The following is a 57,193-nucleotide window of genomic DNA, read 5'->3' as shown; positions in this document are numbered from 1 at the left end:
TGATGGCGCCGGGTACCGAGGCCCCGGCCGAGATGCTGATGTACTTCCCGCAGTGGCAGGCCCTGTGCGCGGCCGAGGACGCCACCCACAACCTGCACAACCTCTACACCATCCGCGGCGCGCAGGTGCGCGATGCCAACCAGTGGTGGCGCGCGCTGGACGAGACCATCGACCGCTACGGCGCCCGCACCGAGGTGCTGTTCGCCCAGCACCACTGGCCCACCTGGGGCCGCCAGGAGATCGTCACCTACCTGGGCAAGCAGCGCGACGGCTACAAGTACATCCACGACCAGTCGCTGCGGCTGGCCAACGAGGGCTACGTGCCGGCCGAGATCGCCGAGCGCGTGAAGCTGCCGCCGTCGCTGGCGAGCGAGTGGCACCTGCGCGACTACTACGGCACCGTCAGCCACAACGCCAAGGCGGTGTACCAGCGCTACCTGGGCTGGTATGACGCCAACCCGGCCAACCTGAACCCGCTGCCGCCGGAAGAGGCGGGCAAGCGCTATGTCGAATTCATGGGCGGCGCGGCGCGCGTGCTGGAGCAGGCCCGCGCCGCCTACACGCGCGGCGAGTACCGCTGGGTCGCCGAGGTGGTCAAGCACGTGGTCTTTGCCGATCCGTCCAACCAGGCGGCGCGCGAGCTTGAGGCCGATGCGCTGGAGCAGCTGGGTTACCAGGCGGAATCGTCGACCTGGCGCAACGCCTACCTGAGCGGCGCCGCGGAACTGCGCGGCGGCCCGCCCCGGACCGGCCGCCGCACCGGCAGCCCGGACGTGCTGCGCGCGATGACCGACACCATGTTCCTGGACTACCTGGCGATCAGCCTGAACGGCGATCGTGCCGCTGGCAAGACGCTGGCGCTGAACTGGGTACAGCCGGACACCGGCAAGCGTTTCGCGCTGACCGTCGAAAACGGCGTGTTCCGCTACAAGGCCGACGCGCAGCACGCCTCGCCGCAGGCCACGCTGACCATGCCGCGGGCCGGGCTGATGGGCGTGCTGGCCGGCCAGACCACGTTGCAGGCCGAGACCCAGGCGGGACGCGCGCGCGTCGAGGGGGACTCGCAGGCGCTGGCGGCGTGGGCGGGGCTGATGGACAAGTCCGAGCCCAACTTTGCCATCGTGACACCCTGACGGCATCCGGGCCCAGGCGCGCCCGCTGTTGCGCGCCTGGGCCCTAAAACCGCTTCTGTGTCAGGGTTTTTTCCGCCGCGCGACATAAACCGTTGCGTGGATGCAGCGGATGGCGGCCCGGAGCGCCGCTGCCGCGCCATTTCCTCATGGTTAACCCTCCTTTTAGGGGGCGGCCTCTACGAAACCGTGTCATTGATGAAACAACCCGGCGCGGGCTCGCCGGATAATGCACGCGGCAGTTACCGAATGAGGAGTATGAGGATTATGAATTCGACTTATAAGAAGATGCTGGCCGCGGGCGCCGTGATGGCCCTGACCGGAGCCGCACACGCGCAGTCCGCGGGCAGCAATATCGTCAGCATGGGCTGGTTCCGCGTGATGCCGAACAGCTCCGCCGATCCGCTGACCGTCGACAGCATTGGCGGTCGCCCGGTCGGCATGACCCGGCCGAACACCGGCGCGGAAATCGAGTCCGCCGACACCCTGGGCCTGGCCTTCACCCATTTCTTTACCGACAACATTTCCGGCGAAATTGTCGCGGGCATTCCGCCGAAGCATGATGTGAAGGGCACCGGCAACTACGCCCAGTACGGCAAGCTCGGCTCGGTCAAGCAGTGGAGCCCGGCGCTGGTGGTCAAGTACCACTTCTTCGACGCCAAGACCAGGTTCCGTCCCTATGTCGGCATCGGCGTGAACTACACCTGGTTCACCGACGAGACCATCACCAACCAGAACTTCGTCAACCGCGAGTTCGCGCCGGGCGCGCGCATGACCGCCAGCGCCAAGCCGTCGTGGAACCCGGTGTTCAATATCGGCGCCAACTACGCCATCAACGACCACTGGTTCGTCGGGCTGTCGGTGTCCTACGTGCCGCTGTCGACGCGCGCATCGTTCACCACCCAGGCGGGGCCGGTGACAATCCAGTCGCACACCAAGATCAAGATCGATCCGGTGGTGACGTACCTGAACGTGGGCTACCGCTTCTGAACGCGGCACACGGCAGGCTGAAGAAAAGGGCGCCCGGGGGCGCCCTTTTTGCTGGCGAGGCGACGGCTCAGGCCACCGACCTGACCGGATAGCCGGCTTCCTCTATCGCCTCGCGCAAAGCCTGCGTGTCGGCGCCGCTGTCGACGCGCACGGCCTGGGCCGGCACATCCGCGCTGACGCGGGCGGCGGGGTCGACGGCCTGCACGGCACGCGTGATGGCGCCGACGCAGTGGTTGCACGTCATGCCTTCTACCTGGAACTGGATCATGTTGTAACGCTCCTGACGGGATCGAAACGCGGCATGGAGCCGCGACAGACATAGTGTGAACCTTGCCACCATGGGAAGCGCAAGGGAAATTTTCCTGCGTCGACGTGGCGCTGGCGTCCTCTGATGCGGGCCTTGACCTTCCAATGATGGTAAGGTCCATGATGCTGACATCGACACTGTGGATGACTCAGAACCATGCCAGATTCCAGCGCTGTGCTCGCTTCCCAACCGGTCGGCACCGACCTCCGCCCCCCCGCAGACGCCATGCCCGAGTGGCGGCTGCCGGTCGAGGGCATGACCTGCGCTTCCTGCGTGGGACGCGTCGAAAAAGCCCTGGCCAAGGTGCCGGGCGTGCGCGACGTCGCCGTCAACCTGGCCACCGAGGCCGCCACGCTGCGCGCGGCGTCCGCCGCGGTGCTGCCCGCCGCCGCGCGCGCCGTCGCCGACGCCGGCTATGCCGTGCCTCAGGACACCATCGAGCTGAATATCGCCGACATGACCTGTGCCTCGTGCGTGGCGCGGGTCGAAAAAGCGCTGCGCGCCGTGCCGGGCGTAGTCGAGGCCACCGTCAACCTGGCGACCGAGCGCGCCAGCGTGACGCTGCTGCGGGGCACCGCCGACCCCGCGGCGCTGGCGGGCGCGGTCGCGCGCGCCGGCTATGGCGCGACGCCGGTGGTGGATGCGGCGCAGGCAGGCGCCGTGGCGCGGCCCGGCCAGCCGGGGCAGGCTACGCGCCCCGCCTTCTGGGATAGTCCCTGGCCGGTGGCGATCTCCGCGGCGTTGTCGCTGCCGCTGGTGGCGCCGATGGTGCTGGAATGGTTCGGCGTGCACTGGATGCTGCCGGCGTGGGTGCAGTGGCTGCTGGCCACGCCGGTGCAGTTCGTGTTCGGCTGGCGCTTCTACAAGGCGGGCTGGAAGGCGGTGCGCGCCGGCGCCGGCAATATGGATTTGCTGGTGGCGCTGGGCACCACCGCCGCCTACGGGCTGTCGCTGTGGCTGATGTGGCGCACGCCGGCCGATGCCATGCCGCACCTGTACTTCGAAAGCGCCGCGGTGGTGATCACGCTGGTGCGCCTGGGCAAGTGGCTGGAGACGCGCGCCAAGCGCCAGACTGCCGATGCCATCCGCGCGCTGGCGGCGTTGCGGCCCGATACCGCGCGCGTGCGCCGCGGCGGCGTCGAGCAGGGCGTGCCGCTGTCGGCCGTGGTCGTCGGCGATGAAATCGTGGTGCGCCCCGGCGAGCGCATCCCGGTGGACGCCGAGGTGGTCGAGGGCACCAGCCATGCCGATGAATCCATGCTGACCGGCGAAAGCCTGCCCGTGCCCAAGCAGCCCGGCGACCGCATCACCGGCGGCGCCATCAACTTCGAAGGCCTGCTGGTCGCGCGCACCATGGCGGTGGGCGCCGAGACCGTGCTCGCGCGCATCATCCGCATGGTCGAGCACGCGCAGGCGGCCAAGGCGCCGATCCAGCGCCTGGTCGACCGCGTCAGCGCGGTGTTCGTGCCGGTGGTGCTGGCCATTGCGCTGGTGACGGTGCTGGGCTGGGGCCTCTTTGCCGGCGACTGGGAAGCGGCGCTGCTCAATGCCGTGGCGGTGCTGGTGATCGCCTGCCCGTGCGCGCTGGGGCTGGCCACGCCCACCGCGATCATGGCCGGCACCGGCGCCGGCGCGCGCGCCGGCATCCTGATCAAGGACGCCGAGGCGCTGGAAGTGGCGCACCGGGTGGGGGTGGTGGCGTTCGACAAGACCGGCACGCTGACGGTGGGCAAGCCCGAAGTGGTGGCGCTGCATGCGGCCGATCCTGCCGACGCCGACGGCAGCGCACTGCTGGCGCAGCTGGCCGCGCTGCAGGCCGGCAGCGAGCATCCGCTGGCGCGGGCCGTGCTGGCCGCGGCGCAGGCGCGCGGCATCGCCGTGCCGCAGGCCAGCGGCGTGCAGGCCCTGCCGGGCCGCGGCATTGCGGGCGTGGTCGACGGCCAGTCCCTGCAGCTGGGCAGCGAGCGCCTGCGCGACTCGCTGGGCGCGCCGGCCGGCGCGCTGGCGGCGGTGGCGCAGCAGCTGCAGTCGGAAGGGCGCACCGTGTCCTGGCTGGTGCAGGCCGCGCCGCCGCGCGTGGCCGGGCTGGTCGCGTTCGGCGATGCCATCAAGCCGGGCGCGCCGGCGGCGATCGCCAGGCTGCGTGCCGCCGGCGTGCGCACGGTGATGCTGACCGGCGACAACGCCGGCGCCGCGGCGCGTGTGGCACAGGCGCTCGGGCTGGACGACGTGCAGGCCGAGGTCCTGCCCGAAGACAAGGCCGCCCGGGTGCAGGCGCTGGGGCGCGATGGCGCGGTGGTGGCGATGGTGGGCGACGGCATCAACGATGCGCCGGCGCTGGCCGCGGCCGATGTCGGCATTGCCATGTCGACCGGCACCGACGTCGCCATGCACGCCGCCGGCATCACGCTGATGCGCGGCGACCCGGCGCTGGTGGCCGATGCGCTGGCGGTCTCGCACCGCACCGTGCGCAAGATCCGCCAGAACCTGTTCTGGGCCTTTATCTATAACGTGGTGGGGATCCCGCTGGCCGCGGCCGGCATGCTCAATCCGGTGGTGGCTGGCGCGGCGATGGCGTTCTCCAGCGTCAGCGTGGTCGGCAATGCGCTGCTGCTGCGCCGCTGGCGCGCCCAGGCCGGCACCGCGCCGGCCGCTTCCACCGCGACGCAAGGAGGGGCGCGATGAATATCGGCGAAGCGGCACAGGCCTCGGGCGTATCGGCCAAGATGATCCGCCACTATGAATCGATCGGGCTGGTGGCGGCGCCGCCGCGCACCGATGGCGGCTACCGCCGCTATGACGAACGCGCGGTGCATACCTTGCGCTTCGTGCGGCGTGCCCGTAATCTGGGATTCTCGCTCGACGAGATCCGCGACCTGCTGTCACTGTGGCACGACCGGGGCCGCGCCAGCGCCGACGTCAAGGCGCTGACGCTGCGGCATGTGGCCGACCTGGAGCAGCGCATCGCCGAACTGGCGGCGATGCGCGACACGCTGCGCGAGCTGGCGCAGCACTGCAGCGGCGACGACCGACCGGACTGCCCGATCCTGGCCGACATGGCGCAGCCGGACGCGCCCGCCCGGCCGGACTGCCACACCGCCAAAGCCATGCCCTGAGCCACGGCTGAAGCCATAGCAGGGCCGGCGCTGGCCGGCACAGCGGTCGCCATAACAACAAATAGCTGGCCGCGCATCTGGCCCCCGCGCGCCGGCAGGAGACCTGCGAATGGAACAGCCGATGACGGACGATCCAGCCATGGCCGGCGTCGCCACCCCGCCCGCCGCCAGCCCGGCGGCGGCGCATGCGCCGGTGCAGAGCCGCCAGCGCATGCGCGACGGCACCGAGCTGCTGCTGCGTACCTGGCAACCCGATCCGGCACGCTTTGCCGAACCGCTCGGCTCGGTGCTGCTGGTGCACGGGCTTGCCGAACACGCCGGCCGTTACCAGCATGTTGCCGATGTGCTGTGCGGCCTGGGGCTGCGCGTGCGAGCCTTCGACCTGCGCGGCCACGGCGCGAGCGGCGGTGCGCGCATGGTCGCCGAGCATCCGGACGCCTACCTGAACGACCTCGCAGAAATCTACGATGCCGCGGTGCCGGGCTGGCACGAGTTGCCGATCCTGCTCGGCCACAGCATGGGCGGGCTGATCGCGGCGCGCTTTGCCACCGCGCGGGTGCGGCCGGTGCGCGCGCTGGTGCTGTCGTCGCCGGCGCTGGCGCTGCGGCTGTCGCGGCCGGCGCTGGCGCTCCACCGCGTGCTGCTGGGGCTGGCGCCGCGGCTGCGCGTGCCCAATCCCATCGATGCGCGGCATTTGTCGCACGACCCGGCGGTGGTTGCCGCCTATCGCGCCGATCCGCTGGTGCAGACCACCATCACCGCCGGCGTGCTGGAAGGGTTCCTTCGCGGCATGGCGCAGGCCCAGGCCGACGCGGCGCTGCTGGAGGCGCCCATGCTGATGCTGGTCGGCGGCGCCGACCGCGTGGTGGACCCGGCCGGCAGCCGTACCTTCTTCGACAATGCGCCGCCCGACCTGCGCGAACAAGTCTGGTTCGACCATGGCTACCACGAGATCTTCAATGAAGCGCAGCCGCTGCGCGGCGAAGTGTTCGCGGCACTGACGGGCTGGCTGCAGCGCCGGCTGGCCAGCCCGCAGCGCTAGGTACGGAACACGGACTCGGCCACGCCGAACGCGGCCGCGACCACCGGGTCGTCGCGGCGCGCGGCCAGGCATACCAGGGTCAGCTCGGTCTGCACCGAGACCCCTTCGACAATCACCAGCCCGTGCGCATGCGACTCGCGCAGCGCAATCGCGTCGCGCACCAGCGACAGCCCCACGCCGGAGCGCACCAGGTCCCGCATCGACGCTTCCTGGTCGACATGCGCCACCTTGGGCACGGTGGCCGGGTCCACGCCCGCCTGTGCGAAGTGCGCGGACAACAGCCGGTTGTGCGCCGACTCCGGCGGGGTCCAGATCCATGGCAGCGTCGCCAGCTGCGCCCACGAACGCAGCGCGGTGCGCTCCTTCCAGCCTTTGGGCGCGACCACGTAATACGAAAACGGCGTCAGCGTCAGCGCGTGGAAGCCGGGCTCGGCCGGCTGCCCCAGGTAGAAGCCGACATCGAGCGCGCCGCTGCGTACCTGCTGCAGCACCCAGCCCGACATGCCGTGGCGCAGCTCGGTGCCGATCTGCGGATGGCGCTCGACCAGCGTGCGCAGCATCGGGCCCAGCCGCGTGAATTCCGGATCGAGGATGGTGCCGATCGCCAGCCGTCCGCGCACGGTGTGATGCATGGCGCTGACGGTATGCTGCAGGTCGCCCACGCCATCGAGGATGCGCTCGGCCAAGGGCAGCAGCGCGGCGCCATCGGCGGTCAGCGTCAGGCCCGCCGCAGTGCGCTCGAACAGCCGGATTCGCCACGCAGCCTGCAGCGCCTTCAGCTGCAGGCTGACCGCGGGCTGGGTCAGGTGCAGCCGCTGTGCGGCGCGGGTCAGGTTGCCTTCGCGCGCGACGGCGACAAAGGCGCGCAGGTGATGGAGGTCCAAGGGGGCGGCGGAAGGATGGGTGTGTTGCGTCGCAATATTTTGCGCAGCTTATATTGCGATTGACGATAAATCATTGGACGGGGCCGTGCAACTGCACCAAGCTTGCGCTCAACCATGGCCTGAAGTCTTGTGCCGCACGGCATACGTGCGGCGGCCGGTGCGCGGCGCTGCGTGGCAGCGTCTTCACCGGACGCAAAGATGGACGGGACCAATCGAGCGGGCCGCATTGCCCGGAGCACCAGCATCAGGAGCGGAAGTGGAAGACATCCTTGCAGAGGCCAGCGCAGTGCAGGCCATCATCGGCCACAGCATCGGGGGCCGCCAGACCCGAGGCGCGTCGCAGCGCCTGGCCGATATCTACAATCCCGCCACCGGCGAAGTGGCCGCGCGCGTCGCGCTGGGCACCGCCCAAGACGTGGCCGATGCCGTGGCCGCCGCCCGGGCCGCGTTCCCGGCGTGGGCCGACACCCCGCCGCTGCGCCGCGCGCGCATCCTGTTCAAGTTCAAGGAGCTGCTGGACCAGCACCACGACGACCTCGCCGCGCTGATCACGCGCGAGCACGGCAAGGTGTTCTCGGACGCGAAGGGCGAGGTCACGCGCGGCATCGAGGTGGTGGAGTTCGCCTGTGGCATCCCCAACCTGCTCAAGACCGATTTCACCGACAACATCGGCGGCGGCATCGACAACTGGAACCTGCGCCAGCCGCTGGGCGTGGTGGCCGGCATCACGCCGTTCAACTTCCCGGTGATGGTGCCGATGTGGATGTTCCCGGTGGCGCTGGCGTGCGGCAATACCTTCGTGCTCAAGCCGTCCGAGCGCGACCCGTCCCCCAGCCTGCTGATTGCAGATTTGCTGCGCCAGGCGGGCCTGCCCGACGGCGTGTTCAACGTGGTGCAGGGCGACAAGGAAGCGGTCGACGCGCTGCTGGCGCACCCCGACGTGCAGGCGCTGTCGTTCGTCGGCTCGACGCCGATCGCCGAGTACATCTACACCGAAGGGACGAAGCACGGCAAGCGCGTGCAGGCGCTGGGCGGCGCCAAGAACCACCTGGTGGTGATGCCCGATGCGGATCTGGACCAGGCCGTCGACGCGCTGATCGGCGCGGCCTATGGCTCGGCCGGCGAGCGCTGCATGGCGATCTCGGTGGCGGTAGCGGTCGGCGACGTGGCCGACAAACTGGTGCCGCGGCTGGCCGAACGCGCCCGCGCGCTGAAGATCCGCAACGGCATGGAGGCCGATGCCGAGATGGGCCCGCTGGTGACCGGCGCGCACAAGGCCAAGGTCGAGGGGTATATCGCCCAGGGCGTGGCCGAAGGCGCGACACTGGTGACCGATGGCCGCGGCCACAAGGTCGATGGCCACGAGAACGGCTTCTACGTCGGTGGCACGCTGTTCGACCATGTCACGCCGGAGATGACGATCTACAAGGAAGAGATCTTCGGGCCGGTGCTGTCCGTGGTGCGCGTGCACGACTTTGCCGAGGCGGTGGCGCTGATCAACGCGCACGAGTACGGCAACGGCGTATCGTGCTACACCAGCGACGGCGGCATCGCGCGCGCGTTCGCGCGGCAGATCCAGGTAGGCATGGTCGGCATCAACGTGCCGATCCCGGTGCCGATGGCGTGGCATTCGTTCGGCGGCTGGAAGCGCTCGCTGTTCGGCGACCACCATGCCTATGGCGAAGAGGGCGTGCGCTTCTACACGCGCTACAAGAGCGTGATGCAGCGCTGGCCGGACGCGATCGCCAAGGGCGCCGAGTTCACCATGCCGGTGGCGAAGTAAACCCGACCATCACCATAACAAGCGCCATGGAGACATTCGACTACATCATCGTGGGCGCGGGTTCCGCCGGCTGTGTCCTGGCGAACCGCCTGACCCAGGACCCGGACGTCAGCGTGCTGCTGCTGGAAGCCGGCGGCAAGGACGATTACCACTGGATCCACATCCCGGTGGGGTACCTCTACTGCATCGGCAACCCGCGCACCGACTGGCTCTATCGCACCGAGGCCGAAGCAGGGCTGAACGGGCGCTCGCTGGGTTATCCGCGCGGCCGCGTGCTGGGCGGCTGCTCGTCGATCAACGGCATGATCTACATGCGCGGCCAGCGCGAGGACTATGACGAGTGGGCGCGGCTGACCGGCGACGACGGCTGGCGCTGGGACAATGTGCTGCCGCTGTTCAAGCGCAGCGAAGACCATCACCGCGGCCCAAGCGAATTCCACGGCGCCGGCGGCGAATGGCGCGTCGAGGGGCAGCGGCTGCGCTGGGACATCCTGGAGCGCTTTGCCGATGCGGCCGAGCAAGCGGGCATCCCGCGCACCGACGACTTCAACCGCGGCGACAATTTCGGCGTCGGGTATTTCGAAGTGAACCAGCGCCGCGGCATCCGCTGGAACACCGCCAAGGCATTTCTGCGGCGCGCGTCGGAGCGGCCCAACCTGACCATCGTCACCGGGGCGCAGGTGAGTGGACTGGACTTCGACGGGCGCCGCTGCACCGGCGTCAGCTATCTCGGCGGCGGCCGCGCGCATGCGGCGGCGGCCAGGCTCGAGGTGATCCTTGCCGCCGGCGCGGTGAACACGCCGCAGTTGCTGGAGTTGTCCGGCATCGGCCAGCCTGAACGGCTGCAGGCGCTGGGCATTGCGGTGCGCCATGCGCTGCCCGGCGTGGGCGAAAACCTGCAGGACCACCTGCAGCTGCGCACCGTGGTCAAGGTCAATGGCGTGCGCACGCTGAACACGCGCGCCGCCAGCCTGTGGGGCAAGTTCTGCATCGGCGTGCAGTATGCCTTCAACCAGAGCGGGCCGATGAGCATGGCGCCATCGCAGCTGGGCGCGTTCGCGCGCTCGGATCCGTCGCAGGCGCGGCCGAACATCGAGTACCACGTGCAGCCGCTGTCGCTGGACAAGTTCGGCGATCCGCTCCACGCCTTTAACGCCTTTACCGCCAGCGCCTGCAACCTGCGCCCGACCTCGCGCGGCAGCGTGCATGCCGGCAGCGCTGACTTCCGCCAGGCGCCGGTGATCGCACCCAACTACCTGTCGACCGACGAGGACCGCAAGGTCGCCGCCGATTCGATCCGGCTCACGCGCCGCATCGTGGCGTCGCCGGCGCTGGCGCCGTACCGGCCCGAGGAATGGCTGCCGGGGCCGGCCTTCGAGAGCGACGAGCAGCTGGCCGAGGCCGCCGGCAATATCGGCACCACCATCTTCCATCCGGTAGGCACCTGCAAGATGGGCCGCGCCGACGATCCCATGGCGGTGGTCGACCATCGGCTGCGCGTGCTGGGCGTGCAGGGGCTGCGCGTGGTCGATGCCTCGGTGATGCCGCTGATCACCTCGGGCAATACCAACTCGCCGACCATCATGATCGCCGAGCGCGCCAGCGACATGATCCGTGAAGACCGCAGGCAGCGCGCCCTGGCAACCGAAGTGGCAAGCCCGGCAGGGGCGCCGGCCGAAACGAGTCCGGTGCCGGTGACAGCGGCAACAAGCGCCTGAAGCGCCACGCCACAGGATCACCGGCGGGGCGGTGATCATGTGGCCTGCGCGGCGCTTGTGTGGCCGCAAAAAAACTGACACTTGGTTCATGTTTCATAGTGCAAACCCCGATGTTTTGCGATGCAACAGGCGCACACAATAGACGCCTCACAGGGTGCTTCGGCGGCACATGCCATGCCGCCGTCGCACCCCGCGCGGGAGCCGCCCCGCACAGATAAAAACCGCGGGCGTGGCCGGCAACCACGGCGACCCTGACGGAACAAGCGGCAGCAAGGGCCTACAAGGCCGGTTCGGACCATTGTCAGTGCCGGGCATCACCCCGGCAGTTCAGCAAGAGGGCGGGCAGGAGACATGAACCAGCAGGAAACCATCCTGGAAACGCGGAACCTCACCAAGGAGTTCAAGGGGTTCACGGCGGTGAGCGACGTCAACCTGCGGGTGCGCCGCGGCTCGATCCATGCGTTGATCGGCCCCAACGGCGCGGGCAAGACCACTTGCTTCAACCTGCTCACCAAGTTCCTGGAGCCGACCACCGGCACCATTCTTTTCAACGGCATCGACATCACCCGCGAGAAGCCTGCGCAGATCGCGCGGCGCGGCGTGATCCGCTCGTTCCAGATTTCGGCCGTGTTTCCGCACCTGACGGTGATGGAGAACGTGCGCATCGGCCTGCAGCGGCAACTGGGCACCGCGTACCAGTTCTGGCGCAGCGAGCGCTCGCTGGACGTGCTCAACGACCGTGCCATGGAGCTGCTCGAGCAGGTCGGGCTGACCGAGTTCGCGCACACGCTCACGGTGAACCTGCCGTACGGGCGCAAGCGCGCGCTGGAGATCGCCACCACGCTGGCGATGGAGCCGGAGCTGATGCTGCTCGACGAACCGACGCAGGGCATGGGCCACGAGGACGTGGACCGCGTCACGCAGCTGATCAAGCAGGTCTCGACGGGGCGCACCATCCTGATGGTGGAGCACAACATGAGCGTGGTCTCTTCGATCGCCGACAAGATCACGGTGCTGCAACGCGGCGCGATCCTGGCCGAAGGCCCGTACGCGGAAGTGTCGAAGGACCCGCGCGTGATGGAAGCCTACATGGGCACCGCCGACGCGGAACTGCAGGGCGCGCACTAAGGCCGGGGAACGACACCATGAGCACAGCCAATACTCCGGCCCTGGAAATCAAGGGCCTGCACGCCTGGTACGGCGAATCGCACATCCTGCACGGCGTGGACCTGACCGTGAACCGCGGCGAAGTGGTCACGCTGCTGGGCCGCAACGGCGCCGGACGCACCACCACGCTGCGCGCGATCATGGGCCTGACCGGCGCGCGCAAGGGCTCGATCCGGGTCAATGGCCACGAGACCATCGGCCTGCCCACGCACAAGATCGCGCACTACGGGATCGGCTATTGCCCGGAAGAGCGCGCCATCTTCTCCAGCCTCTCGTGCGAAGAGAACCTGATGCTGCCGCCGGTGCTCAAGGGTGCCGGCATAGGGAACGGCGGCAGCCAGGGCATGAGCGAGGCCGAGATCTACGAGATGTTCCCGAACCTGAAGGAGCGCCGCCAGAGCCAGGGCACGCGCCTGTCGGGCGGCGAGCAGCAGATGCTGGCGGTCGGGCGCATCCTGCGCACCGGGGCCAACCTGCTGCTGCTCGACGAGATCTCGGAAGGGCTGGCACCGGTGATCGTGCAGGCGCTGGCGCGCATGATCCGGATGCTCAAGCAGAAGGGCTACACGGTGGTGATGGTGGAGCAGAACTTCCGCTTCGCCGCGCCGCTGGCGGACCGCTTCTACGTGATGGAGCACGGCACCATCGTCGAACGCTTCGCGGCCAGCGAGCTGCAGGCCAAGATGCCGGTGCTGCATGAATTGCTCGGGGTCTGATCCGCGCACTGCGGATCGATGGTTGCTTGTTGGCAGGAACGGGTGGCGCGCACGCCGCCGCAAATCAGGAGACAGGGAAATGAAAAAGACTCGGCTCGCGGCCGCGATGGCGGCCATTGCCATGGGTGCGGTGTCCTTCGGCGCTGCGGCACAGGTATCGGGCGACACCGTCAAGATCGGCTACATCACCGACATGTCGGGCCTGTATGCCGATATCGACGGCCCCGGCGGCCTGGAAGCCATCAAGATGGCGGTCGAGGACCGCGGCGGCAAGGTGCTGGGCAAGCCCATCGAGATCGTCTCGGCCGACCACCAGAACAAGGCCGACATCGCCGCTTCGAAGGCGCGCGAATGGATGGACCAGCAAGGCCTGGACATGCTGCTGGGCGGCACCAATTCCGGCACCGCGCTGGCGATGAACAAGGTCGCTTCGGAGAAGAAGCGCGTCTACATCAACATCGGCGCCGGCACCGCGCGCCTGACCAACGAAGAGTGCTCCCCTTACACGGTGCACTATGCCTATGACACGGTCGCGCTGGCCAAGGGCACCGGCAGCGCGGTGGTCAAGCAGGGCGGCAAGTCGTGGTTCTTCCTGACCGCCGACTATGCCTTTGGCCACTCGCTGGAGCAGGACACCGCCGCAGTGGTCAAGGCCAATGGCGGCACCGTGGTGGGCCAGGTGCGCCATCCGCTGTCGGCTTCGGACTTCTCGTCGTTCCTGCTGCAGGCGCAATCGTCCAAGGCGCAGATCCTGGGCCTGGCCAACGCCGGCGGCGACACCATCAACGCGATCAAGGCGGCCAAGGAATTCGGCATCACCAAGTCGATGAAGATCGCCGGCCTGCTGATGTTCATCAACGATGTGCACAGCCTCGGCCTGAAGAACACCGAAGGCCTGCTGATGACCGACAGCTGGTACTGGGACATGAACGACGACACCCGCAAGTTCGCCAACCGCTTCTTCGGCAAGATGAAGAAGATGCCGAGCAGCCTGCAGGCAGCGGACTACTCGGCGGCCAGCACCTACCTGAAGGCCGTGGAAGCCGCCAAGACCGACGATCCGGACAAGGTCATGGCCGAGCTCAAGAAGATGAAGATCAACGACTTCTACACCAAGGGCTATATCCGCCAGGACGGCCGTGGCATCCACGACATGTACCTGATGCAGGTGAAGACCGCGGCCGAGTCGAAGAAGCCGTGGGATTACCTGAAGGTGGTCGCGACCATCCCGGGCGACCAGGCCTTCACCACGGTGGCCGAGTCGAAGTGCGCCATGTTGAAGAAGTAAGAAGGAAGGCCGGCTTGGCGGTTAGCGAGCCGGCGGTCTGCCCCCCTCTCCCGCGCGCGGGAGAGGGGCCGGGGGAGAGGGCGGGAGCCAGCCGCAGCGATGCCAGCAAACGCGTGGCGGCGTAAGGAACGCCTGCTCCAGCGTTGAAGTTCGTAGCCCCTTCCGCGCCGGCCCGCTCCCCCAACCCCTCTCCCGCAAGCGGGAGAGGGGAGACTCCACCAGCAATCGATGCTCATGGACATCTTCGGAATCCCTTTGCCGGCCATGCTTTCCCAGCTCTTGCTGGGGCTGGTCAACGGCGCCTTCTATGCGATGCTGAGCCTGGGCCTGGCGGTGATCTTCGGCCTGCTCAACGTCATCAACTTCGCGCACGGCGCGCTCTTCATGCTGGGCGCGGTGCTGGCCTGGATGGGCATGGAGTACGCCGGGCTGAATTACTGGCTCATGCTGCTGCTGTCGCCGCTGGTCGTTGCCGCGCTGGGCGTGGTGATCGAGAAGACCATGCTGCGCTGGATCTACAAGCTCGACCACATCTACGGCCTGCTGCTGACGCTGGGCATCACGCTGGTGATCGAGGGCATCTTCCGCTCGGTCTACGGCGTGTCGGGCCTGCCGTACCAGACCCCGGACGCGCTGCAGGGCGCGACCGACCTCGGCTTCATGATCCTGCCGAACTATCGCGCCTGGGTCGTGGTGGCGTCGCTGGTGGTGTGCTTCGCCACCTGGTACGTGATCGAGAAGACCAAGCTGGGCGCCTACCTGCGCGCCGGCACCGAGAACCCCAAGATGGTCGAGGCCTTCGGCGTCAACGTGCCGCTGATGGTGACGCTGACCTACGGCTTCGGCGTGGCGCTGGCTGCGTTTGCCGGCGTGCTGGCCGCGCCGGTGATCCAGATCTCGCCGCTGATGGGGCAGAACCTGATCATCATCGTGTTCGCGGTGGTGGTGATCGGCGGCATGGGTTCGATCATGGGCTCGATCCTGACCGGCCTCGGGCTGGGCGTGATCGAAGGCCTGACCAAAGTGTTCTATCCGGAGGCATCGTCGACCGTGGTGTTCTTCATCATGGTGATCGTGCTGCTGCTGCGCCCGGCCGGGCTGTTCGGCAAGGAGAAGTGATGAGCGCACCCTCGACATCATCGACGCCAGCCACCGTGGCGGCCAATGCAGGCAAGGCAGGAAAGGGACAAGGCGTGCAGAAGAAACTGTTGTACGGATTGCTGCTGCTGGCACTGCTGGCGGCGCCGCTGGCCGGGGCGTATCCGGTGTTCGTGCTCAAGGTGCTGTGCTTCGCGCTGTTTGCGTGCGCCTTCAACCTGCTGATCGGCTACACCGGACTGCTGTCGTTCGGCCATGCGGCCTTCTTCGGCGGCGCCGGCTACGCCGCCGGCCATGCCATGAAGGTGTGGGGCGTGACGCCGGAGATCGGCCTGATCCTGGGCACCGGCACGGGCGCGCTGATCGGCTACGTGGTGGGCTCGCTGGCGATCCGGCGCCAGGGCATCTACTTCTCGATGATCACGCTGGCGCTGGCGCAGATGCTGTTCTTTATCTGCCTGCAGGCGCCGTTCACCGGCGGCGAGGACGGGCTGCAGGGCATTCCGCGCGGCAAGCTGTTCGGCGTGCTGTCGCTGTCGGATGACCTGACGCTGTACTACGTGGCGCTGGTGATCATCGTCGCGGCCTTCGCGCTGATCGTGCGCACGGTGCACTCGCCGTTCGGCCAGATCCTGAAGGCGATCAAGGAGAACGAACCGCGCGCGGTGTCGCTGGGCTATGACGTCGACCGCTTCAAGCTGACCGCGTTCGTGCTGTCGGCGGCGCTGTCGGGGCTGGCCGGTTCGATCAAGGCGCTGGTGCTGGGCTTCGAGACCCTGACCGACGTGCACTGGTCGATGTCGGGCTCGGTGATCCTGATGACGCTGGTCGGCGGCCTCGGCACGTTGTCGGGCCCGATCGTCGGCGCCTTCGTGATCGTCGCGCTCGAAAACAAGCTCGGCGACATCGGCAACTTCCTGGCGTCGGTGACCGGCATTTCGTGGTTCGGCACGCTGGGCGAGTCGGTGACGATGGTGACCGGGGTGATTTTCGTGATCTGCGTGCTGACCTTCCGCCGTGGCATCATGGGCGAGCTGCTGGCGCGCTTCGGCGGACACGCCGGACGCAGGGAGTGACCGTGGGTCGACATGCCCGATTCTGGGGCTAGGGTTTTTTCTAGCTTGTCCTCCATGCACCGCTTCGTTACATTCCATATACGGTTTTCGCAGGTTAAATGGAGGCGGAAGCGAGGAGACGACAGGCGCGCACCCGGTGTCGGGTAGCAGCGTTATAAATAAAGGGCGTTGCCGGGTGATCCTCGGCAACGCTTTTTTCATTTGGGCTTCCCGCCCGTGTTGTGACGCCTTCGCCCCGTTTTGGGGCGCGCATGCCGCATCGGCATCACCTGGCGGTCTCACCCATGCGACAATGCGGGCGCTCTCCGCTGCCCGCCCATGTCCGCCACCGTTCCCCCCGATCCCACCCAGGCCACGCCAGACGATGGCGGTGCTGTCGCGCCGCAGCTCCACGTACGCCTGGGGCAGGGCGCCGACGCTGGCCTGGTATCGGACTGGCTGGAACGCCTACAGCCCTTGCCGGTGCCCGCGGCCCGCGCGCGGCAACTGATGCTGGGCGAACTGCTGGCCCAGTCAGGACGCGGTATCTGCCTGCTGGCCTGCCTGCCGGTACCCTCGTCGGACGGCGGCCTGGTGGCCTGCCTGCCGGTGGCCTTGCTGCCCAGCCTCGAGCTTGCGGGCTTCGCGGCTTGCGCCAGCGAGTGGTGGGTACGGCCGGAGCTCGACGCGGCCACCCGCCGCGCCTGCCTGGAAGCCTGCTTCGCCACGCTGGCCGACTGGGGCCGCGCCCACGGCATTCGCCATGCGCTGCTGGCTCCGGGGCTGGCGGCCGGCCACGGCGGCGCGCCACCCGGTTTCTCCTTGCACGCTAACGGCATGTGGCACGGCAGCCTGGCGCCGGCCGCCAAGGTACTGGGCTGATCCGCTGCGCCCGGCCGGGCGCCGGTTCCGCTGTCCCGGCACCGCTGGTATTCCCGCTGGTATTCCTTTTCCTCTTTCCCATTTCGCTTTTCTGCAATGACGGAATTCGCATTCCTGGCGGTCGCCGCCTTTCTTGCCGGCCTGATCGACGCGGTCGCCGGCGGCGGCGGGCTGGTCCAGATCCCGGCGCTGTTCTCGGCCTATCCCAACCTGGCACCCGCCACGCTGCTCGGGACCAACAAGGTCGGATCGATTGCGGGCACCGCCAGCGCGGCACTGCGTTATGGCCGCAGCGTGCGCATCTACTGGGGCGCGACCGCACCTGCCGTGGTGGCGGCCTTTGCCTGCTCGATGGCCGGCGCCTGGGCGCTGACCATGATCCCGGCCGAGCCGATGCGCAAGGCGCTGCCGTTCGTGCTGGTGGTGCTGCTGGTCTATACCGTCGCCAAGAAGGACCTGGGCGCCGAGCACGCGCCCACGCTGACGGGCTGGGGCGAACGCGGCGCGGCGCTGCTCGGCGGCGCCGTGCTGGGCTTCTATGACGGCGTGTTCGGGCCAGGCACCGGCAGCTTCTTGATGATCATGTTCGTGCGGGTATTCGGCTATGACTTCCTGCACGCGGCGGCGTCGACCAAGCTGGTCAACCTTGCCACCAACCTGGCGGCGCTGCTGCTGCTGGCCAGCAAGGGCCATATCTGGTGGCAGCTGGGCCTGGTGATGGCGGTGGCCAACGTCGCCGGGAGCCAGGTGGGAAGCAAGCTGGCGCTGCGCCATGGCAGCGCTTTCGTGCGCAAGGTGTTCATCGTGGTGGTCAGCGCGCTGATCCTGAAGACCGCCTGGGACGCCTTCGTCCGCTGACGGCAAAGCCAGGCTGGGCGCGCGATGCGGGTTAATCCTCCCTGTTCGCGCCAGGGCGCTGTGATAGACTCGATCCGCATTCCCGACCGCACGGTCGGTGAATCACCGAAGCGCCTTTCCGGGGGAGTGGCGTGGACGGGAAATTGGGGAGCGGCCTGGTGTCGCTCCTGGTTGTAGCGCAGGTGCCGGCGATGTGCCTGCGTTGACCCGAGGGGTCGATCCAAAAAAGGGGCATCCGCCGGCGGACGCCGGACGGATGCCTTTCCGTTTCAGGAACCGAAGGAGACAAGATGGATTTCAAGCGCGCCAGCCTGCTGGCAATCGCTGCGGCCAGCCTGGTTGCCGGTGCCGCCCAGGCGCAGGTCAAGGTCGGGGTGACGGTGTCGGCCACCGGTCCGGCGGCATCGCTGGGCATTCCGGAAAAGAACACCTTCACGCTGATGCCCAAGGAGATCGCGGGCAAGAAGATCGAGTACATCGTGCTGGACGATGCCTCGGACACGACCACGGCGGTCAAGAACACGCGCAAGCTGATCAGCGAAGACAAGGTCGACGTGATGGTGGGTTCGACCGTCACGCCCAACTCGCTGGCGATGGTCGACGTGGCGGCCGAGAACGAGACGCCGATGATCACCATGGCCGCCTCGGCCCGCATCATCGAGCCGATGGATGCCAAGCGCGCGTGGGTCTTCAAGACCCCGCAGAACGACTCGCACATGGCCACCGCCATTGCCGAGCACATGAGCAACAACAACGTGAAGACGGTGGCGTTCATCGGCTTCGCTGATGCCTATGGCGACAGCTGGGCGCAGGAATTCGCCAAGGTCGCCGAGCTGCGCAAGATCAAGGTGGTCGCCAACGAGCGCTTTGCCCGTACCGACACCTCGGTCACCGGGCAGGTGCTGAAGATGATGGGCGCCAATGCCGACGCGGTGCTGATCGCCGGCTCGGGCACGCCCGCGGCGCTGCCGGCCAAGACGCTCAAGGAGCGTGGCTACAAGGGCAAGATCTACCAGACCCACGGCGTGGCCAATGCCGACTTCCTGCGCGTGTGCGGCAAGGACTGCGAAGGCACCTTCCTGCCCGCCGGCCCGCTGCTGGTGGCCGAGCAGCTGCCCGACAGCAATCCGGTAAAGAAGCCGGCGCTGGCCTACAAGACCGCGTATGAAAAGGCCTTCGGCGGCCAGGTCTCGACCTTCGGCGGCCATGCCTGGGATGCGGGCCTGATCCTGCAGCACGCCATCCCGGAAGCGCTGAAGAAGGGCCAGCCGGGTACCAAGGAGTTCCGCAAGGCCCTGCGCGACGCCATGGAGCAGACCAAGAACCTGCCGGTGTCGCATGGCATCATGAACATGAGCGCCACCGACCACCTCGGCTTCGACCAGCGCGCGCGCGTGATGGTGCAGATCGTCGACGGCAAGTGGAAGCTGCTGAAATAAGCGGCTGACCCGCGCGTCTGGATCCGGCCGGCAAGGCATGCCGGTTCCGCAGTGAAGCAGGGCGCATGGCTGACCATGCGCCCTTTTTTCTGGCGCGTCGGTGGGTCGACGCCCGCCAACCTAGGGTTGCTCTGTATTTCCGCATTGCGCAACCCGTTTACTATTTCGTAACCCAAAGCGCGCACTATCCTGTCGGCCCGTCGGCGCCCCGCTGATCCCGTTCGATGCAGGCAGGTTTTCCAACAAGACGGGGAGACAATGGACCTATCTATCGCCGCCATCCTGGCGCAGGACGGCATCACCTCGGGCGCGATTTACGCGCTGCTGGCACTGGCGCTGGTGCTGGTGTTCTCGGTGACCCGCGTCATCTTCATCCCGCAAGGGGAATTCGTTGCCTACGGCGCGCTGACACTGGCGGCGATGCAGGCCGGTCATGCCCCGCAAACCAGCTGGCTGCTGGTAGCGATGGGCGTGCTGACCTTTCTCTATGAGACCGTCACCGTGCTGCGCAGCGCCGAATTGCGGCGCACGCTGGGCCAGCGCCTGGCGGTTCTGGCCGGCAAGTACCTGGTGTTTCCGCTGGCGGTGCACTGGGTGGTACAGCAGTATGGTGCGCAGCCGCTGCCGATGCTGGCGCAGGTCGCCCTGACGCTGCTGGTCATTATTCCGCTGGGGCCGATGCTGTACCGGCTGGCCTACCAGCCGCTGGCCGAGGCCAGCACGCTGGTGCTGCTGATCGTATCGGTCGGCGTGCACTTCGCGCTGGTGGGGCTGGGGCTGGTGATGTTCGGCGCCGAGGGCTCGCGCACCAATCCGTTTTCGGATGCGCGCTTCGAGGTGGGCGCGCTCAGTATCTCGGGCCAGAGCCTGTGGGTAGTGGCGGTGTCGGCGCTGTTGATCGGCGCGCTCTATTTCTATTTCGAACGCACGCTGCAGGGCAAGGCGTTGCGCGCGACCGCCGTGAACCGGCTGGGCGCGCGCCTGGTCGGCATCGGCACCACGCAGGCGGGGCGGCTGTCGTTCACGCTGGCGGCGGCGATGGGCGCGCTGTGCGGCATCCTGATCGCGCCGCTGACCACGGTGTACTACGAGTCGGGCTTCCTGGTGGGGCTGAAGGGCTTTGTCGGCGCCATCGTCGGCGGCCTGGTCAGCTATCCGGTGGCGGCGCTCGGCGCGCTGCTGGTGGGGCTGCTGGAATCGTATTCGTCCTTCTGGGCCAGCGCGTTCAAGGAGGTCATCGTCTTCACACTGATCATTCCGGTGCTGCTGTGGCGCTCGCTGACGAGCAAGCATGTCGAGGAGGAGGAATAAGCCATGACCATGCTGACCGACAAGCAGGCCGGCGTGACCCATGCCGAGGCCGGCAGCCGCGCGCGGCTGAACCGCAACCGGGTGCTGGTGCTGGTGCTGGTCCTGATCGTGGTGCTGGCGGCGCTGCCGGTGCTGCCGACCCCGGAATTCTGGATCACGCTGGGCAACTACATCGGGCTGTACAGCATTGTCGCGATCGGGCTGGTGCTGCTTACCGGCGTGGGCGGCATGACCTCGTTCGGGCAGGCGGCGTTCGTGGGGCTGGGTGCGTACAGCACCGCGTACCTGACGACGCAGTTCGGGCTGTCGCCGTGGTTCGGCCTGCTGGTGGGGCTGGTGATCACCATGGCCTCGGCCTATGTGATCGGGCTGATCACGATGCGCATGTCCGGGCACTACTTGCCGCTGGCGACCATCGCCTGGGGCCTGTCGCTGTTCTTCCTGTTCGGCAACCTGGAGTTCCTGGGCAAGTATGACGGGCTGAACGGGATCCCGGTGCTGTCGTTCTTCGGCATCGAACTGCAGTCCGGCCGTTCGATGTTTTACCTGATCTGGGCGGTGGTGCTGCTGGCGGTGCTGGCGATGCAGAACCTGCTGAACTCGCGCCCGGGGCGCGCCATCCGCGCGCTCAAGGGCGGCGGCGTGATGGCCGAGGCCATGGGCGTGAACACCGCGTGGATGAAGGTGGTGATCTTCGTGGTCGCGGCGATCCTGGCATGCGTGTCCGGCTTCCTGTATGCACACCTGCAGCGCGCGGTGAACCCGACGCCGTTCGGACTGAACTACGGCATCGAGTACCTGTTCATGGCCGTGGTCGGCGGCGTCGGCCACGTGTGGGGCGCAGTATTGGGTGCGGGCATCCTGACTATCCTGAAGGACGTGCTGCAGGGCGTGCTGCCCAAGCTGCTCGGTGCCAACGGCAACTTCGAGATCATCGTCTTCGGCGTGCTGCTGGTGCTGCTGCTGCAGTACGCGCGCGATGGCATCTGGCCGTTCCTGCGGCGCCTGGTGCCATCCGGGCCGCCGGTGCTCGCGCCGGGTCAGGCCGCGGGGCTGGCGGTGCGCCAGAAGCCCGAGGCGGGCGAGCTGATCCTGGATGTGCGCGCCGCGCGCAAGCAGTTCGGCGGGCTGGTCGCGGTCAACGATGTCAGCTTCCAGGTGCGCGCCGGCGAGATCATCGGTCTGATCGGACCCAACGGCGCGGGCAAGTCCACCACCTTCAACCTGGTCACCGGCGTGCTGCCGGTCTCTGGCGGCGAGGTGCGCTACCGCGGCGAGGTGATCTCGGGCCTGCCGTCGCGCGAGATCGTCAAGCGCGGCATCGGCCGCACCTTCCAGCACGTGCACCTGTTGCCGACCATGACGGTGCTGGAAAACGTCGCCATCGGCGCGCACCTGCGTGGCGACTTCCGCGCGCAGGGTGGTGTCTGCGCGGCGATCCTGCGCATGAACAAGGTCGAGGAAGAGAAGCTGCTGTTCGAGGCGAAGCGCCAGCTGGAGCGCGTCGGCCTGGCCGACTGCATGTACATGGAAGCCGGCAGCCTGGCGCTGGGCCAGCAACGCATCCTGGAAATCGCGCGCGCGTTGTGCTGCGACCCGGCGCTGCTGCTGCTCGACGAGCCTGCCGCCGGCCTGCGCTACAAGGAAAAGCAGGCGCTGGCCGAACTGCTGCGCAAGCTGCGCGGCGAAGGCATGAGCGTGCTGCTGGTCGAGCACGACATGGACTTCGTGATGAACCTGACCGACCGGCTGGTGGTCATGGAATTCGGCTCGCGCATCGCCGAGGGCGTGCCCGAGGAGGTGCAGAAGAACCCTGCGGTGCTGGAAGCCTACCTGGGCGGCGTGGAATAAATGTGGAGCACGGACCCGACATGAGCCTGATTCTGGAAGTGAAGGAACTGCATGTGCGCTATGGCAAGGTCGAGGCGGTGCACGGCGCCAGCCTGAAAGTCGAGGCCGGCCGCATCGTCACCGTGATCGGACCGAATGGCGCCGGCAAGTCGACCATGCTCAATGCCATCATGGGCGCGCTGCCGGTGACGGGATCGTCCAGCGGCACAGTCAGCTACCTGGGCCATGACATGGCCGGCATCCCGGTGGAAGGGCGGGTCGCGCGGGGCATGTGCCTGGTGCCGGAAAAACGCGAGCTGTTCGCCTCGATGACGGTGGAGGACAACCTGCAGCTTGGCGCCTTCCGCCGCAAGCGCGCCGGCGACAAGCAATACCTGGATCAGATGGAGGTGGTCTATGACCTGTTCCCGCGCTTGCGCGAGCGCGCGCGCCAGGACGCCGGCACGCTCTCGGGCGGCGAGCGCCAGATGCTGGCGGTGGGCCGCGCGCTGATGGCCAAGCCGCAGTTGCTGATGCTGGACGAGCCCAGCCTTGGCCTTGCCCCGCTGATCGTCAAGGAGATCTTCCACATCATCAGCAACCTGCGCCAGACCGGAGTGGCCACGCTGCTGATCGAGCAGAACGCGCGCGCGGCGCTGCAGGTGGCAGACTACGGGTATGTGATCGAGACCGGCGATATGGCGATGGAAGGGCCGGCCGATGAACTGGCGGCGAATCCGAAGGTTATCGAAACCTATCTTGGTCTGGCAAAAAAGGTGGCTTAGTCGACCCCGATTTCGCCTGAAGAATGAGGGCCCGCGCAAGCGGGCCCTTTGTTATTGGTGGTGTGAATAACTTTGGGGATAACCTGATTTTCCGGGGGGTCAACTCTGTGCGCGGCCGCGCCTCTGACCCAAGCCCCGCTGCTATTTGTTTGATGGATGTTTGGACTTGTAGATCTTATCATTTCATCCATCGGTTTGATGGTGGTGCGAGAAAAATTCACCCGACGGATGTGTTTGCGTGGAAATGCAGATCTGAAAGTTATCTGCTGAATAGCGCGGCGTTTTCCCGGGCGGTATCCTCAGCCGCCGTTTCCAGTAGCCACGTGCGGAAGCAATGCAACGCCGGATGATCGCGTCGCTCCCTTGGCGCGCACAGAAAATAGCCGCGTTGCAGCGTAATCGGCAGGTCGAACGGTGCTGCCACGCGTCCCGCCGCAATTTCCTCGCGTACCAGGCAGCGCTGCAGCACCGCCACGCCCATGTCGGCGCGCACTGCCTGGATCAGGATCGAGACCTGGTCGAACGCTGTGGATAACCGGGGCGCAGCGTTGAGTACGCCGGCCGCCAGCAGCCAGTTTTGCCAGTTCGCCGGCGCGGTGGTGTGGTAGAGCAGCGGCTCGTCCAGCAGCTCCCCCGGAGACTGCCAGCGGCCGGCCTCACGCCGGGCGCGCAGGCGGTCGGGGTGGCACACCGGCACCATTTCCCGACCGACCACGTAGTCGGCCTGCAGGCTAGGCCATTTGCCGGCTTCGCCCGCCAGGATGGCGGCGTCGGGGGAGGGTCCGGACAAGTCTTCGTCACGCTGGTAGGGGACGAAGTCCAGGCGGATTTCCGGATGCCGGCGGTGAAAATCCGGCAGGCGCGGCACCAGCCAGACGCTGGCGAGGGTCGGCACCACCGACAGGGTCAGATGGTGCCGGCGGTCGCCGGCGCGCAAGGCGGCGCTGGCATGCTCGATCGCGGCGAGCGGCTCGGCCACGGCCTCGAGCAAGTGGCGCCCGGCATCGGTCAGCCCCAGGCGGTGGGCGTTACGCTGCAGCAGCGGCTGGCCGAAATGCGCCTCCAGCCTTGCGATGGCGCGGCTGATCGCGCCCTGCGTCACACACAGTTCTTCCGCCGCGCGCGTAAAGCTGCCCAGCCGTGCCGCGGTGGCAAAGGCGTGCAACTCGGACATCGAAGGGGAATGCAACCGCATGGCGCAGGGCAGGGGGCGGAGCGCGGGGGAGGGCGCTTTGCCGCGCCCGGCGCAAGGATGATCTTTGGTAATGCAAAGGTGCAATATAGTCGTTTGCGCGCGGCCGGTAAACGGCTGACACTCGCCCGGTTCATGCACAAGACACCAACAGGAGAAACCCCATGATCCGAGCCCGGATGTCCCGCCGCCAGCTGCTGCTGACCGGCACCGCCGCCACCGCCACGCTGCTCTTTGCCGGCGGCGCGCTGGCACAGGCCAACTACCCGACCCGCCCGATCCGACTGATCGTGCCGTTTGCCGCCGGCGGCTCCACCGACCTGTCGGCGCGCCTGGTAGCGGAGTTTGCCGGCCGCGAGCTGGGGCAGTCGATCGTCGTGGAAAACAAGGGCGGCGCCGGCGGTTCGCTGGGCATGGAGCAGGTCGCCAATGCTGCGCCGGATGGCTACACCATCGGCATGGCCACCGTCAGCACGCATGGCTCCAATCCGGCCGTCTACCCCAAGCTCAAGTACGACCCGATCAAGGACTTTGCCCCGGTCACCAACGTGGTGGCGATCCCCAGCGTGTTCGCGGTGCACCCGAGCGTGCCGGCCAAGACCATGCAAGAGTTCATCGCGCTTGCCAAGGCCAATCCGGGCAAATACAGCTTTGCCTCGCCGGGGGCAGGCTCGCTGGGCCACGTCAATATCGAGAACTTCATGATGCTGGCCAAGATCGACCTGCTTCACGTGCCGTACAAGGGCGCAGGCCTGGCGCTGAACGACGCCGTGGCAGGGCAGGTGAATGCCATCACCGACAACCTGTCGTCGACGCTGCCGCACGTGAAGGCCGGTCGGCTGCGCGCGCTGGCGGTGCTGGGCGCGGCCCGCTCCGCGCAGCTGCCCAACGTGCCGACGTACGCCGAACTGGGCTTCAAGGACATGGGTGAAGGCGGCTGGTTCGGCATTGTCGCGCCCGCCAATACGCCGCCCGCCATCGTTGCCAGGCTGAACCAGGTGATCCACAAGGCCATGCAGAATCCCGAGTTCAAGCGCAAGGTGGAAGAGTCTGGCGGCACCCTGGTGCCGACCACGCCGGAACAGTTCAAGGCACAGATCCAGCAGGCCATGGCCCGTTACGCTCGCGTGGCCAAGGCTGCCGAGATCAAGCTGGACTGAGGCATGGCGGAAGCAACCAACCAGCCGGCCGCGCTGCCGCCGGTGATCGTGCGCTTGCCGGAAGGGGAGGCGCTGCCGCTGGTGTGTGATTCGCCGCATAGCGGTACCGCTTACCCGGCTGACTTTGGCGCCGCGGTGCCTGCTGCGCGCCTGCGCGGCGGTGAGGACACGCATGTGGATGCGCTGTGGCAGGCCGTGCCCGCCGCGGGCGGCACGCTGCTGGCGGCGACCTTCCCGCGCGTCTACATCGACCCGAACCGGATGGCCGACGATATCGATCCCGCCCAGCTAGACGGCGCCTGGCCGACGGCGCTGGCGCCGGGACCGAAGACGCAGCTGGGCTTCGGCCTGATCTGGAGCCGGATCGACGCGGCAACGCCGATCTACGACCGCCGGTTGTCGGTCGCGGAAGTGCAGGCCCGCATCGAGCGCTACTATCGGCCGTACCACGCGGCGCTGGCCGAGGCCGTGGAGGGCGCCTACGCGCGCTTTGGCGCACTCTGGCACCTCAACCTGCACTCCATGCCGAACAACGCCTACGAGCGCCTGAAGATCGCCAGCGCGCACCCGCTGGCCGACTTCGTGCTGGGAGACCGCGATGGCACGACTTGCGAGCCGGGCCTGGTGGATCTGGTCGAGCGGGAGCTGCGTGGCATGGGCTACACCGTCGCGCGCAACGATCCGTACAAGGGCGTGCAGTTGATCGCGCAGATCGGGCGTCCGGCGGAGCGGCGCAACAGCCTGCAGATCGAGATCCGGCGGCCGCTGTACATGGATGAGGTGACCCGGGAGCGCAATGCCGGCTTCGCTTCGCTGCAGCGCGACCTGGGCAAGCTGACCGAGCAAGTGGCGGCCTATATCCGTTCCAAGCTCTGAGGCGCTTGTTCCACGTGAAACCTATGGCCGGGCCTTGCGCCCGGCCATTTTGTTTCACGTGAAACACAACGTCGCTTTCAGGCGACTGATGACGTACCGCAAGCGGCATGTTTCACGTGAAACATGGTGTCCGCCGGAAAGTGATAAGTCGAATGCCGCTATAATTTCGCATTCCCGAATTTTCCCGCCAGCCTCCCGGAGGAGGTGTCCCATGCTTTACCCGAAAGAATTCGACGTCATCGTCGTCGGCGGTGGCCATGCCGGCACTGAAGCCGCCCTTGCTGCGGCCCGCATGGGCTGCCAGACGCTGCTGCTGACCCATAACATCGAGACGCTTGGGCAGATGAGCTGCAACCCGTCGATCGGCGGTATCGGCAAGGGGCACCTGGTCAAAGAGGTGGACGCCATGGGCGGCGCCATGGCCGCGGCCACGGACGAGGCCGGCATCCAGTTCCGCATCCTGAATTCCAGCAAGGGGCCGGCCGTGCGTGCCACTCGTGCCCAGGCTGACCGGGTGCTGTATCGCAAGGCGATCCGCACCCGGCTGGAGAACCAGCCGAACCTGATGCTGTTCCAGCAAGCCGTGGACGACCTGATGGTCGAGGGCGACCGTGTCGTCGGCGCCATGACGCAGGTCGGCATCGCCTTCCGCGCGCGTGCGGTCGTGCTGACGGCCGGCACCTTCCTGGACGGCAAGATCCACGTCGGGCTGGACAATTACACGGGAGGCCGTGCCGGCGACCCTGCTGCGGTGTCGCTGTCGGCACGCCTGAAGGACCTGAAGCTGCCCCAAGGCCGCCTCAAGACCGGCACGCCGCCGCGCATCGACGGGCGCACCATCGATTTTTCCGTGATGGAAGAGCAGCCAGGCGACCTGGATCCCGTACCGGTCTTCTCCTTCCTCGGTCGCCCCGAACAGCACCCGCAGCAGCTGCCATGCTGGATTACCCATACGAACAGCCGTACCCACGACATCATTCGCGGCGGGCTGGATCGCTCGCCGATGTACACCGGCGTGATCGAGGGGGTAGGGCCGCGTTACTGCCCCAGCATCGAGGACAAGATCCATCGCTTTGCCAGCAAGGAAAGTCATCAGATCTTCCTGGAGCCGGAAGGCCTGACCACCAACGAGTTCTATCCCAACGGGATCTCGACCAGCCTGCCGTTCGACGTGCAGCTGGAGCTGGTGCATTCGATTCGCGGCCTGGAAAACGCACATATCCTGCGTCCTGGCTATGCGATCGAATATGACTACTTCGATCCGCGCGGCCTGAAGGCATCGCTGGAGAGCAAGGCGATCCGGGGCCTGTTCTTCGCCGGCCAGATCAATGGCACGACCGGTTATGAAGAAGCCGCGGCGCAGGGCCTGCTGGCCGGTATCAATGCCGGTTGCTACGTGCGCGAACGCGATCCGTGGACGCCGCGCCGTGACCAGGCTTATCTGGGCGTGCTGGTCGACGACCTGATCACGCGTGGCGTGACCGAGCCGTACCGCATGTTCACCAGCCGCGCAGAGTTCCGCCTCAGCTTGCGCGAAGACAACGCCGATATGCGCCTGACCGAAGTGGGCCGCGAACTGGGCGTGGTCGATGATGCGCGCTGGGACGCGTTCAACCGCAAGCGCGACGCTGTTTCACGTGAAACAGAACGCCTGAAGAGCACCTGGGTAAATCCGTCGATGCTGCCGGCCGAAGAGGCAGTGCCGCTGCTGGGCAAGCCTATCGAGCGCGAGTACAGCCTGGCCGACCTGCTGCGTCGCCCGGAAGTCAGCTACGAAGCCCTGATGGCACTCCAGGGCGGCCGCCATGCTCCCGAGGCACCGTTGGATGCGGAGCCGATGCTGGCGGAGCAGATCCGCGAGCAGATCGAGATCGGCATCAAGTACCACGGCTATATCGCCCGCCAGGCGGCCGAGGTCGACAAGCTGGAAGCCAACGAATCGACGCGCCTGCCAGAAGGGCTGGATTACACCGAGGTGCGCGGGCTGGGTTTCGAAGTCAGCCAGAAGCTGAACCAGCATCGCCCGGAAACGCTGGGCCAGGCTTCGCGCATCTCGGGTGTGACGCCGGCGGCGGTCTCGCTGCTGTTGGTACACCTGAAGAAAAAGGGACTGGGCCGCGGCCGTGCGGACGCCGGCGCATCGTCCGGCAACGGTGAAGAGGCTGCCTGAGAGTGCCCGCTCCGCGACAAACCATGACCGATGACGCCACGCAGCGTCGTCGCCTTGAAGCAGGCTTGGCCGAGATCGGGCTGGCATTGGCGCCGGCCCAGATTGATACGCTGTTCGCGTACCTGGCCCTGCTGCGCAAATGGAACGGCGTCTACAACCTGACCGCGATCCGGCACCCTGATGAGATGCTCACGCATCACATGCTGGATTCGCTCGCTGCAGTGCCGGCGCTGGCGCAGGCCGCCCGCGCTGTAGAAGTCGCGGCGCCGGCGCGGGGCAGGGTGCTAGATGTGGGCTCCGGCGGCGGCATGCCCGGCCTGCCGTTGGCCATCGCCTGTCCCGATGTGTCGGTGCTGATGGTCGACATCGTGCAGAAGAAGACGGCCTTCCTGACGCAGTGCCGGGCCCAGCTGGGTCTGTCCAACGCCGCCGCGCATTGGGGCCCGGTGGAGAAGCTGGACGACGCCGATGGCTTTGCCGTGATCACCTCGCGCGCGTTTGCCGAACTGACGGATTTCGTGAACCTGTCGGGCCAGCTGCTCGCGCCCGGCGGCAAGCTGATCGCGATGAAGGGCGTGTACCCGCAGGCCGAGCTGGACCGCATGGAAACCGCCGGAATGATGGCGCAATGGCAGGTCGACGCCGTGCCGCGGCTGACCGTGCCCGGGCTGGACGCGGAGCGCCACCTGGTGGTGCTGTCGCGCCGGGCGGGCGCCCCCGCATGACCTACGCCGCGGCGCCGTGCGCCGCGAACTGCCAGCCGCGTGCTGGCTGGATGAATTGAAGCAGGAGCCGCAGGAGCTTATGGCCAAGGTATTCGTGATCGCAAACCAGAAGGGCGGGGTAGGCAAGACCACCACCACGGTAAACCTTGCCGCTGGCCTGGCGGCGCAGGGCCAGCGCGTGCTGCTGGTCGACCTGGATCCGCAGGGCAATGCCTCGATGGGTTCCGGCATCGACAAGCAGGCGCTGGAAACCAGTGTGTACCAGGTGCTGGTCGGCCTGGCCGGGATCCCGCAGGCGCGCCAGCGCTCCGAAACCGGAAAGTACGACGTGCTGCCGGCCAATCGCGAACTGGCCGGCGCGGAAGTGGAGCTGGTCGAGCTGGACCAGCGCGAGCGGCGGCTGCGCCAGGCCATCGCGGAGGTCGACGGTGACTATGACTTCGTGCTGATCGATTGCCCGCCGTCGCTGTCGCTGCTGACGCTGAACGGCTTGTGCGCGGCGCACGGCGTGATCGTGCCGATGCAGTGCGAGTATTTTGCGCTGGAAGGGTTGTCGGATCTGGTCAACACCATCAAGCAGGTGCACGCCAACCTGAACCGCGACCTGCAGGTGATCGGCCTGCTTCGCGTGATGTTCGATCCGCGCGTGACGCTGCAGCAGCAAGTGTCGGCGCAACTGGAATCGCACTTCGGGGAAAAGGTCTTCAAGACCCTGATCCCGCGCAATGTGCGGCTGGCCGAGGCACCGTCCTATGGCATGCCGGGCGTGGCGTTCGATCCGTCATCGAAGGGTGCCAAGGCGTACCTGGACTTCGGCGCGGAGATGATCGCGCGGGTCCGGCAGTTGGGCTGAAGGAGAGGGCAAGAGCATGAGCACTGCAAAGAAGAAGGGCCTGGGCCGCGGCCTCGAAGCGCTGTTGGGCGGGCCCGCCGAGATCGTCGAGTCGGTCAAGCAGGAGGGCGCGCCCACCGTGCTGAACCTGAATCAGCTGCAGCCGGGCAAGTACCAGCCGCGCACCCGCATGGACGAGGGCGCGCTGCAGGAGCTGGCCGCGAGTATCCGCGCCCAGGGCCTGATGCAGCCGATCCTGGTGCGGCGCGTGGCCGAGCCCGATCGCTACGAGATCATTGCCGGCGAGCGGCGCTTCCGCGCTTCCAGGCTGGCCGGCCTGGACAAGGTGCCGGTGCTGGTCAAGGACGTCGCCGACGAAGCCGCGGCGGCGATGGCGCTGATTGAAAACATCCAGCGCGAAGACCTGAATCCGCTTGAAGAAGCGCAGGGCATCATGCGGCTGATCCGCGAGTTCCGTTTCACGCACGAGCAGGCGGCCGAGTCCGTCGGCCGCTCGCGCAGCGCGGTGTCCAACCTGCTGCGCCTGCTGAACCTGGCCGCGCCGGTGCAAACCATGCTGATGGCCGGTGACCTCGACATGGGCCATGCGCGCGCGCTGCTGGCCGTGGACGGCGCCAACCAGATCACGCTGGCCAACCAGATTGTCAACAAGCGGCTGTCGGTGCGCGAGACCGAGAAGCTGGTGGCCTCCACGCTGAAGCCGTTCGACCTCAAGTCGCTCAAGCAGAAGGGCGCCAATAACGTGCGCGACGTGGCGCGGCTGGAAGAGGAGTTGTCGGATGCGCTCGGGCTGGCGGTGCAGATCAAGCTGTCGGCACGCGGCAAGGGCCAGCTGACGATCCACTTCAGCAACAACGATGCGCTCGAAGGGGTGCTGACGCGCCTGCGCGAATCCCGCGAAGGGCAGCAGGCTGCCTGATTTACTGCGCGATTAACGGCCATTGCTGCGTCGACTGTTGCGCGCACGCAGCACTGGTCGCGTCGATCCCCGGTATACCTCGTGCCCGGTCGGTAATCCCCCATCATGCGCGGGGTTCACTGCGCAATCCAATTACGTCAAACATCATTGCCGCGCAATTTTCGCGCAGCCATCATGCAATCGTGATGGCAACCGTTGTGCGCAACGCACTGCAAGGTAAATGTAAGCAGATTGACGCGAATCAGTAGTTCCCCTTAAAATCGTGCGGTTTGAATTCTGGTCGGGCCGAAAAGTTCCGGCCCGGATAAGGCAGGCAGGTGGTGGTTCGAGACCGTCAGCAACGAGGCGCCGGGTCCCGTCAGGAAGATGACTGGGACGACTGGAAAGAAGGCGCGGACCGTGAGGAAGAAGCTGTCGATCCGCTGTCGCATGCCGAGGCGGTGACGCTGTTTGGCGAGCGCGCGCTGCGTCCTTCGCGCATGACCCCGGGCAAGGTTGTCCTGGCGCAGGTGGCGGTCTCCCTGCTGTCGGCACTGTGCTGGGCGCTGTTTGCGAAGGAACCGGGGCCATACGGATGGTCGGCGCTGTTCGGCGGCATGGTGTGCTTCGTGCCGAGCGGGTTCTTCGCCTTCCGCCTGTGGCTGGCGCGCGATCGTGCTTCGGTGGGCGGACTGGTGCTGGGCGAGGCGATCAAGGTCTTTGCCACGGTGGCGCTGCTGGTGCTGGTCGTGGTGCTGTACCGCGATCTGCGCTGGGTGCCGATGCTGGTCACGTTCCTGCTGGCGCTGAAGACATACTGGGTGGTGGCCCTGGCGTTGCGCTAGGCCGCTGCTCGAAAACGGTGCTTGCTGCGCAAGTGGTGGCACCAAGACGGAATATCAAGAGTTTCCGTGACGGCTGCGGCGGTTTTCATGGCGCTGACACCGGACACGGCCAAGGTTGGAAACCCGCTTGCATCGCGGTGACCGGCGAATCCGCCGAAGGCAATGCAAGACGCGTACCGGGTGCTGCGACAATGCGCGGCGCGCGGCCCGAAGATTTCGCAATATACCGTTCGATTCGACAATGGCAGAAGCTACCCAAAGCGCGGAACACGTGCTGACACCCTCCGGCTATATCGCCGAACACTTGCAGAACTTGAACTCGGTCGGCGGCAAGCAGGCGTCCGTGGTCGATTTCTCCGTGATCAACTATGACACGGTGTTCTGGTCGGTGCTGTGCGGCGCCATCGCCGTGCTGTTCCTGTACGCCGCCGCGCGCCGCGTCACCTCGGGCGTGCCGGGCCGCTTCCAGGCCTTTGTCGAAATGATTGTCGAAATGGTCGACGACCAGGCCAAGGGCATCATCCATGGCGACCGTTCGTGGATCGCCCCGCTGGCGCTGATGGTGTTCTGCTGGATCACCATGATGAACGCGATCGACCTGATTCCGGTCGACTGGGTCACCGGCCTGAACAAGGTCCTCGAGATCTTCCACATCCATATCCCCCACCACCGCGCAGTGGCCACGGCCGACCTGAACGGCACGCTGGGCATGTCGTGCGCCGTGCTGGTGCTGATGATCTACTACAGCTTCAAGATCAAGGGCGCGGGCGGCTTCATGCATGAGCTGTTCTCGGCCCCGTTCGGCGCCAAGTGGTACCTGGCCCCGTTCAACCTGGTCCTGAACATCATCGAATTCCTGGCCAAGGCCGTTTCGCTCGGCATGCGGTTGTTCGGCAACATGTACGCCGGCGAACTGGTGTTCCTGCTGATCGCGCTGCTGGGTTCCATCTGGACGTTCAGCGCGGACCTGTCGGCGCTGGGCTTTGTCGGCCATGTCGTGGCCGGCGCGGTCTGGGCGATCTTCCACATCCTGATCGTCCTGCTCCAGGCCTTCATTTTCATGATGCTGACGCTGGTGTACATCGGCCAGGCTCACGATCACCACTGATCGCTGCAAGTTTCAGGTTTTTGGTTTTTTAGTTTTTTGGTTCTAAGTCTCTCTAAATTAAAGGAGTCATCATGCAAGCATTTCTCGCCAACATCCAGGGTCTGACCGCCATCGGTATCGGCATCATCATCGGCCTGGGCGCTATCGGCGCCTGCCTGGGTATCGCCCTGATGGGTGGCAAGTACATCGAAGCCTGCGCACGTCAGCCCGAGCTGATGAACCCGCTGCAAACCAAGATGTTCCTGCTGGCCGGCCTGATCGACGCGGCATTCCTGATCGGCGTGGGTGTTGCAATGCTGTTCGCGTTTGCCAACCCGCTGCTGGCTGTCATCCAGTAATTCTTTTCGGTCTGCATGATGCTGACGGGCGGCGCGGGCCACCAGCCTGGCCGCCTTTTGTGCATTTATCTGTAGTTTGATTACCGAAAGGAACACACCATGAATCTGAACGCAACGTTTTTTGCGCAGATGGTCGTGTTCTTCATCCTGTGGTGGGTTGTTGCCAAATTCATTTGGCCGCCGCTGGTGAAGGCGCTCGACGAACGCGCAAAGAAGATCGCCGATGGCCTCGCCGCTGCCGAGAAGGGCAAGGCCGAGCTTGAACTCGCCAACAAGCGTGTGGACCAGGCCATGGCCGAAGCCCGCACCGAAGGCGCTCAACGTGTCGCTGACGCCGAGAAGCGCGCCCAGCTGACGGCCGACGAGATCAAGCAGAACGCCCAGGCAGAAGCCGCACGCATCATCGCCCAGGCCAAGGCCGAAGCCGAGCAGCAAGCTACCCGCGCACGTGAAGCACTGCGTGACCAGGTTGCCGTGCTCGCCGTCAAGGGTGCCGAGCAGATCCTCAAGCGTGAAGTGAACGCGCAGGTCCACGCCGACCTGCTCAATCAACTCAAGGCTGAGCTCTAATCATGGCTGAAACCGCAACCATTGCCCGTCCCTACGCTGAGGCGCTGTTCCGCGTCGCCAGTGAATCGAGCGCAGGCAACCTGGGTGCATGGTCCGAGCTGGTGTCGGAGATGGGGCAGGTTGCCGCCAATCCCGACATGAAGGCGGTCGCCGACGATCCGAACGTTCCCGGCGACAAGCTGGCCGAACTGTTCCTGTCGGTGCTGAAGTCCCCCGTCAGCGATGAAGCGCGCCGCTTCGTGCAGCTGCTGGTGGAAAACGGCCGCCTGACGGTGATGCCCGACATCGCCGAACAGTTCCATGCGCTCAAGAACGCCCGCGAAGGGTCGTCCGACGTTGAAATCACCAGCGCTTTCCCGCTGGAAGATGGTCAGCTGAACGACCTGGTCGCCGCACTCGAACGCAAGTTCGGCCGCAAGCTGTACGCGCAGGTGGCGGTGGACCCGTCCCTGATCGGCGGCGTCAGCGTCAAGGTTGGCGACGAAGTGCTCGACACCTCTGTGCGTGCGCGCCTGGCAGCCATGCAAACCGCGCTGACCGCCGCCTGAGCGGCCGTCCGACGGATTGAAGAATTAGGAGCATTGTGATGCAACTGAACCCCTCAGAAATCAGCGAGCTGATCAAGACCCGCATCTCGGGCCTTGGCGCCGAAGCTGAAGTGCGCAACACCGGCACGGTGATCTCCGTGACCGATGGTATCTGCCGCGTGCATGGCCTGTCTGGCGTGATGCAGGGCGAGATGCTGGAATTCCCCGGCAACACCTTCGGCCTCGCGCTGAACCTCGAGCGCGACTCGGTCGGCGCCGTGGTGCTGGGTGAGTACGAACATATTTCCGAAGGCGACACGGTCAAGTGCACCGGCCGCATTCTGGAAGTGCCGGTGGGCAAGGAACTGCTGGGCCGCGTGGTCAACACGCTGGGCCAGCCGATCGACGGCAAGGGCCCGATCAACGCCAAGGAAACGGACGTGATCGAGAAGGTCGCGCCGGGCGTGATCGCGCGTCAGTCGGTGAGCCAGCCGGTACAGACCGGCCTGAAGTCGATCGACGCGATGGTGCCGATCGGCCGTGGCCAGCGTGAGCTGATCATTGGCGACCGCCAGACCGGCAAGACCGCCGTCGCTGTCGACGCCATCATCAACCAGAAGGGCAAGGGCGTCTTCTGCGTGTACGTGGCAATCGGCCAGAAGGCTTCGACCATTGCCAACGTGGTGCGCAAGCTGGAAGAGCACGGCGCGATGGAATACACCGTCGTCGTCGCCGCCGCCGCTTCGGACTCGGCCGCCATGCAGTACCTGGCCGCCTACGCCGGCTGCACCATGGGCGAGTACTTCCGCGACCGCGGCGAAGACGCGCTGATCGTCTATGACGACCTGACCAAGCAAGCCTGGGCCTACCGCCAGGTGTCGCTGCTGCTGCGCCGCCCGCCGGGCCGCGAAGCTTACCCGGGCGACGTGTTCTACCTGCACTCGCGCCTGCTGGAGCGTGCTGCCCGCGTGAATGCCGACTACGTCGAGAAGTTCACCAACGGCGCCGTCAAGGGCAAGACCGGTTCGCTGACCGCGCTGCCGGTGATCGAAACGCAGGCCGGCGACGTGTCCGCGTTCGTGCCGACCAACGTGATCTCGATCACGGACGGCCAGATCTTCCTGGAAACCGATCTGTTCAACGCCGGTATCCGCCCCGCCATCAACGCCGGTATCTCGGTGTCGCGCGTCGGTGGTGCTGCGCAGACCAAGGTGGTGAAGAACCTGTCCGGCGGTATCCGTACCGACCTGGCCCAGTATCGTGAACTGGCTGCGTTCGCGCAGTTTGCCTCGGACCTGGACGATGCCACCCGCAAGCAGCTGGAGCGCGGCCGCCGCGTGACCGAACTGCTGAAGCAGCCGCAATACCAGCCGCTGCAAGTGTGGCAGCTGTCGGCTTCGCTGTTCGCCGCCAACAACGGCTTCCTCGACAACGTGGAAGTGAAGGACATCCTGCCGTTCGAGAAGGGCCTGCACGACCACCTGAAGACCAAGTACGCCGACCTCATCAACCGCATCGAAGAGACCAAGCAGCTCTCGAAGGAAGATGAAGCCGCCCTGCGTGCCGCTGTCGAGGATTTCAAGAAGTCCGCCGCGTTCTAACCGCGTAATTCCACGACATCGTCGCCGCGCCTGGCTCACGCCGGCGCGGCGATGGTTCGGATGGAGAGGAAGATATGGCCGGAACGAAAGAGATTCGAACCAAGATCAAGAGCGTGCAGAACACGCGCAAGATCACCAAGGCGATGGAGATGGTCGCCGCGTCCAAGATGCGCAAGGCGCAGGAGCGGATGCGCAACGCCCGTCCCTATGCCGAGAAGGTGCGCAACATCGCGGCGCATCTGGCTACGGCCAACCCCGAGTTCAAGCATCCGTTCATGCAGGAGCGCGAAGTCAAGCGCGTCGGCATGATCGTGGTCACGACCGACAAGGGGCTGTGCGGCGGCCTGAACACGAACGTGTTGCGCTCGGTCACCAATGAACTGAAGAGCCTGCAAGGCCGCGGCGTGGACGTCCAAGCCACCGCCATCGGCACCAAGGGCATGCAGTTCCTGGGCCGGATCGGCGCCAAGGTGGTTTCGCACGTGGTGCACCTCGGTGACACCCCGCATCTGGAAAAGCTGATCGGCGCGATCAAGGTCCAGCTCGACGCATTCACCAATGGTGAAGTCGACGCGGTGTACCTGGCGTACACCAAGTTCATCAACACGATGAAGCAGGAACCGATGGTTGAGCAGCTGCTGCCGCTCGCCGCCGACAAGCTGTCGCAGACCGAAGAAGAGAAGCGCGCCTACTCGTGGGACTACATCTACGAGCCTGACGCCCAGACCGTCGTGGAAGAGCTGCTGGTCCGCTACGTCGAGGCGCTGGTGTACCAGGCCGTGGCCGAGAACATGGCGTCCGAGCAATCGGCGCGCATGGTGGCCATGAAGGCTGCGTCCGACAACGCCAAGAACGTGATCGGCGAACTGCAACTGGTCTACAACAAGACCCGTCAGGCCGCGATTACCAAGGAACTGTCGGAAATCGTCAGCGGTGCAGCTGCGGTCTAAGGCGTCACGAATTCAAGCTATCGGAGATACGAAATGAGTATCGGAAATATTGTGCAGTGTATTGGCGCCGTGGTGGACATCGAGTTCCCCCGCGACGCAATGCCGAAGGTGTACGACGCGCTCGTGCTGGAAGACAGCAGCGATGCCTCGTTCGCCGAGAAGGGCCTGACCTTCGAAGTCCAGCAACAGCTGGGCGACGGCGTGGTGCGTACCATTGCCCTGGGCTCGTCGGACGGCCTGCGCCGCGGCATGGCAGTGAAGAGCACCGGCGCCCCGATTTCGGTGCCGGTTGGCCACGGCACCCTGGGCCGCATCATGGACGTGCTGGGTCGTCCCATCGACGAAGCCGGCCCGATCGCTTCGGACGAACTGCGTGCGATTCACCAGAAGGCACCGAAGTTCGACGAACTGTCGCCTTCCGTTGACCTGCTCGAAACCGGCATCAAGGTGATCGACCTGGTCTGCCCGTTCGCAAAGGGCGGCAAGGTGGGCCTGTTCGGTGGTGCCGGCGTGGGCAAGACCGTCAACATGATGGAGCTCATCAACAACATCGCCAAGCAGCACAGCGGTCTGTCGGTGTTTGCCGGCGTGGGCGAGCGTACCCGTGAAGGGAACGACTTCTACCACGAAATGAAGGACTCGAACGTGCTCGACAAGGTGGCCATGGTGTTCGGCCAGATGAACGAGCCGCCGGGCAACCGTCTGCGCGTGGCGCTGACCGGCCTGACCATGGCCGAGCGCTTCCGCGACGAAGGCCGTGACATCCTGTTCTTCGTCGACAACATCTACCGCTACACGCTGGCCGGTACCGAAGTGTCGGCACTGCTGGGCCGTATGCCTTCCGCCGTGGGCTACCAGCCGACGCTGGCTGAAGAAATGGGCAAGCTGCAGGAGCGGATTACGTCGACCAAGACCGGCTCGATCACCTCGATCCAGGCCGTCTACGTGCCTGCGGATGACTTGACCGACCCGTCGCCTGCCACCACCTTCCTGCACCTGGACTCGACCGTGGTGCTGTCGCGTGACATCGCCGCGCTGGGTATCTACCCGGCCGTGGATCCGCTCGACTCGACCTCGCGCCAGCTGGACCCGCAGGTTGTCGGCACGGAGCACTACGAAGTGGCCCGCCGCGTGCAGCAGACCCTGCAGCGCTACAAGGAACTGCGCGACATCATCGCGATTCTGGGCATGGACGAACTGTCGCCGGAAGACAAGCTGGCCGTGTCCCGCGCCCGCAAGATCCAGCGTTTCCTGTCGCAGCCGTTCCACGTGGCCGAAGTGTTCACGGGTTCGCCGGGCAAGTACGTGCCGCTGAAAGAAACCATCCGCGGCTTCAAGATGCTGGTCGACGGCGAGTGCGATCACCTGCCCGAGCAGGCGTTCTACATGGTCGGCTCGATCGACGAAGCCTTCGAGAAGGCCAAGAAGCTCCAGTAAGCCTCGCTTTGACGCTCCCGTGCTCCGGCGCGGGAGTGGCGTCAGGCCGCCCCGCGCGGCCTGCCGTCAGAAGTGAAGCGAACGGACAAAGGAATTCATATGGCAACCATTCTTGTAGACGTCGTCAGCGCGGAAGCGTCGATCTTCTCCGGCCAGGCGAAGTTCGTGGCGCTGCCGGGCGAGTCGGGTGAGCTGGGCATCCTGCCCGGCCACACGCCGCTGATCACGCGCATCCAGCCGGGTGCAGTGCGCATCGAGAAGGAAGACGGCAGCGAAGAGTTCGTGTTCGTTGCCGGCGGCATTCTCGAAGTGCAGCCCAAGCACGTCACCGTGCTGGCCGACACCGCGATCCGCGGTGGCGACCTGGACGAAGCCAAGGCCCAGGAAGCCAAGCGCGCCGCCGAGGAGCTGATGCAGAATCAGAGCAGCGACCTCGACCTTGCCCGTGCCCAGAGCGAACTGGCCGTGGCCGCCGCGCAACTGGCAGCGATCGCCCGCCTGCGTCGGAAGAAGTAAGCATCGCGCAGCACTGTCGCATTGTTGTTTTTTCGATGCGACATTAAAAAAGGCAGCCGCGAGGCTGCCTTTTTTGTGAGTGCGGCGATATGCTTTTGTCGCGCCTGGACAAAAAAAAGCGCGCGGGCCGGGGAGGCTCCGCGCGGACGGGAAAATCCCTTCGAGGGGTCAATTCGAAGGAACGGGTTCGGTCCAGGTCGACAAGCAAGGCGCACCGGATATCCACATATCCGCACACAGGCCGCAAAGGCCACGCGCTGCAACGGTCTTCCTGGTGCTCCGGTCCAGCAAGCTTTACGCTGGATCGGAAAATCGGGTTACTGCCGGAAACGCTACAAAAAGGCTTTCTTCACCACGCCCCTTTAGTCTGCACTGCCATTTTCACCGGGGCGCCACGCCCGGACAGCGGGTGTGTCAATGCATTGTGGGGGAAACTCCCTGGCATGGCAGTAACAAAATGTATCGTTTTGAAAGAAGTTGAAAGCCGGAGCGCTTAAAATCCGGCGTGATCGGCATATTTTCGCGCGTATGCGTCACCTTTGCCGGCGCCAGGTGCTGCGGGATTATCTTTATATTGGCTGATTCCATGTTCGTTTCCGCACCAAATCCTGCGTGACAATTGCGGTTACGATTGGTCTGGTGCGCCGGGCGCACCGGCTTGCCTGGCGCCCCACCGTCACTTGATGAACACCCACACCGGAGATGCCATGGCGCCTGAAATGCAGCAAGCCATACCAGCCATGCTGGCAATGAAGACCGTAGCCGTGGTCGGCCTGTCCGACCGCCCGGAGCGGCCCAGCCATGAGGTGGCCGAATTCCTGCAAGGCCATGGCTTCCGCATTGTGCCGGTCAATCCGCGCCATGCCGGCGATCGCATCCTGGGCGAGACCTGCCACGCCACGCTGCGCGAGGCGGCCCATGCTGCCGCGGCGGCCGGCGCGCCCATCGAATGGGTGGATATCTTCCGCCGCGCTGAAGACACGCCAGGTGTGGTCGACGAGGCCATCGCCATCGGTGCGCGCGGGGTCTGGTTGCAGCTTGGCATTGTCAACGACCAGGCGGTGCGCCACGCCACCGATGCGGGGCTGCTGGCGGTGCAGGACTGCTGCAGCAAGATCGAGCTGACGCGCCGGCTTGGCCAGGCCTGACCCTCGCCGATCCTCCTCCCTTACGATTTCTGCATCTGCCGCCGACCATGGCCATCGATCCGCAACTGCTCTCCTATTACCGCCGCCTGGCCGAACGCTATGCCTCGGAGCCGGCTCCAGCCGACGTCCCGGCGCAGCGAGCCCGTTTCGCCGAGATTGCCGCCGCCTCGTTGCGGCCCGATCCGGAGGGCGTGGTCGTGCAGCAGCTGGACGTGGCGCTGGCCGGGCGCACGCTCGGGGCACGGCTGTTCCGCCCGGCTGGCGTGGCAGCGCCGCGGCTGATGGTGTACTTCCACGGCGGCGGCTGGGTGATCGGCTCGACCCAGACGCACCATACCGTGGCGGCCCTGCTGGCTGCCGATACCGGTTGTGCCGTGGCCAGCGTCGATTACCGGCTTGCCCCCGAGCACGCCTTCCCGGCGCCCTGCGACGACGCCATGCAAGCCGTCCTCTGGCTTGCCGGCCAGCGCCAGGCGCTGGGCCTGGCGCCGGGCTTCCTGGCCGTGGCCGGCGACAGTGCCGGCGGCCACCTCGCTGCGCAGGCCGCGCAGCAGATCAATGCCGGCGACGCGGTGCGGGTCGATGCCCAGCTGCTGATCTATCCGGTCGCCGCGCCGGTGCTCACCACCGAAAGCTATCGCGCCTTCGCCGACGGCCCGGGCCTGACGCGTGACGAGATGGCGTGGTTCTGGACCCAGTTCATCGGCGCTGAAGCGCTGGCGCAGGGCGCCGCCCACGCCGATCCGCGCGTGCACCTGATGGCCGCGCCGCCGGTGCGCCCGCCGGCCACCGTGGTGCTGGTGGCGGCGCACGACGTGCTGCGCGACGACGGCCTGGCCTATGCCGACTTCCTGGTGCGCCACGATGCCCCGGTCATTACCATCGAGGCAGGCGGCATGACCCACGGCTTCGCGCGGCTGCAGCCCGAGGCCGAGCGTGCGCGGGAATGGATGCGGCGCGCCGCGTCGGCGTTCGCCGGGATGATCGACGACGTCTGAGGGGCATCCGCGCGCGGCCATCCCTTAGAATGGCGGTCTTACGAGGATGACCATGACCGCACTGCAGAACGATACCTTCCTGCGCGCGCTGCGCCGCCAGCCCACCGAATACACGCCGCTGTGGCTGATGCGCCAGGCAGGCCGCTACCTGCCCGAGTACAACGCCACGCGCGCGCGCGCCGGCAGCTTCCTCGGGCTGGCCAAGAACCCGGCCTACGCCACCGAAGTGACACTGCAGCCGCTGGATCGCTATCCGCTGGACGCGGCCATCCTCTTCTCCGACATCCTGACCGTGCCGGATGCGATGGGGCTGGGCCTGTCGTTCGCGCAGGGCGAAGGCCCGCGTTTCGCGCATCCGCTGCGCACCGAGGCCGACGTGCACAAGCTGGCCGTACCCGACATGGCGTCGCTGCAGTACGTATTTGACGCCGTGAGCGAGATCCGCCGCGCGCTGGTGCAGGACGGCCGCCAGCGCGTGCCGCTGATCGGCTTCTCGGGCAGCCCCTGGACGCTGGCTTGCTACATGGTGGAGGGCGGCGGCTCGGACGACTTCCGCACGGTCAAGGCGATGATGTACGGCCGCCCCGACCTGATGCACCGCATTCTCGAGATCAATGCGCAGGCGGTCACGGCGTACCTGAATGCGCAGATCGAGGCGGGGGCGCAGGCGGTGATGATTTTCGACACCTGGGGCGGGGCGCTCGCTGACGGCATGTACCAGGCGTTCTCGCTGGCATACATGCGCCGCGTGCTGGCCGGCCTGAAGCGCGAGCACGCCGGGCAGCAAGTGCCAGCGATCGTCTTCACCAAGGGCGGTGGCCTGTGGCTCGAAGCGCTGGCCGACACCGGCGCCGATGCCATCGGGCTGGACTGGACCGTCAACCTGGCCGAGGCGCGCCGGCGTACCGGCGGCCGCGTGGCATTGCAGGGCAATATCGACCCCACCGTCCTGTTCGCACCCGAGGCCGCCATCCGCGCGCAAGTACGTGGCGTACTGGACAGCTATGCCGCCGGCGGCGGCAGCGACGGCCATGTCTTCAACCTCGGCCACGGCATCTCTCAGTTCACGCCGCCCGAGGCCGTTTCCGTGCTGGTCGACGAGGTCCACGGGTACAGCCGCCAGCTGCGCGCGGCGGGGAAGTGACGGTCGCGGTATGCCGGCAAGCGGGCCGCTTCGGCAGGGCCCCGCGCTGCAACGTTACGGCGGCGCCCGTACCCAGTGCTGCGCAGACCGCGCGGCCGTACCATGTCAAGTTAACTTTTTCGCCACGAACCGCCAAAAAGGTGTGCGCACTTGACTGACGGGACTTGACTTATGCACACCGATAGGTTTGCCGCAGTGCATGACAGGGTTATTCCCTAACCTATCTGGGGGATGTTTGCAAGCCCTTGATTTTTAAGGCTTTGGAAGATTTGCAAAGTAGGGGGCGATGCCAGTGGAACCCTTGTTTTTCGGGGCTTCCCAGCCATGCAGAGCGACTTTTCAACAAAGTTATCCACAGGGGCGCGTGAATTAGTGGAAAACCAGTCATCTATCATCGACTTAGGGCCACATTTGAAGTTTTACTTTAAGTTGATGTTGCGCCGCACACAGACCTTCCGGCATGGCCCGGCACACCGCCACTGGCCCGGCGCATGCCCCACGGCGATGCACCAGGCTGGACATGCTGCCCGATAGCGGCGCGCTCCCTCGCGAACCCGCGGCGCCATCCTCCAGCGCCGGGACGGCCTCACCTGCGCCGCCCGTGATCCGGGTTGCGCTCGACACCCCTGCCGACGACTGTTTCGATTACCTCGCCATCGCCGGCGTCGCCCCCGGCGACCTGGTGGTCGTGCCGTTCGGCCGCCGCAGCATGGTTGGCGTGGCGGTCGAATCCGCGCAAGCCTCGGACGTGCCTGTGGAGAAGCTGCGGCCGGTTGCCCAGCGGCTGGACTGGCTGCCGCCGCTGCAGCCAGACTGGATCGCGCTGGCGGCGTTTGCCGCGCGCTACTACCAGCGCCGCCTTGGTGAAGTGATGTTGCCGGCCTTGCCGCCTGCCTTGCGCGAGGCGGAAAGCTGGCCGAACCTTGCGCAGCGTGCCCGCACCGATGAATACCGCGTGCTGCCGGACCATGCGCAGACCCTGCTGGCCGCCGTGCCGCCCCGTGCCCGCAGTGTGCGTGCCCTGGCCCAGGCGCTGGCCGAGCGCGCTGCCACGAGGGAGCCGCTGTCCCTGGCGCAGGCCCGCGCGCTCTGTGCCGCAGCGCCGTCGCGGCTGGCCGAATGGCAGGCCGCGGGCTGGATCGACACCCGGCGCACCGAGCGCAGCCTGTTGCCGACCGATCCCGCCCAGCCGCCATCGGTCGCGCCGCCGCTGCATGACGAGCAGCGCGCCGCGGTGCAGGCCATCGCCGAGGCCGAAGGCTTTGCCCCGTTCCTGCTGCACGGCGTGACCGGCAGCGGCAAGACCGAGGTCTACCTGCATGCCATGCAGGCGGTGCTGGCGCGCGATCCGCACGCACAGGTGCTGATGCTGGTGCCGGAAATCAACCTGACCCCGCAGCTGCAGGCCCGCATTGCCGCGCGCTTCCCGCAGTTGCCGCTGGCGGTGCTGCACAGCGGACTGGCCGACCAGGAGCGCAGTCTGCAGTGGCTGGCGGCGCATCGCGGCGAGGCCCGCATCGTGCTGGGCACGCGCATGGCGGTGATGGCCTCGCTGCCGGCGCTGGCCCTGATCGTGGTCGACGAGGAGCACGACACCTCCTACAAGCAGCAGGAAGGCCTGCGCTACTCCGCCCGCGACCTGGCGGTGTGGCGCGCCAAGCAGCGCGGCATCGCGGTGGTGCTGGGTTCGGCGACGCCGTCGATGGAGACGTGGTGGCGAGCCGGGCAAGGCACCTACCGCAAGCTGGTGCTGCGCGAGCGTGCCCAGGCCGATGCGGCGCTGCCGACGGTGCGGCTGGTGGACCTGAACCACGAGCGCCAGCGCCAGCGCGCGTTGTTCGAAGGCCTGTCCGTGCCGCTGCTGGAGGCCATCGACGCACGCCTGGCGCGCGGCGAGCAGAGCCTGCTGTTCCTGAACCGGCGCGGCTACGCGCCGGTGATCGCCTGCGACAGCTGCGGCTGGCTGTCGGGCTGTCCGCGCTGCTCGGCGTACCTGGTGCTGCACCGGCCCGAACGGCGCCTGCGCTGCCACCATTGCGGCCTCGAGGCGCCGGTGCCGCACCACTGCCCGGACTGCGGCAATGTCGACATCGCCCCGCTCGGGCGCGGCACCCAGCGCATCGAGGAAGCGCTGGCGGCACGCTTCCCGCAGGCCCGCATCGCCCGCATCGACGCGGATTCGACGCGGCGCAAGGGCAGCGCGCAGGCCATGTTCGACGAAGTCCACGCGGGCGAGGTCGATATCCTGGTGGGCACGCAGATGGTGGCCAAGGGGCATGACTTCCAGCGCGTGACCCTGGTCGGCATCGTCCATCCCGACGCGGCCATGTTCAGCCACGACTTCCGTGCCGCCGAGCACCTGTTTGCGTCGCTGATGCAGGTGGCCGGGCGGGCAGGGCGGGCCGGGTTGCCGGGCGAGGTGCTGATCCAGACCCGCTATCCCGATACCCCGGCATTGCAGGCCCTGATGCGCCATGACTATGATGGATTCGCGGCCAGCCAGTTGCGCGAGCGGCGCCAGGCCGGGTTGCCCCCGTTCTGTTTCCAGGTGCTGGTCACGGCGGAACACGGGCAGCTGGAGCGGGCGCTGCAGTTCCTGGAAGCCGCGCGTCGGCATGCCGGACACTGCACCCTGGCGCAAGAGGTGCAACTGCATGATCCGGTGCCGATGTCGATGGTGCGCGTGTTCAACCGCGAGCGTGCCCAGATGCTGGTGGAGGCGACGGCACGCCCCATACTGCAACGGTTTGTGGCCGAGTGGGTACAGACTTTCGCAGAGGTTGGCACGGAGGTGAAGGGGGTGCGCTGGCAGCTGGAAATCGACCCGTTGCGGATCTAGCGCGGCAGCCAGCGCAGCGATGGTGCAACCGTTTGATTAGGGTTTTCGATAGGGTTGCACAAGGTTGCACCTTGGAGATTTTCGGGAGTAAGATCGCGCCAGCTCACAGGCTGCGGCCGGTCGCGCGCCCCTGCCTGTCGGCACGGACGAGGTAGCACCGGCGGCAGCTCCAGTCTTTCGGAGAATTGCCCGCAATGGCCACCACCACCCTTGGCGTCAAGCTCGACGATGCCTCGCGCGACCGCCTCAAGCGCGTTGCTCAATCCATCGACCGCACCCCGCACTGGCTGATCAAGCAGGCGATCTTCAGCTATCTCGAGCAGATCGAGCGCGGCCACCTGCCGTTCGACGCGGGCGCCGCCGGCACGGAGGGCGAGGGCAGTGACGGCACCGAGATGGTCCATGGCGACGCCGCGCCCCAGCCCTTCCTGGAATTCGCGCAGAGCATCCAGCCGCAATCGGTGCTGCGTGCCGCCATCACCTCGGCCTATCGCCGTCCGGAAACCGATTGCGTGCCGGTGCTGCTGGAGCAGGCGCGCCTGCCGCAGCAGCAGGCGGACGCCGCGATCAAGATGGCCAAGGCACTGGCCACGCGCTTGCGCGAGCAAAAGGTCGGCACGGGGCGCGAAGGCCTGGTGCAGGGACTGATCCAGGAGTTCTCGCTGTCGTCGCAGGAAGGCGTGGCGCTGATGTGCCTGGCCGAGGCGCTGCTGCGCATTCCCGACAAGGCCACGCGCGACGCGCTGATCCGCGACAAGATCAGCGGCGCCAACTGGCAGTCGCACCTGGGGCAGAGCCCGTCGCTGTTCGTCAACGCCGCCACCTGGGGGCTGCTGCTGACCGGCAAGCTGGTCGCCACGCATACCGAGTCGGGCCTGACCAAGGCGCTCACGCGCATCATCGGCAAGGGCGGCGAGCCGCTGATCCGCAAGGGCGTGGACATGGCGATGCGCCTGATGGGCGAGCAGTTCGTCACCGGCGAGACCATTTCCGAGGCGCTCGCCAACGCGCGCAAGTACGAGGCGCAGGGCTTCCGCTACTCCTACGACATGCTCGGCGAAGCGGCCATGACCGAGGCCGATGCCGCCCGCTACCTGGCTTCGTACGAGCAGGCCATTCACGCCATCGGCCAGGCCTCGCGCGGCCGCGGCATCTACGAGGGCCCTGGCATCTCGATCAAGCTGTCGGCGCTGCATCCGCGCTACAGCCGCGCGCAGCACGAGCGCGTGATCGGCGAACTGTACGGGCGCCTGAAGTCGCTGACGCTGCTGGCGCGCCAGTACGACATCGGCATCAATATCGACGCCGAGGAGGCCGACCGCCTCGAGATCTCGCTGGACCTGCTCGAGCGCCTGTGCTTCGAGCCCGAACTGGCGGGCTGGAACGGCATCGGCTTCGTGGTGCAGGGCTACCAGAAGCGCTGCCCGTTCGTGATCGACTACCTGATCGACCTGGCCCGCCGCAGCCGCCACCGCCTGATGATCCGCCTGGTCAAGGGCGCCTACTGGGACAGCGAGATCAAGCGCGCCCAGGTGGAAGGGCTGGAGGGCTATCCGGTCTATACGCGCAAGGTCTACACGGATGTGTCGTATATCGCCTGCGCGCGCAAGCTGCTGTCGGTGCCGGACGCGATCTATCCGCAGTTCGCCACGCACAACGCGCACACGCTGTCGGCCATCTACCAGATTGCCGGCCACAGCTACTACCCGGGCCAGTATGAATTCCAGTGCCTGCACGGCATGGGCGAGCCGCTGTACGACCAGGTGGTAGGCCCCACCGCCGACGGCAAGTTCAACCGGCCCTGCCGCATCTACGCGCCGGTTGGCACGCATGAAACGCTGCTGGCCTACCTGGTGCGCCGGCTGCTGGAGAACGGCGCCAACACCTCCTTCGTCAACCGCATCGCCGACGACACCATCTCGCTCGACGCGCTGGTTGCCGATCCGGTGGCCGTGGTCGAGGCCATGCATCGCGACGAAGGCGTGCTGGGCCTGCCGCACCCGCGCATCCCGTCGCCGCGCGCGCTGTATGGCAAGAGCCGGCCCAATTCGGCCGGCATCGATCTGGCCAACGAGCATCGCCTGGCATCGCTGTCGTCGGCGCTGCTGGCCGGCACCGGCGAGCGCCTCGCCGCCGAGCCGATGCTGGGCGCGGAGGTGGCGCGCGCCGCCGATGCCATCACCACCCCGGTCCTGAACCCGGCCGATCACCGCGACGTGGTCGGCCATGTCACCGAGGCCAGCCAGGCCGATGTCGACGCCGCGCTGCAGGCCGCGGTCCAGGCCGCGCCGATCTGGCAGGCGACGCCGCCGGACGTGCGCGCCGCCGCGCTGGAACGCGCCGCCGACCTGATGGAAGCCCAGATGCAGTCGCTGATGGGCATCATCATGCGCGAAGCCGGCAAGACCTTTTCCAACGCCATCGCCGAAGTGCGCGAGGCGGTGGACTTCCTGCGCTATTACGCGGCCGAGGTGCGCCGCGGCTTCGACAACGAGACCCACCGCCCGCTCGGCCCGGTGGTCTGCATCAGCCCGTGGAATTTCCCGCTGGCGATCTTCACCGGCCAGGTGGCGGCCGCGCTGGCCGCCGGCAATCCGGTGCTGGCCAAGCCCGCCGAGCAGACCCCGCTGATCGCCGCCGCTGCGGTGAAGCTGCTGCGCGAGGCCGGCGTGCCGGCCGGCGCGGTGCAATTGCTGCCGGGCCGCGGCGAGACCGTCGGCGCCGCGCTGGTGGGCGACGCCCGCGTCAAGGGCGTGATGTTCACCGGCTCGACCGAGGTCGCGCGCATCCTGCAGCGCAATGTCGCCGGGCGCCTGGACGCCGCCGGCCGTCCGATTCCGCTGATTGCCGAAACCGGCGGCCAGAACGCGATGATCGTCGACTCCTCGGCGCTGGCCGAGCAGGTGGTCGGCGATGTGGTCAATTCCGCGTTCGACTCCGCCGGCCAGCGCTGCTCGGCGCTGCGCGTGCTGTGCCTGCAGGATGACGTGGCCGATCGCGTGCTCGAAATGCTCAAGGGCGCGATGCAGGAACTGAACATGGCCAACCCGGACCGGCTGTCGACCGACGTCGGCCCGGTGATCGACGAAGACGCGCGCGCCGGCATCGTGCGCCATATCGATGCGATGCGCGCCAAGGGCCGACGGGTCCACCAGGCCGATCCCAACGCCGCGCAGGGCGCCAGCTGCCGCCATGGCACCTTCGTGCCGCCGACGCTGATCGAACTGGACAGCATCGAGGAACTGAAGCGCGAGGTGTTCGGCCCGGTGCTGCACGTGGTGCGTTTCCCGCGCGCGGGGCTCGACACCATGGTCAGCCAGATCAACGGTACGGGCTACGGGCTGACGCTGGGTATCCACACCCGTATCGACGAGACCATCTCGTTCATCGTCAGCCGGGCCCGGGTGGGCAACCTGTATGTGAACCGCAATATCGTCGGCGCGGTGGTGGGGGTGCAGCCGTTCGGCGGCGAGGCGCTGTCGGGCACCGGCCCCAAGGCGGGCGGCCCGCTCTACCTGCACCGGCTGCTGTCGGTCTGTCCGCAGGACGCGGTGGCGCGCAGCGTGCGCGCGGCCGATGTCAATGCCGGCGCGGGCGGCGCGCAGACGGTAGGACCGGACGACGACGCCGTGCGTGCCGCGGAGGCCTTCCGCGAGTGGGCGCGGCGCGAACTGCCCGAGGTGGCGGCCGCCTGCGAGCGCTTCGCCGAGGCCTCGGCCTCGGGCCTGGCGGTGACGCTGGCGGGTCCCACCGGCGAGCGCAATACCTACACCCTGCTGGCGCGCGAGCGGGTGCTGTGCCTGGCCGCCCAGGAAGCCGACCTGGCCCTGCAGCTGGGCGCCGTGCTGACGGTCGGCGCCGAGGCGGTATGGCCGGAAAGCCCGGTCGGCCGGGGGCTGTTTGCGCGCCTGCCTAAGGGCGTACAATCGCGCGTCCGCATGGTGGCCGACTGGACCGCGGCGGACACGGCAATCGATGCGGTGCTGCACCACGGCGACTCGGATCAGCTGCGCACCGTCTGCGAGCAGGTGGCAGCGCGGCCGGGGGCGATCATCGGCGTGCAGGGCCTGGCGCAGGGAGAACGGAACATTGCGCTCGACCGCCTGCTGATCGAGCGCTCGCTCTCGGTCAACACCGCGGCCGCGGGCGGCAATGCCAGTTTGATGACGATCGGCTGAGGCAACCCTCGGACGGCGTCATGTCGAAGCGCGCGGCGATGGCGGTGATCCCGCCCCGCCGCGCAGAGAAAAGCACGGCGCGGCACTGCCAGGCTGCGCCGCAATACAACTGCCGGTAACGACACCACATCGGCACCACATCGGCACCATTTGGGACCCAAGGAGATCTGATGAGCTCGACCTTCCACAAGACGGCACTGACCGTTGCCCTGACCCTGGCCGGCCTGACCGCCGCCTCCGCCGCCTTCGCGCAGGCGCAGGAAATCAAGCTGGGCTACGCCGGCCCGATGACCGGCGGCCAGGCCCAGTACGGCAAGGACATGCAGAACGGCATTGTCCTCGCGATCGAGGACATGAACGCCACCAAGCCCAAGATCGGCGGCAAGGAAGTCAAGTTCGTGCTGGTTTCGGAAGACGACCAGGCCGATCCCAAGACCGGTTCGGTGGTCGCGCAGAAGCTGGTCGATAACGGCATCCAGGGCATGCTGGGCCACTTCAACTCGGGCACCACGATCCCGGCGTCGATGGTCTACAACCGCGCCGGCATTCCGCAGATCGCCATGGCGACCGCGCCGGAATACACCAAGCAGGGCTTCAAGACCACCTTCCGCATGATGACCTCCGACACCCAGCAGGGTTCGGTGATCGGCGCCTTCGTGGTGAAGAAGCTGGGCGCGAAGAACATCGCCATCGTCGATGACCGCACCGCCTACGGCCAGGGCCTGGCCGACGAGTTCGAGAAGGCCGCCAAGGCCGCCGGCGGCAAGATCGTGCGCCGCGAGTTCACCAACGACAAGGCGGTGGACTTCAAGGCCGTGCTGACCAACATCAAGCGCAGCAACCCGGACATCATCTTCTACGGCGGTGCCGAGACCCAGTCCGCGCCGATGGCCAAGCAGGTCAAGGAGCTGGGCATCAAGGCCCCGCTGGTGTCGGGCGAAATGTCCAAGACCGACAACTTCCTCAAGCTCGCCGGCCCCGCGGCCGAAGGCACCGTGGTGTCGCTGGCCGGCCTGCCGCTGGACCAGATGCCCGGCGGCGCCGCGTACGAGAAGAAGTACGAGAAGCGCTTCGGCTCCAAGGTCCAGACCTATTCGCCCTACGCCTACGACGGCGCCACCGCGATGATGACGGCCATGGTCAAGGCCGGCTCGACCGACCCGGCGCGCTACCTGCCGGTGCTGGCGGCGACCAATATGCAGGGCGTGACCACCAAGACGCTGGCGTATGACGCGCGCGGCGACCTGAAGGATGGCGGCATCACGGTCTACAAGGTCGTGGGCGGCAAGTGGACGGTGCTGGAGACGGTGGGCGGCAAGTAAGCTGCCGGCCGCGTCTGGCGCATGGGAAGAACGCTGCCTGCGGGCGGCGTTTTTCTTTTCCGGGTGCCGGCGCCGGGCCAGACAAGGTCCCAATCGCCGCCATTGGCGCATAATCCCGCACTCGCACATTTTTTCATCCATAGGAGCAGTACGTGTCCGAGCACGAAGCCAGCTACGACCACGCCATCGAGCTAGCCAACCAGGGGCGCTTCGCCGAAGCGCTGCAGATTGCCGACCAGTTGTCGCAGGCGCGCCCCGAGGTGGTGGACTTCGTCACGCTGCGCGCGCGGCTGCACTTTGACAACGGCGATGCCGGCGCCGCGCTGGCAGTGCTGGACGAGGCGCTGGCGCGGCTCGACACGCTGCCGCTGCAGCCGCCGCACCGCTGGGTCTCGCGCGGCGTGATCGCGCACCGCTACGGCGCCATGCTGATGAGCCTGGGCCGCGACGCCGAGGCCCGCCCGTGGCTGCACGAGGCCGCGCAGCGCAGCGGACTGCTGACGGGCGAATGGGCCGCGCATTTCCACGCCGGCCTGGCGGCGCTGCGTCTGGGCGACATCGCCGGCGCGGCGCGCTACTGGTACGACCTGATGGTGCGCAACCCCGACCTGGGCGCCGACGATATCGCGCCGCTGGTGTCGGACTACATCGCCCGCACCGACGCCGCCGGCGCGCCGGCGGAGCCGCTGATGCGGGTCTGCCTGGGCCGGGTCGCGCTGGACAACCCGCATCTGCTGGAGCTCGATGCCGCCGCCGGCGATGCCGTCGCCGCCGACCAGGCCGCGCGCGTGCTGGCCGAGCACCCCGACCACCCCGAGGCGCGCCGGCTGCGCGCGCCGCTGCGCCATGGCGCCGGCGACCTGCAAGGCGCGCTCGACGACCTCGGCGTCTACCTGCGCCAGGTGCCCGACCCGCAGAGCCAGGTGCGCGAACTGGCCTGGCGCTACCAGCTGGCGCAGCGCGGGGACGGCAATGTCGGCACCGCGCCGGCCGAGCGCGAGCCGTGGCTGCGCTTCACGCTGACCGACCAGTGCGACGACGGCGCCGGCTACTACCGCGCCGCCATGGCGCTGGGCGAATTCATCGACGACGTGCCCGCCGCCGAAGCCGCGCTGCGACCGCTGCTGGTCCAGGCCGGGCGCGCCGGCGTGGCACGCTTCGACCAGTACTTTGCCACGGGCCAGGGCGATGCCGCCGGCCATGGCGGCAATGCCGACACCCATGTCTATTCGCTGCTGTGCCGGCTGCTGGCGCGCAGCCTGCCGGCCGACGCCGCGCACGCGGATGAGCGCATCGCGCTGCACCGCCAGGGCATGGCGGCGAGCGAGTTCATCGAGCACTGGATCGACCTGCTCGATTGCCATGCCGACGCGGGCCAGCACCAGAAGGTGGCGGAGCTGGCGGGCGAGGTGCTCAACCGCTATCCGCTCGAGCGCAATCCGGCCGATGTGACCTGGGTCTTCAGCCGCATGATCGCCGCCTGGAAGGCCATCGGCGGCGCCGAGCCGACCGAGGCCGCGCGGGCCGCGATGGCGCACATGGATGCGCGCCTTGATGCGCTGCCGATCGAGGCGCGCAGCGAGGCCGCGCACCCGATGGCGCATGCGCGCGCGCACTATGCCGCGCTGCTGCAGCGCCGGATGGCCGGCATGGACGAGCACGACCGCACCGATGCGCTGGCCGAGATCGAGACCCAGCAGCGCCGCGCACTGCTGGTGGAGGATGCCTGGCTGTACAACCGTTTCGGCCAGGTCTGGCGCGACCTGGGCGAGCCCGAGCGCGCACTGCCGCTGTTCGAGCAGGCGGTGGCGCTGACCGAAGGCGATCCGCACGACCAGGCCGGCCCGCGCGTGCAGCGTGGACTGGTGCACAACGCCGCGCGCCGCCATGACGCCGCGCTGGCGGATTTCGTCGCCGCCTTCGCCGCGCGGGAGGACTGGGATGCCGAGGTGTACCTGCGCGCGGTGCAATCCGCACTCGGGCAGGGGCTGCGCGAGGCCGCGCTCGGCTACTTCGACAAGGCCCGCGCCCGCGGTGCGGCGCAGGGTGCCACGCGTACGCTGTATGGGCAGGTCGAGGCGGCGTTGAAGGCCACGCGCCCGGTGTGGAAGATGTGGGGTGTCTGAAGCGCCTCCCGGGACCCGCGCCCTCGGCCGCGGATGTAAGGAATGTAAAAAACGCCATCCGAAGATGGCGTTTTTTACGAGAAGATGGCTGAAATAAGACGCGCGTTTGGTGCGGTGTCGGACAATCACTGACATGGATTGTGAAGTGCTTACATTACCATGTCGCCATGAACGGACTGAGCCAACTTTTTCCAAGCCTCCCGCTCGCGCCCGGCGGCCTCTTCTGGGTCGGGCTGGCCCTGGTCGGCGCCGGCCTGGCGGGCGAGCTGAGCCGCCGCTGGCTGCGTTGCCCGCGCATTGTCGGGTACGCCGCGGCGGGGTTGTGCGCCGGCATGCTGGGCCGCGGCATCGTCGACGAGAACATGATCAACCAGACCCGTATCCTGATCGATATGGCGCTGGCGCTGGCCTTGTTCGAACTCGGCCACCGGCTTTCGCTGACCTGGCTGCGCGCCAACCGCTGGCTGCTGCTGACCAGTGCCTTTGAAAGCCTGCTGACCTGGGGGTTGGTGGCGGCGGTGCTGCAGTGGATCGGCGCCTCACCCGGCGTGGCCATCCTGGCCGGCGGCATTGCGGTCAGCACTTCGCCCACCATCGTGCTGCAGCTCAAGAACGAACTGCGCGCCGAGGGGCAGGTCACCGAACGGCTGCTGGCCATGGCGGCGCTCAACAGCATCTATGCCGCCGCGATCGTGCAGGTCGCCACGGGCTGGCTGCATTCGGAATATGGCAACCTGGGCGCGGCGCTGCTGCATCCGTTGTACCTGCTGGTGGGCTCATGCCTGCTGGCCTGGCTGGTGGGCAAGCTCGGCCATGCCATCTACGACCGCATGTCGGCCGACGACCACTACAGCTTCCTGGTGCTGGTCGGCCTGGTGCTGTTCACGCTCGCGCTGACCCGGGTACTAAAATTGTCGATGCCGCTGACGCTGATGCTGGCCGGCGTGGTGTTCAAGCACCAGGACAACCAGCCGCACGTGTGGCCCCCGCATTTCGGCAGCGCCGGCAGCCTGCTGATTATCGTGATGGTGGTGTCGCTGGGCCTGCCGCTGACGGCGCAGGACTGGGCCGTGGGCGGCGTCTACGCCATCGCGCTGGTGGTGCTGCGCCACGTCGCCAAGCTCGCCGGCGTGGTGTCGCTGGGTTCGTTCTCGGGACTGAGCCTGCGCCAGTGCATGGCGCTGGGGCTGGCGCTGGCGCCGATGTCGGGCCTGGCCTACCTGCTGATGCATGACGTCGCGCGCCTCTATCCGGGCACCGGGCAGCCGCTGGCGGCCATCATCTTGTGCGCGCTGGCCATCGAACAACTTTTCGGCCCGGTGATCGCGGCCTGGGCGCTGCGCTACGCAGGCGAAGTCCGCGTCGATATCCGGGCCAATGGAGGAGGGCGCTGATGTCGCTCGAACCGTTCAAGCAATCCGAGGCGCTGACCTTCGGCGTCGAGCTGGAGCTGCAGCTGGTCAACCGGCATGACTATGACCTGGCGCCGTTCGCACCCGACCTGCTGCGCGCGCTCAAGGGCGCCGAGCATGCGGGCGACATCAAGCCCGAGATCAGCCCGTCGATGATCGAGATCAGCACCGGCATCTGCCACAGCTACCAGCAGGCGCTTGAAGAACTGACGGTCATGCGCGACCTCATGGTGGCGGCCTCGCGTTCGCTGAACCTGGGCATTGCCGGCGGCGGCACGCATCCGTTCCAGCAATGGTCCGACCGCACCATCTCCGATTCGCCGCGCTACCAGTACATCTCCGAGCTGTACGGCTACCTGGCCAAGCAGTTCACCGTGTTCGGCCAGCACGTGCACATCGGCTGCCCCAGCGCCGACGAATCGCTGTTCCTGCTGCATGCCATCGGCCGCTATGTGCCGCACTTCGTGGCGCTGGCGGCGTCGTCGCCCTATGTGCAGGGTGTCGATACCGGCTTTGCCTCGGCACGGCTGAATTCGGTCGCGGCCTTTCCGATGAGCGGGCGTGCGCCGTTCCTGCTGACGTGGGATGCCTTCACCGCGTACTTCGAGAAGATGCGCAACACCGGCGTGATCGAAAGCATGAAGGACTTCTACTGGGATATCCGCCCGAAGCCCGAATTCGGCACCATCGAGGTCCGCGTGATGGACACGCCGCTGACGGTGCAGCGTGCCTGCGATATCGCCGCGTATATCCAGATGCTGGCGCGCTACCTGTTGCTGTCGCGCCCGTTCATGCCGCAGGAAGACGATTACCTGGTGTACACCTTCAACCGCTTCCAGGCGTGCCGCTTCGGGCTGGAGGGCGAATACGTGCACCCCAACGAACTGACCCGCATGCCGATCGCGGACCATATCCTGTCGATCTGCGACGCGCTGGTGCCGCATGCCGAGGCGCTCGGCTCGCTGCCGGCGCTGGCCAATATCCGCGCCCTGGCCGAGCGCCGCGACGGCGACGCGCATTGGCTGCGCCAGGTCGACGCGGAGGCGCGCAGCCAGCGCGAGACGGTGCGCAAGGCGTGTGACCAGTGGGCTGCATGAGAGGGCTGCCTGAGAGGGCCCGAGGGGGCAACCCGAGCGCGCGTTGAACGCGCCGTGGCCTTACTGGACGCTGTAGCCGCGCCCCTGCATGCAGGCGCCCCAGGCCTGGTAGTACGAGCCCATCGCCTGGCTGGTATTGGCCGCCGCCTGCTGGTTGGCCGCGTTCGCCTGGCGGCGTGACTGGCGGTGCGCCATGCCGCCGGCGACCGTACCCGTTGCAGCGCCGATTGCCGCGCCCTTGCCGGCGTCGCCCGCAATCGCGCCTGCCACGGCCCCGGCGGCAGCGCCGCCTGCCGCACCCCGCACGCGCTGGCCGCTTTGCGCCTGGGCCGGCGGCGGCGCGTTGGCGGCCTGGGCAGGATCAATGCCGGTCTGCTGCTTGGCCCAGCTGTAGCACGCGCCGTCGTCGCTGGCCTGCTGCTGCTGGCTCTGGCCCTTGGCCGGATAGGCGATGGGCTTGTTCTGCGCCGTGGCCTGGAACGGCGCCAGCGCGAGGGCCGCGGCCAGCGCGCCGAGGGCGAGATAGGGCTTGGGATGCTGGCGTTGCTTCATGATCGTGTTCCCCCGCAGTGGTCGGCTACGCAATGCCGGACGCGCCGCCCGGTGCGCGAGCGGCAAGCGCCGTTCCGTGTTCTGTGAAGGCCAGTATTTGCGGCCCGCAGGGCTAAGTCAAATCAGTGTTTTGGCGGCGTGATGTTATTTGTTTGTGGTGGGTGGCGGCGCCAGCAGGAACGCGGTGGCCTGCTGCCACCAGGCCAGGTCGACATGCCCGGTCCAGTCGTTGTGGCCGGCGCCGTCGATCACCGCCAGCCGTCGCGGTTCGCCCAGCGACGCATAGAGCGCCTTGCCGAAGCGCGCCGGCACGATGGTGTCGCGTTCGGCCACCGCCACCATCACCGGGCGGCCGAAGCCGGCCAGATTGGCCACGCTGTCGTAGCGGTCGCGCAGCACCCAGCCGGCCGGCAGCCAGGGATAGTGGTGCGAGGCCAGGTGCGCCAGCTTGTCCCACGGCGTGATCAGCAGCACGCCGTCAATGCTGTCGCGCTGGCGCGCCGCCGCGGCCGCCACCACGCCAGCGCCCAGCGATTCGCCGATCAGCAGCAGCGGCCCGTCGAACTGGCGCCGCGCCAGCACGATCGACTGTTCCGCGTCTGCGACAAAGCTTCGCTCGCCCAGCGTGCCCGGGCGCGGCCCGTATCCCGGATACTCGGCCAGGATCACGCGCACGCCCAGCGGCGCCAGCGCACTGGCGTAGTAGTCGCGATGCCCGGCATGCCCGGCGTTGCCGTGGAACACCATGGCGGTGGCGCGCACCGGCCCGCGCGGCTCGGCCACCAGTCCGCGGAAGTCGTCCGGACCCGGCCACGCGCGCAGCCCGGGCGAGACCATGTCGTCGACCGAAGCGCGTTCGGGGAAATAGAGGAAGTGGTCCTGCAGCATGGCGATCGCCGCCAGCCCCGCCAGCGCCGCGGCCAGCCAGCGCCAAGGGCGCGCCCGCGCCGGCCGTGGCTGCGCCACGGGTTTCGTTGCGCCAGGCAGCGCGCTGGCAGGCATGGCCGTGTGCGTGACGCGGCTAGACGCCGGCGTACACAGGTTCGCAGCGCACCTCGGTCCTGACCGAGTTGGCGATAAAGCAGGCCTCGTGCGCGGCGTGGTGCAGGGCGTCGAGCTGTTCGCGCGTCGGTTCGGCCTCGCCGCCAAACGTGACTTGCGGACGCAGCGTCACCACCGTCATCGCCATGCGCCCGTCGGCGTTCTTTTCCA

General features: G+C 67.2%; 49 protein-coding genes (2 of these 49 only partly in view). 42 read left to right on the top strand and 7 right to left on the bottom strand.

The features are described 5' to 3' along the window. On the top strand, nt 1-1,133 hold the 3' portion of the coding sequence (locus tag RALTA_RS15290) for an alkyl/aryl-sulfatase (protein ID WP_012354311.1). Its footprint begins 856 nt before the window's first position; only the last 1,133 of its 1,989 coding nucleotides appear in the window; the start codon falls outside the window, past its left edge; it ends in the stop codon at nt 1,131-1,133. 264 nt (nt 1,134-1,397) lie between these two features. Continuing rightward, nucleotides 1,398-2,120, top strand: a complete 723-nt coding sequence (locus RALTA_RS15285; RefSeq protein ID WP_012354310.1) for an OmpW/AlkL family protein — start codon at nt 1,398-1,400, stop codon at nt 2,118-2,120. A gap of 67 nt (nt 2,121-2,187) precedes the next feature. On the opposite strand, the gene RALTA_RS15280 is transcribed toward RALTA_RS15285, so the two are convergent. Beyond that, nucleotides 2,188-2,388: a heavy-metal-associated domain-containing protein gene (locus tag RALTA_RS15280; RefSeq protein ID WP_012354309.1), complete on the bottom strand. Its 201-nt coding sequence runs from the start codon at nt 2,386-2,388 to the stop codon at nt 2,188-2,190. 195 nt (nt 2,389-2,583) lie between these two features. On the opposite strand from RALTA_RS15280, the gene RALTA_RS15275 reads away from it, so the two are divergent. The 3 genes from RALTA_RS15275 to RALTA_RS15265 all read left to right on the top strand — a co-directional run bounded on the left by RALTA_RS15275 (nt 2,584) and on the right by RALTA_RS15265 (nt 6,585). Further along, nucleotides 2,584-5,112, top strand: a complete 2,529-nt coding sequence (locus RALTA_RS15275; protein ID WP_012354308.1) for a heavy metal translocating P-type ATPase — start codon at nt 2,584-2,586, stop codon at nt 5,110-5,112. Continuing rightward, nucleotides 5,109-5,543, top strand: a complete 435-nt coding sequence (gene cueR, locus RALTA_RS15270) for a Cu(I)-responsive transcriptional regulator (protein WP_012354307.1) — start codon at nt 5,109-5,111, stop codon at nt 5,541-5,543. Before RALTA_RS15275 ends, cueR begins: the two co-directional genes overlap by 4 nt. A gap of 109 nt (nt 5,544-5,652) precedes the next feature. After that, entirely contained in the window at nt 5,653-6,585 is a 933-nt protein-coding gene (locus tag RALTA_RS15265) for an alpha/beta hydrolase (protein WP_012354306.1), read from the top strand. On the opposite strand, the gene RALTA_RS15260 is transcribed toward RALTA_RS15265, so the two are convergent. Continuing rightward, nucleotides 6,582-7,469, bottom strand: coding sequence for a LysR family transcriptional regulator (locus RALTA_RS15260; RefSeq protein WP_012354305.1), 888 nt, complete (start codon nt 7,467-7,469; stop codon nt 6,582-6,584). The two genes, RALTA_RS15265 and RALTA_RS15260, sit on opposite strands and share 4 nt — an antisense overlap. 256 nt (nt 7,470-7,725) lie before the next feature. Here RALTA_RS15260 and RALTA_RS15255 point away from each other — a divergent pair, with 256 nt between their 5' ends. The 13 genes from RALTA_RS15255 (at nt 7,726) to RALTA_RS15195 (ending at nt 23,399) form a co-directional block, all read left to right on the top strand. Further along, on the top strand, nt 7,726-9,252 hold the full coding sequence (locus tag RALTA_RS15255; protein WP_012354304.1) for a CoA-acylating methylmalonate-semialdehyde dehydrogenase: 1,527 nt from the start codon (nt 7,726-7,728) through the stop codon (nt 9,250-9,252). 26 nt (nt 9,253-9,278) lie between these two features. Continuing rightward, nucleotides 9,279-10,970, top strand: a complete 1,692-nt coding sequence (locus RALTA_RS15250; protein WP_012354303.1) for a GMC family oxidoreductase — start codon at nt 9,279-9,281, stop codon at nt 10,968-10,970. A gap of 351 nt (nt 10,971-11,321) precedes the next feature. Next, the gene (locus RALTA_RS15245; RefSeq protein WP_012354302.1) at nt 11,322-12,098 is read left to right on the top strand and encodes an ABC transporter ATP-binding protein; all 777 of its coding nucleotides are present in this window, start codon (nt 11,322-11,324) and stop codon (nt 12,096-12,098) included. A gap of 17 nt (nt 12,099-12,115) precedes the next feature. Beyond that, nucleotides 12,116-12,853 (top strand): ABC transporter ATP-binding protein, encoded by a 738-nt coding sequence (locus RALTA_RS15240; protein WP_012354301.1) that lies wholly within the window; start codon nt 12,116-12,118, stop codon nt 12,851-12,853. Nucleotides 12,854-12,932: 79 nt separating this feature from the next. Continuing rightward, nucleotides 12,933-14,141, top strand: coding sequence for an ABC transporter substrate-binding protein (locus tag RALTA_RS15235; RefSeq protein ID WP_012354300.1), 1,209 nt, complete (start codon nt 12,933-12,935; stop codon nt 14,139-14,141). 234 nt (nt 14,142-14,375) lie between these two features. Further along, a complete protein-coding gene (locus RALTA_RS15230) occupies nt 14,376-15,260 on the top strand; it encodes a branched-chain amino acid ABC transporter permease (RefSeq protein ID WP_025586111.1) in 885 nt (294 codons plus the stop codon). Further along, nucleotides 15,260-16,315: a branched-chain amino acid ABC transporter permease gene (locus RALTA_RS15225; protein WP_025586109.1), complete on the top strand. Its 1,056-nt coding sequence runs from the start codon at nt 15,260-15,262 to the stop codon at nt 16,313-16,315. The genes RALTA_RS15230 and RALTA_RS15225 overlap by 1 nt, the downstream gene beginning before the upstream one ends. Before the next feature lie 318 nt (nt 16,316-16,633). Then, the gene (locus RALTA_RS15220) at nt 16,634-17,176 is read left to right on the top strand and encodes a hypothetical protein (RefSeq protein WP_012354297.1); all 543 of its coding nucleotides are present in this window, start codon (nt 16,634-16,636) and stop codon (nt 17,174-17,176) included. 96 nt (nt 17,177-17,272) lie between these two features. Next, entirely contained in the window at nt 17,273-18,034 is a 762-nt protein-coding gene (locus RALTA_RS15215) for a sulfite exporter TauE/SafE family protein (protein WP_012354296.1), read from the top strand. A gap of 290 nt (nt 18,035-18,324) precedes the next feature. After that, nucleotides 18,325-19,473 carry an ABC transporter substrate-binding protein gene (locus RALTA_RS15210; RefSeq protein ID WP_012354295.1) on the top strand — a complete coding sequence of 383 codons (1,149 nt, stop codon included), beginning with the start codon at nt 18,325-18,327 and terminating at the stop codon, nt 19,471-19,473. A gap of 258 nt (nt 19,474-19,731) precedes the next feature. Beyond that, nucleotides 19,732-20,784 carry a branched-chain amino acid ABC transporter permease gene (locus RALTA_RS15205; protein WP_012354294.1) on the top strand — a complete coding sequence of 351 codons (1,053 nt, stop codon included), beginning with the start codon at nt 19,732-19,734 and terminating at the stop codon, nt 20,782-20,784. Between the two features lie 3 nt (nt 20,785-20,787). Then, the gene (locus tag RALTA_RS15200; protein ID WP_012354293.1) at nt 20,788-22,635 is read left to right on the top strand and encodes a branched-chain amino acid ABC transporter ATP-binding protein/permease; all 1,848 of its coding nucleotides are present in this window, start codon (nt 20,788-20,790) and stop codon (nt 22,633-22,635) included. 20 nt (nt 22,636-22,655) lie between these two features. Further along, nucleotides 22,656-23,399, top strand: coding sequence for an ABC transporter ATP-binding protein (locus tag RALTA_RS15195; protein WP_012354292.1), 744 nt, complete (start codon nt 22,656-22,658; stop codon nt 23,397-23,399). A 259-nt stretch (nt 23,400-23,658) separates the two neighbouring features. Here the strand turns inward: RALTA_RS15195 and RALTA_RS15190 are convergent, their stop codons facing one another. Next, nucleotides 23,659-24,594, bottom strand: coding sequence for a LysR substrate-binding domain-containing protein (locus tag RALTA_RS15190; protein WP_012354291.1), 936 nt, complete (start codon nt 24,592-24,594; stop codon nt 23,659-23,661). A gap of 161 nt (nt 24,595-24,755) precedes the next feature. Between RALTA_RS15190 and RALTA_RS15185 the strand changes: the two genes are divergently transcribed. From RALTA_RS15185 to RALTA_RS15115, 15 genes are all read left to right on the top strand, one after another. Continuing rightward, nucleotides 24,756-25,751, top strand: coding sequence for a Bug family tripartite tricarboxylate transporter substrate binding protein (locus tag RALTA_RS15185; RefSeq protein WP_012354290.1), 996 nt, complete (start codon nt 24,756-24,758; stop codon nt 25,749-25,751). Between the two features lie 3 nt (nt 25,752-25,754). After that, nucleotides 25,755-26,627, top strand: a complete 873-nt coding sequence (locus RALTA_RS15180) for an N-formylglutamate amidohydrolase (RefSeq protein WP_012354289.1) — start codon at nt 25,755-25,757, stop codon at nt 26,625-26,627. A 211-nt stretch (nt 26,628-26,838) separates the two neighbouring features. After that, nucleotides 26,839-28,797, top strand: coding sequence for a tRNA uridine-5-carboxymethylaminomethyl(34) synthesis enzyme MnmG (gene mnmG / locus RALTA_RS15175; RefSeq protein ID WP_012354288.1), 1,959 nt, complete (start codon nt 26,839-26,841; stop codon nt 28,795-28,797). Between the two features lie 23 nt (nt 28,798-28,820). Next, nucleotides 28,821-29,522 carry a 16S rRNA (guanine(527)-N(7))-methyltransferase RsmG gene (rsmG, locus tag RALTA_RS15170; RefSeq protein ID WP_041232229.1) on the top strand — a complete coding sequence of 234 codons (702 nt, stop codon included), beginning with the start codon at nt 28,821-28,823 and terminating at the stop codon, nt 29,520-29,522. A 79-nt stretch (nt 29,523-29,601) separates the two neighbouring features. Then, complete coding sequence (locus tag RALTA_RS15165) at nt 29,602-30,375, top strand: ParA family protein (protein ID WP_012354286.1); 774 nt, start codon at nt 29,602-29,604, stop codon at nt 30,373-30,375. A gap of 16 nt (nt 30,376-30,391) precedes the next feature. Then, nucleotides 30,392-31,294 (top strand): ParB/RepB/Spo0J family partition protein, encoded by a 903-nt coding sequence (locus RALTA_RS15160; protein ID WP_012354285.1) that lies wholly within the window; start codon nt 30,392-30,394, stop codon nt 31,292-31,294. Between the two features lie 317 nt (nt 31,295-31,611). Further along, nucleotides 31,612-32,118 (top strand): ATP synthase subunit I, encoded by a 507-nt coding sequence (locus tag RALTA_RS15155; protein ID WP_012354284.1) that lies wholly within the window; start codon nt 31,612-31,614, stop codon nt 32,116-32,118. 241 nt (nt 32,119-32,359) lie between these two features. Beyond that, nucleotides 32,360-33,226 (top strand): F0F1 ATP synthase subunit A, encoded by an 867-nt coding sequence (gene atpB / locus RALTA_RS15150; RefSeq protein ID WP_012354283.1) that lies wholly within the window; start codon nt 32,360-32,362, stop codon nt 33,224-33,226. A gap of 71 nt (nt 33,227-33,297) precedes the next feature. Next, entirely contained in the window at nt 33,298-33,564 is a 267-nt protein-coding gene (gene atpE, locus RALTA_RS15145; RefSeq protein WP_011299478.1) for a F0F1 ATP synthase subunit C, read from the top strand. A gap of 99 nt (nt 33,565-33,663) precedes the next feature. Next, a complete protein-coding gene (locus RALTA_RS15140; protein ID WP_012354282.1) occupies nt 33,664-34,134 on the top strand; it encodes a F0F1 ATP synthase subunit B in 471 nt (156 codons plus the stop codon). A 2-nt stretch (nt 34,135-34,136) separates the two neighbouring features. Next, nucleotides 34,137-34,682 carry a F0F1 ATP synthase subunit delta gene (locus RALTA_RS15135; protein WP_012354281.1) on the top strand — a complete coding sequence of 182 codons (546 nt, stop codon included), beginning with the start codon at nt 34,137-34,139 and terminating at the stop codon, nt 34,680-34,682. A 38-nt stretch (nt 34,683-34,720) separates the two neighbouring features. Beyond that, on the top strand, nt 34,721-36,262 hold the full coding sequence (gene atpA, locus RALTA_RS15130; protein WP_018006200.1) for a F0F1 ATP synthase subunit alpha: 1,542 nt from the start codon (nt 34,721-34,723) through the stop codon (nt 36,260-36,262). Between the two features lie 74 nt (nt 36,263-36,336). Then, nucleotides 36,337-37,212, top strand: a complete 876-nt coding sequence (atpG, locus tag RALTA_RS15125; RefSeq protein ID WP_012354279.1) for a F0F1 ATP synthase subunit gamma — start codon at nt 36,337-36,339, stop codon at nt 37,210-37,212. 33 nt (nt 37,213-37,245) lie between these two features. Then, nucleotides 37,246-38,649: a F0F1 ATP synthase subunit beta gene (gene atpD / locus RALTA_RS15120; RefSeq protein WP_012354278.1), complete on the top strand. Its 1,404-nt coding sequence runs from the start codon at nt 37,246-37,248 to the stop codon at nt 38,647-38,649. 99 nt (nt 38,650-38,748) lie between these two features. Beyond that, a complete protein-coding gene (locus RALTA_RS15115) occupies nt 38,749-39,165 on the top strand; it encodes a F0F1 ATP synthase subunit epsilon (RefSeq protein WP_010811262.1) in 417 nt (138 codons plus the stop codon). A 414-nt stretch (nt 39,166-39,579) separates the two neighbouring features. Here the strand turns inward: RALTA_RS15115 and RALTA_RS30295 are convergent, their stop codons facing one another. Then, on the bottom strand, nt 39,580-39,753 hold the full coding sequence (locus RALTA_RS30295) for a hypothetical protein (protein WP_155892723.1): 174 nt from the start codon (nt 39,751-39,753) through the stop codon (nt 39,580-39,582). Between the two features lie 119 nt (nt 39,754-39,872). Between RALTA_RS30295 and RALTA_RS15110 the strand changes: the two genes are divergently transcribed. The 9 genes from RALTA_RS15110 (at nt 39,873) to RALTA_RS15070 (ending at nt 55,429) form a co-directional block, all read left to right on the top strand. Next, entirely contained in the window at nt 39,873-40,313 is a 441-nt protein-coding gene (locus RALTA_RS15110) for a CoA-binding protein (protein ID WP_025586094.1), read from the top strand. A 47-nt stretch (nt 40,314-40,360) separates the two neighbouring features. After that, nucleotides 40,361-41,311, top strand: a complete 951-nt coding sequence (locus tag RALTA_RS15105; RefSeq protein ID WP_012354275.1) for an alpha/beta hydrolase — start codon at nt 40,361-40,363, stop codon at nt 41,309-41,311. Between the two features lie 46 nt (nt 41,312-41,357). Continuing rightward, nucleotides 41,358-42,455: a uroporphyrinogen decarboxylase gene (gene hemE / locus RALTA_RS15100; RefSeq protein WP_012354274.1), complete on the top strand. Its 1,098-nt coding sequence runs from the start codon at nt 41,358-41,360 to the stop codon at nt 42,453-42,455. Nucleotides 42,456-42,975: 520 nt separating this feature from the next. Next, nucleotides 42,976-45,294: a primosomal protein N' gene (locus tag RALTA_RS15095; RefSeq protein WP_041232228.1), complete on the top strand. Its 2,319-nt coding sequence runs from the start codon at nt 42,976-42,978 to the stop codon at nt 45,292-45,294. A gap of 194 nt (nt 45,295-45,488) precedes the next feature. Then, nucleotides 45,489-49,472, top strand: a complete 3,984-nt coding sequence (gene putA, locus RALTA_RS15090; RefSeq protein WP_012354272.1) for a trifunctional transcriptional regulator/proline dehydrogenase/L-glutamate gamma-semialdehyde dehydrogenase — start codon at nt 45,489-45,491, stop codon at nt 49,470-49,472. A 170-nt stretch (nt 49,473-49,642) separates the two neighbouring features. Continuing rightward, nucleotides 49,643-50,794: a branched-chain amino acid ABC transporter substrate-binding protein gene (locus RALTA_RS15085; RefSeq protein ID WP_012354271.1), complete on the top strand. Its 1,152-nt coding sequence runs from the start codon at nt 49,643-49,645 to the stop codon at nt 50,792-50,794. A gap of 152 nt (nt 50,795-50,946) precedes the next feature. Continuing rightward, nucleotides 50,947-52,920 (top strand): tetratricopeptide repeat protein, encoded by a 1,974-nt coding sequence (locus RALTA_RS15080; protein WP_012354270.1) that lies wholly within the window; start codon nt 50,947-50,949, stop codon nt 52,918-52,920. Between the two features lie 167 nt (nt 52,921-53,087). Beyond that, a complete protein-coding gene (locus RALTA_RS15075) occupies nt 53,088-54,314 on the top strand; it encodes a cation:proton antiporter (protein WP_041232227.1) in 1,227 nt (408 codons plus the stop codon). After that, on the top strand, nt 54,314-55,429 hold the full coding sequence (locus tag RALTA_RS15070) for a YbdK family carboxylate-amine ligase (protein WP_012354268.1): 1,116 nt from the start codon (nt 54,314-54,316) through the stop codon (nt 55,427-55,429). The genes RALTA_RS15075 and RALTA_RS15070 overlap by 1 nt, the downstream gene beginning before the upstream one ends. A 60-nt stretch (nt 55,430-55,489) precedes the next feature. On the opposite strand, the gene RALTA_RS15065 is transcribed toward RALTA_RS15070, so the two are convergent. The 3 genes from RALTA_RS15065 to RALTA_RS15055 form a co-directional block, all read right to left on the bottom strand. Further along, complete coding sequence (locus RALTA_RS15065) at nt 55,490-55,981, bottom strand: YMGG-like glycine zipper-containing protein (RefSeq protein ID WP_012354267.1); 492 nt, start codon at nt 55,979-55,981, stop codon at nt 55,490-55,492. Between the two features lie 144 nt (nt 55,982-56,125). Further along, nucleotides 56,126-56,983: an alpha/beta hydrolase gene (locus RALTA_RS15060; RefSeq protein WP_081479484.1), complete on the bottom strand. Its 858-nt coding sequence runs from the start codon at nt 56,981-56,983 to the stop codon at nt 56,126-56,128. A 19-nt stretch (nt 56,984-57,002) separates the two neighbouring features. Then, on the bottom strand, nt 57,003-57,193 hold the 3' portion of the coding sequence (locus tag RALTA_RS15055) for an OsmC family protein (RefSeq protein ID WP_012354265.1). It continues 283 nt past the right edge of the window; the window shows 191 of its 474 coding nt (coding positions 284-474); its start codon lies beyond the right edge, outside the window — the gene reads right to left on this strand; the stop codon is at nt 57,003-57,005.

Origin of the sequence: Cupriavidus taiwanensis LMG 19424 (assembly GCF_000069785.1) — a bacterium.
Taxonomy (GTDB): Bacteria; Pseudomonadota; Gammaproteobacteria; order Burkholderiales; family Burkholderiaceae; genus Cupriavidus; species Cupriavidus taiwanensis.
Note: the sequence above shows the minus strand (reverse complement) of the source record. Positions and strands in the feature narration are given on the sequence as shown.

What these genes read in the sequence shown, in the direction of transcription:
- RALTA_RS15065 (WP_012354267.1), bottom strand. Translation starts at nt 55,981, where the DNA reads ATGAAGCAACGCCAGCATCCCAAGCCCTATCTCGCCCTCGGCGCGCTG.
- RALTA_RS15075 (WP_041232227.1), top strand. Translation starts at nt 53,088, where the DNA reads ATGAACGGACTGAGCCAACTTTTTCCAAGCCTCCCGCTCGCGCCCGGC.
- RALTA_RS15115 (WP_010811262.1), top strand. Translation starts at nt 38,749, where the DNA reads ATGGCAACCATTCTTGTAGACGTCGTCAGCGCGGAAGCGTCGATCTTC.
- RALTA_RS15245 (WP_012354302.1), top strand. Translation starts at nt 11,322, where the DNA reads ATGAACCAGCAGGAAACCATCCTGGAAACGCGGAACCTCACCAAGGAG.
- RALTA_RS15135 (WP_012354281.1), top strand. Translation starts at nt 34,137, where the DNA reads ATGGCTGAAACCGCAACCATTGCCCGTCCCTACGCTGAGGCGCTGTTC.
- RALTA_RS15275 (WP_012354308.1), top strand. Translation starts at nt 2,584, where the DNA reads ATGCCAGATTCCAGCGCTGTGCTCGCTTCCCAACCGGTCGGCACCGAC.
- RALTA_RS15240 (WP_012354301.1), top strand. Translation starts at nt 12,116, where the DNA reads ATGAGCACAGCCAATACTCCGGCCCTGGAAATCAAGGGCCTGCACGCC.
- mnmG (WP_012354288.1), top strand. Translation starts at nt 26,839, where the DNA reads ATGCTTTACCCGAAAGAATTCGACGTCATCGTCGTCGGCGGTGGCCAT.
- RALTA_RS15215 (WP_012354296.1), top strand. Translation starts at nt 17,273, where the DNA reads ATGACGGAATTCGCATTCCTGGCGGTCGCCGCCTTTCTTGCCGGCCTG.
- atpE (WP_011299478.1), top strand. Translation starts at nt 33,298, where the DNA reads ATGCAAGCATTTCTCGCCAACATCCAGGGTCTGACCGCCATCGGTATC.
- RALTA_RS15220 (WP_012354297.1), top strand. Translation starts at nt 16,634, where the DNA reads ATGTCCGCCACCGTTCCCCCCGATCCCACCCAGGCCACGCCAGACGAT.
- RALTA_RS15110 (WP_025586094.1), top strand. Translation starts at nt 39,873, where the DNA reads ATGGCGCCTGAAATGCAGCAAGCCATACCAGCCATGCTGGCAATGAAG.
- RALTA_RS15200 (WP_012354293.1), top strand. Translation starts at nt 20,788, where the DNA reads ATGACCATGCTGACCGACAAGCAGGCCGGCGTGACCCATGCCGAGGCC.
- RALTA_RS15280 (WP_012354309.1), bottom strand. Translation starts at nt 2,388, where the DNA reads ATGATCCAGTTCCAGGTAGAAGGCATGACGTGCAACCACTGCGTCGGC.
- RALTA_RS15235 (WP_012354300.1), top strand. Translation starts at nt 12,933, where the DNA reads ATGAAAAAGACTCGGCTCGCGGCCGCGATGGCGGCCATTGCCATGGGT.
- RALTA_RS15070 (WP_012354268.1), top strand. Translation starts at nt 54,314, where the DNA reads ATGTCGCTCGAACCGTTCAAGCAATCCGAGGCGCTGACCTTCGGCGTC.
- RALTA_RS15180 (WP_012354289.1), top strand. Translation starts at nt 25,755, where the DNA reads ATGGCGGAAGCAACCAACCAGCCGGCCGCGCTGCCGCCGGTGATCGTG.
- RALTA_RS15285 (WP_012354310.1), top strand. Translation starts at nt 1,398, where the DNA reads ATGAATTCGACTTATAAGAAGATGCTGGCCGCGGGCGCCGTGATGGCC.
- atpA (WP_018006200.1), top strand. Translation starts at nt 34,721, where the DNA reads ATGCAACTGAACCCCTCAGAAATCAGCGAGCTGATCAAGACCCGCATC.
- RALTA_RS15160 (WP_012354285.1), top strand. Translation starts at nt 30,392, where the DNA reads ATGAGCACTGCAAAGAAGAAGGGCCTGGGCCGCGGCCTCGAAGCGCTG.
- RALTA_RS15230 (WP_025586111.1), top strand. Translation starts at nt 14,376, where the DNA reads ATGGACATCTTCGGAATCCCTTTGCCGGCCATGCTTTCCCAGCTCTTG.
- RALTA_RS15095 (WP_041232228.1), top strand. Translation starts at nt 42,976, where the DNA reads ATGCTGCCCGATAGCGGCGCGCTCCCTCGCGAACCCGCGGCGCCATCC.
- RALTA_RS15185 (WP_012354290.1), top strand. Translation starts at nt 24,756, where the DNA reads ATGATCCGAGCCCGGATGTCCCGCCGCCAGCTGCTGCTGACCGGCACC.
- RALTA_RS30295 (WP_155892723.1), bottom strand. Translation starts at nt 39,753, where the DNA reads ATGGAATCAGCCAATATAAAGATAATCCCGCAGCACCTGGCGCCGGCA.
- rsmG (WP_041232229.1), top strand. Translation starts at nt 28,821, where the DNA reads ATGACCGATGACGCCACGCAGCGTCGTCGCCTTGAAGCAGGCTTGGCC.
- RALTA_RS15085 (WP_012354271.1), top strand. Translation starts at nt 49,643, where the DNA reads ATGAGCTCGACCTTCCACAAGACGGCACTGACCGTTGCCCTGACCCTG.
- RALTA_RS15165 (WP_012354286.1), top strand. Translation starts at nt 29,602, where the DNA reads ATGGCCAAGGTATTCGTGATCGCAAACCAGAAGGGCGGGGTAGGCAAG.
- atpB (WP_012354283.1), top strand. Translation starts at nt 32,360, where the DNA reads ATGGCAGAAGCTACCCAAAGCGCGGAACACGTGCTGACACCCTCCGGC.
- RALTA_RS15140 (WP_012354282.1), top strand. Translation starts at nt 33,664, where the DNA reads ATGAATCTGAACGCAACGTTTTTTGCGCAGATGGTCGTGTTCTTCATC.
- RALTA_RS15060 (WP_081479484.1), bottom strand. Translation starts at nt 56,983, where the DNA reads ATGCCTGCCAGCGCGCTGCCTGGCGCAACGAAACCCGTGGCGCAGCCA.
- RALTA_RS15195 (WP_012354292.1), top strand. Translation starts at nt 22,656, where the DNA reads ATGAGCCTGATTCTGGAAGTGAAGGAACTGCATGTGCGCTATGGCAAG.
- RALTA_RS15190 (WP_012354291.1), bottom strand. Translation starts at nt 24,594, where the DNA reads ATGCGGTTGCATTCCCCTTCGATGTCCGAGTTGCACGCCTTTGCCACC.
- RALTA_RS15105 (WP_012354275.1), top strand. Translation starts at nt 40,361, where the DNA reads ATGGCCATCGATCCGCAACTGCTCTCCTATTACCGCCGCCTGGCCGAA.
- RALTA_RS15205 (WP_012354294.1), top strand. Translation starts at nt 19,732, where the DNA reads ATGGACCTATCTATCGCCGCCATCCTGGCGCAGGACGGCATCACCTCG.
- hemE (WP_012354274.1), top strand. Translation starts at nt 41,358, where the DNA reads ATGACCATGACCGCACTGCAGAACGATACCTTCCTGCGCGCGCTGCGC.
- putA (WP_012354272.1), top strand. Translation starts at nt 45,489, where the DNA reads ATGGCCACCACCACCCTTGGCGTCAAGCTCGACGATGCCTCGCGCGAC.
- RALTA_RS15210 (WP_012354295.1), top strand. Translation starts at nt 18,325, where the DNA reads ATGGATTTCAAGCGCGCCAGCCTGCTGGCAATCGCTGCGGCCAGCCTG.
- atpD (WP_012354278.1), top strand. Translation starts at nt 37,246, where the DNA reads ATGAGTATCGGAAATATTGTGCAGTGTATTGGCGCCGTGGTGGACATC.
- RALTA_RS15225 (WP_025586109.1), top strand. Translation starts at nt 15,260, where the DNA reads ATGAGCGCACCCTCGACATCATCGACGCCAGCCACCGTGGCGGCCAAT.
- RALTA_RS15265 (WP_012354306.1), top strand. Translation starts at nt 5,653, where the DNA reads ATGGAACAGCCGATGACGGACGATCCAGCCATGGCCGGCGTCGCCACC.
- atpG (WP_012354279.1), top strand. Translation starts at nt 36,337, where the DNA reads ATGGCCGGAACGAAAGAGATTCGAACCAAGATCAAGAGCGTGCAGAAC.
- cueR (WP_012354307.1), top strand. Translation starts at nt 5,109, where the DNA reads ATGAATATCGGCGAAGCGGCACAGGCCTCGGGCGTATCGGCCAAGATG.
- RALTA_RS15250 (WP_012354303.1), top strand. Translation starts at nt 9,279, where the DNA reads ATGGAGACATTCGACTACATCATCGTGGGCGCGGGTTCCGCCGGCTGT.